50 protein-coding genes and 1 tRNA gene (2 of these 51 running past the window's edge) are annotated in these 57,671 nt (G+C 64.7%); 24 read left to right on the plus strand and 27 right to left on the minus strand.

The annotated features are described in order from the left end of the window. The 3 genes from IFU00_11965 to IFU00_11975 all read left to right on the plus strand — a co-directional run. Nucleotides 1-1,539, plus strand: the 3' portion of a protein-coding gene (locus IFU00_11965) for a glycosyltransferase family 39 protein (protein ID MBD8542997.1). Its footprint begins 189 nt before the window's first position; 1,539 of the gene's 1,728 nt are visible here — the last part of the coding sequence; the start codon falls outside the window, past its left edge; the stop codon is at nt 1,537-1,539. A gap of 79 nt (nt 1,540-1,618) precedes the next feature. Beyond that, nucleotides 1,619-1,756, plus strand: coding sequence for a hypothetical protein (locus IFU00_11970; protein MBD8542998.1), 138 nt, complete (start codon nt 1,619-1,621; stop codon nt 1,754-1,756). Between the two features lie 112 nt (nt 1,757-1,868). Further along, nucleotides 1,869-3,113, plus strand: coding sequence for a DEAD/DEAH box helicase (locus IFU00_11975; protein MBD8542999.1), 1,245 nt, complete (start codon nt 1,869-1,871; stop codon nt 3,111-3,113). A 719-nt stretch (nt 3,114-3,832) separates the two neighbouring features. Here IFU00_11975 and IFU00_11980 read toward each other — a convergent pair. The 3 genes from IFU00_11980 to IFU00_11990 form a co-directional block, all read right to left on the minus strand. Further along, nucleotides 3,833-4,105 (minus strand): hypothetical protein, encoded by a 273-nt coding sequence (locus tag IFU00_11980; protein MBD8543000.1) that lies wholly within the window; start codon nt 4,103-4,105, stop codon nt 3,833-3,835. Between the two features lie 266 nt (nt 4,106-4,371). Continuing rightward, nucleotides 4,372-4,926 carry a hypothetical protein gene (locus IFU00_11985; protein ID MBD8543001.1) on the minus strand — a complete coding sequence of 185 codons (555 nt, stop codon included), beginning with the start codon at nt 4,924-4,926 and terminating at the stop codon, nt 4,372-4,374. 187 nt (nt 4,927-5,113) lie between these two features. After that, nucleotides 5,114-5,539 carry a GNAT family N-acetyltransferase gene (locus IFU00_11990; GenBank protein MBD8543002.1) on the minus strand — a complete coding sequence of 142 codons (426 nt, stop codon included), beginning with the start codon at nt 5,537-5,539 and terminating at the stop codon, nt 5,114-5,116. A gap of 189 nt (nt 5,540-5,728) precedes the next feature. Between IFU00_11990 and IFU00_11995 the strand changes: the two genes are divergently transcribed. Beyond that, nucleotides 5,729-6,484 (plus strand): hypothetical protein, encoded by a 756-nt coding sequence (locus IFU00_11995; GenBank protein ID MBD8543003.1) that lies wholly within the window; start codon nt 5,729-5,731, stop codon nt 6,482-6,484. A gap of 1,089 nt (nt 6,485-7,573) precedes the next feature. Here IFU00_11995 and IFU00_12000 read toward each other — a convergent pair. The 5 genes from IFU00_12000 to IFU00_12020 all read right to left on the minus strand — a co-directional run bounded on the left by IFU00_12000 (nt 7,574) and on the right by IFU00_12020 (nt 12,148). Continuing rightward, on the minus strand, nt 7,574-7,759 hold the full coding sequence (locus IFU00_12000) for a hypothetical protein (protein ID MBD8543004.1): 186 nt from the start codon (nt 7,757-7,759) through the stop codon (nt 7,574-7,576). 141 nt (nt 7,760-7,900) lie between these two features. After that, the gene (locus IFU00_12005; protein ID MBD8543005.1) at nt 7,901-8,311 is read right to left on the minus strand and encodes a DUF1311 domain-containing protein; all 411 of its coding nucleotides are present in this window, start codon (nt 8,309-8,311) and stop codon (nt 7,901-7,903) included. A 147-nt stretch (nt 8,312-8,458) separates the two neighbouring features. Next, nucleotides 8,459-8,764 carry a hypothetical protein gene (locus IFU00_12010; protein ID MBD8543006.1) on the minus strand — a complete coding sequence of 102 codons (306 nt, stop codon included), beginning with the start codon at nt 8,762-8,764 and terminating at the stop codon, nt 8,459-8,461. 134 nt (nt 8,765-8,898) lie between these two features. After that, the gene (locus tag IFU00_12015; protein MBD8543007.1) at nt 8,899-11,604 is read right to left on the minus strand and encodes a bifunctional acetate--CoA ligase family protein/GNAT family N-acetyltransferase; all 2,706 of its coding nucleotides are present in this window, start codon (nt 11,602-11,604) and stop codon (nt 8,899-8,901) included. Between the two features lie 148 nt (nt 11,605-11,752). Beyond that, on the minus strand, nt 11,753-12,148 hold the full coding sequence (locus IFU00_12020) for a hypothetical protein (GenBank protein ID MBD8543008.1): 396 nt from the start codon (nt 12,146-12,148) through the stop codon (nt 11,753-11,755). 128 nt (nt 12,149-12,276) lie between these two features. On the opposite strand from IFU00_12020, the gene IFU00_12025 reads away from it, so the two are divergent. Genes IFU00_12025 through IFU00_12040 form a run of 4 tightly spaced genes read left to right on the plus strand, consistent with a single transcriptional unit; the run spans nt 12,277 to nt 15,883 of the window. Beyond that, nucleotides 12,277-12,690 (plus strand): hypothetical protein, encoded by a 414-nt coding sequence (locus tag IFU00_12025; GenBank protein ID MBD8543009.1) that lies wholly within the window; start codon nt 12,277-12,279, stop codon nt 12,688-12,690. Nucleotides 12,691-12,750: 60 nt separating this feature from the next. Beyond that, complete coding sequence (locus IFU00_12030; GenBank protein MBD8543010.1) at nt 12,751-13,083, plus strand: hypothetical protein; 333 nt, start codon at nt 12,751-12,753, stop codon at nt 13,081-13,083. Further along, nucleotides 13,083-14,474: a TolC family protein gene (locus IFU00_12035; GenBank protein MBD8543011.1), complete on the plus strand. Its 1,392-nt coding sequence runs from the start codon at nt 13,083-13,085 to the stop codon at nt 14,472-14,474. Before IFU00_12030 ends, IFU00_12035 begins: the two co-directional genes overlap by 1 nt. Beyond that, nucleotides 14,471-15,883, plus strand: coding sequence for a copper oxidase (locus tag IFU00_12040; protein MBD8543012.1), 1,413 nt, complete (start codon nt 14,471-14,473; stop codon nt 15,881-15,883). Before IFU00_12035 ends, IFU00_12040 begins: the two co-directional genes overlap by 4 nt. Here IFU00_12040 and IFU00_12045 read toward each other — a convergent pair. The 3 genes from IFU00_12045 to IFU00_12055 form a co-directional block, all read right to left on the minus strand. Beyond that, nucleotides 15,880-18,636: a PAS domain-containing protein gene (locus IFU00_12045; GenBank protein ID MBD8543013.1), complete on the minus strand. Its 2,757-nt coding sequence runs from the start codon at nt 18,634-18,636 to the stop codon at nt 15,880-15,882. The two genes, IFU00_12040 and IFU00_12045, sit on opposite strands and share 4 nt — an antisense overlap. A 146-nt stretch (nt 18,637-18,782) precedes the next feature. Next, nucleotides 18,783-21,224 (minus strand): cadmium-translocating P-type ATPase, encoded by a 2,442-nt coding sequence (gene cadA, locus IFU00_12050; protein ID MBD8543014.1) that lies wholly within the window; start codon nt 21,222-21,224, stop codon nt 18,783-18,785. A 60-nt stretch (nt 21,225-21,284) separates the two neighbouring features. After that, nucleotides 21,285-21,566, minus strand: a complete 282-nt coding sequence (locus IFU00_12055) for a hypothetical protein (protein ID MBD8543015.1) — start codon at nt 21,564-21,566, stop codon at nt 21,285-21,287. 227 nt (nt 21,567-21,793) lie between these two features. Here IFU00_12055 and IFU00_12060 point away from each other — a divergent pair, with 227 nt between their 5' ends. The 3 genes from IFU00_12060 to IFU00_12070 all read left to right on the plus strand — a co-directional run bounded on the left by IFU00_12060 (nt 21,794) and on the right by IFU00_12070 (nt 23,870). Further along, the gene (locus IFU00_12060) at nt 21,794-22,291 is read left to right on the plus strand and encodes a nuclear transport factor 2 family protein (protein ID MBD8543016.1); all 498 of its coding nucleotides are present in this window, start codon (nt 21,794-21,796) and stop codon (nt 22,289-22,291) included. 219 nt (nt 22,292-22,510) lie between these two features. Then, nucleotides 22,511-23,143 carry a superoxide dismutase gene (locus tag IFU00_12065; protein ID MBD8543017.1) on the plus strand — a complete coding sequence of 211 codons (633 nt, stop codon included), beginning with the start codon at nt 22,511-22,513 and terminating at the stop codon, nt 23,141-23,143. Between the two features lie 97 nt (nt 23,144-23,240). After that, complete coding sequence (locus IFU00_12070) at nt 23,241-23,870, plus strand: NAD-dependent dehydratase (GenBank protein ID MBD8543018.1); 630 nt, start codon at nt 23,241-23,243, stop codon at nt 23,868-23,870. A 5-nt stretch (nt 23,871-23,875) separates the two neighbouring features. On the opposite strand, the gene IFU00_12075 is transcribed toward IFU00_12070, so the two are convergent. Then, nucleotides 23,876-25,930 carry a TonB-dependent receptor gene (locus IFU00_12075; protein ID MBD8543019.1) on the minus strand — a complete coding sequence of 685 codons (2,055 nt, stop codon included), beginning with the start codon at nt 25,928-25,930 and terminating at the stop codon, nt 23,876-23,878. A 148-nt stretch (nt 25,931-26,078) separates the two neighbouring features. On the opposite strand from IFU00_12075, the gene IFU00_12080 reads away from it, so the two are divergent. Further along, nucleotides 26,079-26,504 (plus strand): hypothetical protein, encoded by a 426-nt coding sequence (locus IFU00_12080; GenBank protein MBD8543020.1) that lies wholly within the window; start codon nt 26,079-26,081, stop codon nt 26,502-26,504. Nucleotides 26,505-26,581: 77 nt separating this feature from the next. Here the strand turns inward: IFU00_12080 and IFU00_12085 are convergent, their stop codons facing one another. The 4 genes from IFU00_12085 to IFU00_12100 all read right to left on the minus strand — a co-directional run bounded on the left by IFU00_12085 (nt 26,582) and on the right by IFU00_12100 (nt 29,756). Then, nucleotides 26,582-27,874 (minus strand): sorbosone dehydrogenase family protein, encoded by a 1,293-nt coding sequence (locus IFU00_12085; protein MBD8543021.1) that lies wholly within the window; start codon nt 27,872-27,874, stop codon nt 26,582-26,584. Then, entirely contained in the window at nt 27,871-28,302 is a 432-nt protein-coding gene (locus IFU00_12090; GenBank protein ID MBD8543022.1) for a hypothetical protein, read from the minus strand. Before IFU00_12090 ends, IFU00_12085 begins: the two co-directional genes overlap by 4 nt. A 160-nt stretch (nt 28,303-28,462) precedes the next feature. Beyond that, a complete protein-coding gene (locus tag IFU00_12095; GenBank protein MBD8543023.1) occupies nt 28,463-28,891 on the minus strand; it encodes a hypothetical protein in 429 nt (142 codons plus the stop codon). A 22-nt stretch (nt 28,892-28,913) separates the two neighbouring features. Further along, a complete protein-coding gene (locus IFU00_12100; GenBank protein MBD8543024.1) occupies nt 28,914-29,756 on the minus strand; it encodes a hypothetical protein in 843 nt (280 codons plus the stop codon). 335 nt (nt 29,757-30,091) lie between these two features. On the opposite strand from IFU00_12100, the gene IFU00_12105 reads away from it, so the two are divergent. Both IFU00_12105 and IFU00_12110 read left to right on the plus strand, forming a co-directional pair. Then, a complete protein-coding gene (locus tag IFU00_12105) occupies nt 30,092-33,454 on the plus strand; it encodes a winged helix-turn-helix domain-containing protein (protein MBD8543025.1) in 3,363 nt (1,120 codons plus the stop codon). Beyond that, nucleotides 33,451-33,951, plus strand: coding sequence for a hypothetical protein (locus IFU00_12110; protein MBD8543026.1), 501 nt, complete (start codon nt 33,451-33,453; stop codon nt 33,949-33,951). Before IFU00_12105 ends, IFU00_12110 begins: the two co-directional genes overlap by 4 nt. 12 nt (nt 33,952-33,963) lie before the next feature. Here the strand turns inward: IFU00_12110 and IFU00_12115 are convergent, their stop codons facing one another. Next, entirely contained in the window at nt 33,964-35,106 is a 1,143-nt protein-coding gene (locus IFU00_12115; GenBank protein MBD8543027.1) for an MFS transporter, read from the minus strand. A gap of 188 nt (nt 35,107-35,294) precedes the next feature. Further along, nucleotides 35,295-36,416, minus strand: a complete 1,122-nt coding sequence (locus tag IFU00_12120) for a Gfo/Idh/MocA family oxidoreductase (protein MBD8543028.1) — start codon at nt 36,414-36,416, stop codon at nt 35,295-35,297. Between the two features lie 493 nt (nt 36,417-36,909). Here IFU00_12120 and IFU00_12125 point away from each other — a divergent pair, with 493 nt between their 5' ends. The 4 genes from IFU00_12125 (at nt 36,910) to IFU00_12140 (ending at nt 45,123) form a co-directional block, all read left to right on the plus strand. Continuing rightward, entirely contained in the window at nt 36,910-37,425 is a 516-nt protein-coding gene (locus IFU00_12125; protein MBD8543029.1) for a phage tail protein, read from the plus strand. Between the two features lie 30 nt (nt 37,426-37,455). Continuing rightward, nucleotides 37,456-37,953 carry a phage tail protein gene (locus IFU00_12130; GenBank protein MBD8543030.1) on the plus strand — a complete coding sequence of 166 codons (498 nt, stop codon included), beginning with the start codon at nt 37,456-37,458 and terminating at the stop codon, nt 37,951-37,953. Between the two features lie 10 nt (nt 37,954-37,963). Further along, nucleotides 37,964-38,497: a phage tail protein gene (locus tag IFU00_12135; GenBank protein ID MBD8543031.1), complete on the plus strand. Its 534-nt coding sequence runs from the start codon at nt 37,964-37,966 to the stop codon at nt 38,495-38,497. Between the two features lie 65 nt (nt 38,498-38,562). Beyond that, entirely contained in the window at nt 38,563-45,123 is a 6,561-nt protein-coding gene (locus tag IFU00_12140) for a DUF4347 domain-containing protein (GenBank protein MBD8543032.1), read from the plus strand. Between the two features lie 26 nt (nt 45,124-45,149). On the opposite strand, the gene IFU00_12145 is transcribed toward IFU00_12140, so the two are convergent. The 9 genes from IFU00_12145 to IFU00_12185 all read right to left on the minus strand — a co-directional run bounded on the left by IFU00_12145 (nt 45,150) and on the right by IFU00_12185 (nt 53,368). After that, nucleotides 45,150-45,668 carry a GNAT family N-acetyltransferase gene (locus tag IFU00_12145; GenBank protein ID MBD8543033.1) on the minus strand — a complete coding sequence of 173 codons (519 nt, stop codon included), beginning with the start codon at nt 45,666-45,668 and terminating at the stop codon, nt 45,150-45,152. A 21-nt stretch (nt 45,669-45,689) separates the two neighbouring features. Further along, nucleotides 45,690-46,163, minus strand: coding sequence for an RES family NAD+ phosphorylase (locus IFU00_12150; GenBank protein ID MBD8543034.1), 474 nt, complete (start codon nt 46,161-46,163; stop codon nt 45,690-45,692). Continuing rightward, nucleotides 46,160-46,480: a DUF2384 domain-containing protein gene (locus tag IFU00_12155; GenBank protein ID MBD8543035.1), complete on the minus strand. Its 321-nt coding sequence runs from the start codon at nt 46,478-46,480 to the stop codon at nt 46,160-46,162. The genes IFU00_12150 and IFU00_12155 overlap by 4 nt, the downstream gene beginning before the upstream one ends. Before the next feature lie 684 nt (nt 46,481-47,164). Next, a tRNA-Ser gene (locus tag IFU00_12160) sits at nt 47,165-47,257 on the minus strand. A gap of 97 nt (nt 47,258-47,354) precedes the next feature. Beyond that, entirely contained in the window at nt 47,355-48,602 is a 1,248-nt protein-coding gene (locus IFU00_12165) for an aspartate kinase (GenBank protein ID MBD8543036.1), read from the minus strand. Between the two features lie 147 nt (nt 48,603-48,749). Next, nucleotides 48,750-50,174 carry a tRNA lysidine(34) synthetase TilS gene (tilS, locus tag IFU00_12170; protein MBD8543037.1) on the minus strand — a complete coding sequence of 475 codons (1,425 nt, stop codon included), beginning with the start codon at nt 50,172-50,174 and terminating at the stop codon, nt 48,750-48,752. Nucleotides 50,175-50,200: 26 nt separating this feature from the next. Continuing rightward, nucleotides 50,201-51,178 (minus strand): acetyl-CoA carboxylase carboxyltransferase subunit alpha, encoded by a 978-nt coding sequence (locus tag IFU00_12175; protein ID MBD8543038.1) that lies wholly within the window; start codon nt 51,176-51,178, stop codon nt 50,201-50,203. 100 nt (nt 51,179-51,278) lie between these two features. Then, nucleotides 51,279-51,929 carry a DNA-3-methyladenine glycosylase 2 family protein gene (locus IFU00_12180; GenBank protein MBD8543039.1) on the minus strand — a complete coding sequence of 217 codons (651 nt, stop codon included), beginning with the start codon at nt 51,927-51,929 and terminating at the stop codon, nt 51,279-51,281. Between the two features lie 38 nt (nt 51,930-51,967). Then, nucleotides 51,968-53,368 carry a cysteine--tRNA ligase gene (locus tag IFU00_12185; protein ID MBD8543040.1) on the minus strand — a complete coding sequence of 467 codons (1,401 nt, stop codon included), beginning with the start codon at nt 53,366-53,368 and terminating at the stop codon, nt 51,968-51,970. A 286-nt stretch (nt 53,369-53,654) separates the two neighbouring features. On the opposite strand from IFU00_12185, the gene IFU00_12190 reads away from it, so the two are divergent. The 6 genes from IFU00_12190 to IFU00_12215 form a co-directional block, all read left to right on the plus strand. Continuing rightward, a complete protein-coding gene (locus IFU00_12190; protein ID MBD8543041.1) occupies nt 53,655-54,272 on the plus strand; it encodes a peptidylprolyl isomerase in 618 nt (205 codons plus the stop codon). A gap of 59 nt (nt 54,273-54,331) precedes the next feature. Then, entirely contained in the window at nt 54,332-54,823 is a 492-nt protein-coding gene (locus tag IFU00_12195) for a peptidyl-prolyl cis-trans isomerase (GenBank protein MBD8543042.1), read from the plus strand. A 43-nt stretch (nt 54,824-54,866) separates the two neighbouring features. Beyond that, the gene (locus IFU00_12200; protein MBD8543043.1) at nt 54,867-55,625 is read left to right on the plus strand and encodes a UDP-2,3-diacylglucosamine diphosphatase; all 759 of its coding nucleotides are present in this window, start codon (nt 54,867-54,869) and stop codon (nt 55,623-55,625) included. 163 nt (nt 55,626-55,788) lie between these two features. After that, nucleotides 55,789-56,157, plus strand: a complete 369-nt coding sequence (locus tag IFU00_12205; GenBank protein MBD8543044.1) for a GntR family transcriptional regulator — start codon at nt 55,789-55,791, stop codon at nt 56,155-56,157. Beyond that, the gene (locus IFU00_12210; protein ID MBD8543045.1) at nt 56,154-57,026 is read left to right on the plus strand and encodes an ABC transporter ATP-binding protein; all 873 of its coding nucleotides are present in this window, start codon (nt 56,154-56,156) and stop codon (nt 57,024-57,026) included. Before IFU00_12205 ends, IFU00_12210 begins: the two co-directional genes overlap by 4 nt. After that, nucleotides 57,023-57,671, plus strand: partial view of a hypothetical protein gene (locus IFU00_12215; protein ID MBD8543046.1) — the 5' portion only. It continues 335 nt past the right edge of the window; 649 of the gene's 984 nt are visible here — the first part of the coding sequence; its start codon is at nt 57,023-57,025; its stop codon lies beyond the right edge, outside the window. Before IFU00_12210 ends, IFU00_12215 begins: the two co-directional genes overlap by 4 nt.

A 57,671-nucleotide genomic window follows, 5' to 3' on the forward strand; every position in this document is an offset into this window, starting at 1 on the left:
GGCGAATTCTATCCGGACAAGCCGCCTGTCTTCATGTGGCTGATCGCCCTGTTCTATCAGCTGACCGGACAGCTGAAAATCGCCTTTCTGCTGCCCAGTGCGCTGGCGGGGCTGGGGACGCTGTGGCTGGTGTTCGACCTGGGGCGCCGCTTGTGGGGCGACCACGTCGCGCGCTCGGCCGTGCTGATCCTCGTGTTCACGCCGCAGTTCCTGTTGCAAGCCAAGGGTGCGCAGATCGATGCGGTGCTGTGCTTCTGGATCATGCTCGGCTGCTATGGGCTGGTTCGCCACTTTCTGACCGGGCCCGCCTGGGGCTGGTATGCCGCCAGCTGGGTGGCGATGGCACTGGGCGTCATGACCAAGGGTGTTGGATTTCTCCCGGCACTGATGCTGATCCCGCTGGCCATCTGGCGCCGCCGCTTTGATGAATCCGGGCACCAGGCCTGGCGCCTGCGCGCGTGGTGGGGCCCCGTCCTGATGCTGGCCACGCTCGCGCTGTGGCTGGCGCCGATGTGGCTCACGGTCGAGCGCGTGCACAGCCCCGAACTGCTGGCCTACCGCGACAACATCCTGTTCAGGCAGACCGCCGAGCGCTACGCCAATGCGTGGCACCACATCCAGCCGTGGCACTACTACCTGACGACTGCCTTGCCGACGATGTGGTTTCCGCTGGTCGTGCTGTTCGTACTGCGGCTACGCGGCATCATCGACCTGTGGTCGCATGATGCAGCGCTGCGCGTCCTGCTGAGCTGGGTTGCACTCGTGCTGCTGTTCTTTTCGCTCAGTCCCGGCAAGCGCGAGGTCTACATCCTGCCCGCGCTGCCGATGTGCGCGCTGGCGCTCGCCTGCGTCTGGGAACAGACGCCGGCCGCGGGCCGCCGCGCCGCTGCGGTGCTGTTGCGCGCAGTGGTCGTGCTGATGGGCGTGCTGCTGATAGCGCTGGCGGGCGTCGCCTGGCTGGCGCCCCACCGGCTGCCAGCCCGGGCCGACGACTACGCCGGGGCCGTCGCAGCACTGGCGCCCGGTGTGCTGCTGCTGGGGCTGGCGTTGACCGGCATCCCCCTGCTGCTACGCAAGCGCGCCCTGTTCGAGCAACTTGCGCTGGCCAGCCTGCTGACCTGGCTGAGCATCGCCTTCTGGCTGTGGCCAACCCTCGACCCGCATCGCACGCCGCGCGCCGTTCTGCAGGAACTCGAGCGCCAGATCGGGCCTGGGATGCAAGTCGGCATGCTCGAATTCAAGGAGCAGTTCCTGCTGTTTACAGACCGGCCCATGGTGCATTTCAGTTATCTGGCGCCGCTGGCGCAGCAAGAGTCGAGCGCATGGCACTGGATGCGCGCCGATCCTGCGCGCGTGCTGCTGGTGCCCGATCATCTGGTGCTGCGCTGCTTCGATCTGTCGCGGCATCGGGTGCTTGGCCAGGCCCATCGGCGCGACTGGGTCATGCTCGATGCCACGGCGCTGCGTGAACACTGCGACGGGCCTGTCGGCCACGCAACGTATCGCTATATTCCCGTCAGGAAGGACATCCTGTCGTAGGGGCCAGCGCACAACCGGAACTGCGCCAGCGCGCGCCGGTACGGCGTATGATGGGGGTCTGCTACCCGGAGGATTCATCATGCAACTACGCACTTATTCCGCCGCAGTACTGACCATCGCCTGCCTGATGCTGGGCGGCTGCCGCGAACACAATGCGCCGGCCCAGCCCATCGCCCCGGTCGCGCAAGGCGCCCCGCACACGCCAGCGTCGTCCTGATCCTGCACGAATGAGCTTGGCACGCCGCTCTGGCGGCGTGCCAATGATCGCCATGCCAGCGCCGGCAGGTTACACTGCGGCCTGTCCATTTTTGTCGCAAGGTGTCCTGCCCATGTCGTTTGCTTCCCTCGGCCTGATCGAGCCGATCGTCCGCACCCTGGACGCCCTCGCCTACCACACGCCCACCGCCGTCCAGGAGCAGGCGATTCCCGCCATCCTGGCTGGCAACGACGTGATGGCCGCCGCCCAGACCGGCACCGGCAAGACCGCCGGCTTCACGCTGCCGATCCTGCAGCGTCTCGTCATGGGCGGCAAGGTCGGCAACAACGCGGCGCGCGCGCTGATCCTGGTGCCGACCCGCGAACTGGCCGAGCAGGTGCACGAAAGCGTGCGCACCTATGCCGAGGGCCTGCCGCTGCGCTCGATGGTCGCTTATGGCGGCGTGAGCATCAATCCGCAGATGATGACGCTGCGCAAGGGCGTGGACCTACTCGTCGCCACGCCGGGGCGCCTGCTCGACCTGCACCGCCAGAATGCGGTGCACTTCAACGAAGTGAAAACGCTGGTGCTGGACGAAGCCGACCGCATGCTCGACCTGGGCTTTGCGCGCGAGCTCGACAACATCCTGAAACTGCTGCCGAAGAAGCGCCAGACGCTGCTGTTCTCGGCAACGTTCTCGGACCCGATCCGCGCGCTGTCGAACCAGATGCTGCGCGAACCGGTGCGTATCGAGGCAACGCCGCGCAACACGACCGTCGCTGCGATCCGCCAGTGGGTCATCCCGGTCGACAAGAAACGCAAGGCCGCGCTGTTCGTGCACCTGCTCGAACGGCGCGACTGGACGCAGGTGCTGGCCTTCGCCCGTACCCGCAAGGGGGTCGATGAACTGGTCGGCCTGCTCGAATCCAAAGGCATCCCGGTGGACTCGATCCACGGCGACAAACCGCAGCCGGCCCGTCTGCGCGCGCTCGATCGTTTCAAGGCCGGCGAGGTGCGCGTGCTGATCGCCACCGACGTCGCCGCGCGCGGCATCGACATCGACGACCTGCCTGCGGTGATCAATGTGGATTTGCCGATCGTGGCCGAGGACTACGTGCACCGCACCGGGCGCACGGGCCGCAAGGGCGCGAGCGGCGAAGCGGTGTCGCTGGTGTGCGCCGACGAAGTCGAGCAACTGGCGGCAATCGAAGTGCTTACGCGCCAGACGCTCGAACGCGTGGAAGAGCCGGGCTATGCGCCCGAGCATCGCGTGCCGCAGACGGATGCAAAGGGTCAGATCGTCAAGAAGCCCAAAAAACCGAAGAAGCCCAAAGGCAATGCGCCCGTGGTGAGCGAGGACGTGCGATTTCGGCGTTAAGAGCGCCTGACAACGCCGCTCGACATACCGCCAACAAACGAGCGAGCAGGCAAGCGAGAGAAACGCCTGATGGATGTCTGCCCGTCGCTCATGTCGTCTGCGCAGTCAGCGAGCGCAGTGTAGCAAACCCAAGGTGCGCTCGACGACCCGCTGCCATCGGCCGATCCGTTCGCGCGACTCTAGGCCATGCCGCGCGATTCGATCTGGTAATGCCCCGATGGTCCAACCAAGCCGGATGGGTTCTCGAAGCATACGCTTGATCGGCATGCAGCTCACTTGGGCGTCTTCGGGCACGGCCTGCTCATCCTTTCACTGCTGGGACGGACGCTACAGCGGGATAGGGAACGCGAGTCGTGTACTTGCCCGGCTGAGATCTGAGCGACTGGCAAAGGCCCATGCTCATCCACCAGCAGATGGTGTTTGCTTACGCGTTTGCCGCGATCGCCAGGCCGCAGCCGAGTTCGCGCGGCAGGTACTCCCATGGCATTCCGGTCTTGAGGACTAAACCGGATCCCAGCCAGGGCCGCGTGATCATCGATATGAAAGCGTCCGCCTTTCGGCGATCGGTGATGGGCCAGAAGATGATCTGCTATAAGCGACCACAGATCTCCAGGAAGTAGTGCTAGCGCTATGGCATTAGTCCGTACGAACGTGGCCGCTATGTTAGTGCCGGACTAACGCTGCGTCGGTCCGCTATCGACCCTAAGCGGACCTTCCCTCTACCTGCTGTGCGCAACGTTACGCATGAGTTCTTCGGCGAAAGGCTGCTGGTGAGTTTCGAAATACGAAACCCAGAAAGACATGGAGGTATTTGTTGCTGCTAGGTTTGCTGCAAGACGGTAGACATCGCTCCCGTTGTCTGTCTCCTGCAAACTCTCAACACTGCCCACCCAGCCATTCCCATTGACGTCGACTGGCGGCCCTTTGCCAAGCATTTCCTCAGGTGACACAGGCTGGCTGTTTGAATGTCCACCAGCTTCGATGATGTGCACATCGACTGCCTAGTCTGCGCCCCAAGCCGACCACGAACCATCGCTATTCCGCTCATGGTATGCAGGTGGTAGGCTTACTGACCAACCGCCCCATAACTCAACTGTTCCGCCATTTTCAAGCAAGGTTGCCATTTATCCGTGTCGAAGTAAGTGTGTTGGGTGGAGACTGGAAGCCACCGCTAAGCGTCCGCTCTTGGCCGGTGGCCACCAATCCGTGTTGGCACCTGGCTAGATGCAACACGTTAATCCGCATTTGTGAATTTTGGCTACGTGTCTCGCTCTTTAGGCCTGATTAAGACCTCCAGGAATGGCACGACATTGGCGTCAAGGTAGTCATGCATTCGCTGGCTTAGATGGTGTTCGTTGGGAAGATCGATGTCCTCTTGACGCGCCCATTCACGCAACACGCCTATCAATACCATGCTGACGATATGACCATCATCCATGTACTGAAGCAGGAAATCCTTTAGTCTTGCCCGTCCTTCATCAGAATGCAGGTCAAAACCGCCGGGCATGTCATGTAACCGATGCGTGATGATATTGCGATATTCGAGGAAGCGACCCAACTGGTCGTCAAAAGTGGGATGCAGATCCACCCGCGTTCGTAGCGCATTGAGCAACTGCCCCAAAGTTGCTTTCGAACGTCGCTCAAGCATTGTCTGAACCTGGTCTGCAGTCTGCAGGGTCTCGCCGTGTAATGGGAACGTCAGGCAAGTGCTTAGCAGGTGCTTGACACTTTGTCCCGCGATTACCGCAAGGCCCATAGTCTTTAGCACATCTTCCTGTACGGGCTTGTAGCCTGACTGCGCTTCGTCTTTCATCATTTTCCCGCATCTAAGGAATTGCGCCGATGGCTGTTATCAACGTACAAACACCCATAGTGAAACGATTGTTCGGAAGAACAGTCTTGGCCATCAAAGACATTAAAAAGCTAGCGACAGAGGGCCGCTTCTGGCCGATTCCTGCCTGGCACGACAGGCCGGTACCGACCCGAAGCGGACGCCGAAGTCACAACAAAAATTTAACGAAACGCATGCGCTTTTCTTCATAGCCGCTTCGCTCATAGAACATGTGCGCTCGAGTTCGCGCGGTGCTGCTGGACAATTCGATTTGTGAACAGCCGTGCTGCATTGCAAATCGCTCTACAGCGGTCAATAAGTGTGCTCCTACGCCCGAACTCCTGCATTTTTCATCGACCACCAAAGCAGATAGTAGAGCCCATGAGCCTTCGACATGTAACGGCTTCATGATGTGCACTATCGCGACTCCAACAGTGCTGCCGCGGTCCTCCGCTACAAATGCCTGTCCCAAGGAACCGCAGCGCAGCGCATGGAGCTGTTTCTCTACTTGGTCCGGTTCAGTTGAATATCCGAGCTGTCCAAACAAATGAACGATACGCTCTAGGTCCTCAGTCGCAGCTGTACGAATTTTCATCTTGGGTAAATACGAGAATTATGTAGGTCCGCTTTTGGCCGAAATCGGCCGGTCGCTGTCAGGCTGGTTTCGACCCTAAGCGGACACTGAGTAGCCTATGAGGCTCTGGTGACGTTTACTTTTGCCTGCATGCGATTTATTCAACGGCAGCTTGTGCGAAACTTCAACTTGCTACCAATGACGCCAGGCATGCTTCGCATAATCATCAAACCCGCTTGCCAACGCGGATCTTCACCGTTGATGAGCCAGACATCGGGAAGCGACGAATCAGAACTGGGTTACAATAAAATCAACATCTACCAATCTGCCGCCATGTTCGAAGCCGTCTTCTACCAGCTCCCGAAATCTGTCAGTTTCCACCAGGCCACCAAAGGCAAGCCCCGCGAGGCGCTTCGAAAAATCCGGGAAATGCTGACAAGTATGGCTGCAGACGTCCAACTCAACCCGTCGATAACGCTGAGGGTCGACCCGCCCAGCGAGTGGACAGAAACAGCAGTGGCCACTGCCTGCCTCGATGAGGCTCGTCGGCGATTCGGCATGGAGCGCAACCCACATGATTCAAGCCAGGGCTGGGAGCTTGGCGCCGAATGCCTAGAGGACGCGATCGAGTTCGCGCTGTCGGATGAACGATGGCCAAAACAGAAGGTGGGGCCGCTCACTTTATATATTGCATACCACTTCAATTGGCGCGAGTTTTCGAACGACTTTCCCGAGCCATTGGCCAGTTGGAAGCGCGGCACATGTGACATTATGTTGAATTTTCACCGTCGAGCATTGTCGGTCGCACCATCCCTGATCTTCCCCATGCCGTACGAGAGCCCAGAGTTCCAGCCATTCGTTGACCGGCTCGAAGCGGCGCTTCCGTTCGAGATCAACAGAAAGCACTTGCGCCGCATGCTGGTCAACCCGAAGAATGGCGCCACGCGTTACCTACGTCTCACATGACGTGCCCACTGGGTCTGCTGTCAACGGCAATGACGGCGCTTCGCTCTGCTGTTCTGTATGACGTTGGACTTCCCTACGATTGGGCGGACACATCATCAGGAAGGATAGTCGATTGCTAATGCCGCTTTGTGCCGGAATCGGCCAGTCGTTGTCAGGCCGGTTTCGACCCAAAGCCGACATCCGGTCTTGAAGCTAAGTCATTTGAGCACGTTTCACTGTTTCAGGTTTTAGTGTGTGAAATAATAAAACGCGCGTCCAACTGTTTCGCCAACTTTGACTGCCAAATTTAGCACTACAACGATGATTGTGGCGTGGACCAGCACGCGGCCGGACAGCGGGAGTGTCTTGTAATACAGCGTTGCTTCTTGAACGATCTTGTTCACAACTAGGCTTTCCTAAAGAGTGGAAAATGGCGTAACAGCCAATAAGACTGACACAGGTATTTCATCTTTGCAACATACAGGATCAAGGCTGTGGGTCGGGGCTGCGAGAGGCCGGTACCGACCCAAAGCGGACGCAATAGTTGCCTACTGGACGAAAGTCCTGCTGACTTTACCGTCAACGTTTTGCGACGGGCTCGTTCCGTAATATGAGTCTCGAACGGCACCGTAACCCGCGAACGCACCGGCTGCGAAAAAAATGGCCCAAACAAACACTATTGCGGAAGCTGTGAGAATTTCTCGAGGGGTGTGATCAGTGAACGCTGGCATGTTTTGATAATCCAAAGTGTTAGCTTTATGGCCGTCTCTACTAGTGTCCGCTTTTGGCCGAACCCGGCCTGTGGGAGCACGATAGCAGCTTGCCGGGCGGAAAATTTCTCGGATTGTCACGACCGGCTGGTTCCGACCCAGAACGGGCATTGCTGCCCTACGATCCTATGTCAAGCCGAATGATGTCGCTTGGCGAAGGTCCGGTTCTGACCAAACCTAGCCGTTCAGGCCAGAATAGCAGGTCGCCAAGGTGAAAATCTAGGGATGGATGCGACAGGCCGGTACCGACCCAACGCTGCCGTTCAGGCCAGCGTAGCGGTTGTCAGGCTTAAAAGTTAGAGGTGGCCGCGACCGGCCGGAATTGACCCAAAGCCGACACTCAACTGTCGAGCTTACGTGCCGTATCGCGAGTTGGCTCCTCTGGATTCAGCGGCACAAAAGGTCCTTGCACACGGCGCTTCAAGTAACGCTCGCCATCCGGTGAATCAATAGCCTTCCACAACCTAAAGACGGCATAGGCAATAAAAACTACAGTGATCGTCAGACCAATTGCGTGTACGTTCATTGCTTACTCCTCCGATGTACTTAAGAGCAAAACTGACCATTGAGACGAGCATAACATGTTGAGATGCTTGCGAACCACGGACTTTCAGGAACTTCCGCTTCTGGCCGGAAGCAGACTGTCTTATCGGCGATAGCAACTAGCTTAGCGGCCTGGACCATTCTCCAGCAGACTTCGCAGACTCTGCTCTCGCTCCTTCGTCAGCTTCGTTCTACGTTCATTTACGTAGATGAACGCTTTCGCCCCCCAGCATAGCTGCGTGTTGAACTCGGGGCATGCAAACTGTGCTTTCCAATCGTCCTCTCTAAAAGTCAACCAGGAGTTTTGAGCGTGGGCAAGCCGTTCTAAGAACAGCGAATTGCTTGCGTATTTTGCAACAACACTCCGATAGACAGATTCCATCTCATTTTCCGCAGCGACAAGATCGTCGTAAGAGCAAGCACCCAAATTTGGCTGGCTGCTCGGTCGATCACAGGTCGGAATACGCGATGCAGACACGCCGCTGCTGATCAACATACCGAGCAATATTGAAGCTCCAAGGGCGAACTTTTTCATCAAACCACGCATGCCTTCGACGTTAGGATATGTCCGCTATTGGCCGAAAGCAGACGGTCGGTAAAGCGCACTGTACGGCCATGCTGCCGCCAAAGGAAGTAACAGGTTTTGTCACGCGTTCCGAGCCGGCATTGCGCCGTGCCCGAATCAGGCGCCGCTGCGCGCGGGCGCCAGCCCGCGCCGGCGCGCCAGGCCCCGCTCACACAGCGCGCCGGCGGCATACAACAGCACGAAGGCTGGCGTGACGAACAGGCCATACGCGTCGGGCCACGACAAGAATTCCAGGGCGCGGCCAAGGCCCAGCGCCTGCACCACGACCAGCTGGGCGGCAATCGGCAACTGCAGGAAGATCAACTGCGACGCATCGTCGCCAGCACCGAGCGACACAATACCGACGCAGGCCAGGATGAACAAGGCGTACGGAGCGCACAACAACAAACCGAGTCGGGACATCACAGGAGCAGGGTCGGGCCCTGTTGACAATAGGCGGTACGAATCGTCACGACGTGACAGGGCGACAAACACCGCCACCTTACCACCGCAGCACAGCCCAAAATCCTCCGAATGTCACATGGCGCGCGAAACGATTAACGTAATGCGAGGCGCATATTTCGGGTGCCGTCCTCACGATCGATCGTCACCTCGAAGCCCAGTTTTTTCACCATCGCGACGATGCGCGAATTCTGTGGCAGCGCTTCGCCGACGATCTCGCCGGTGCCGCGCGCGCGACAATACCGGATCAGCTTTTCCATCATGATGCGCCCTAGCCCCATTCCTTTGAGGTCCGAGCGCACGGTGACGGCGAATTCGGCGCTCGTGTTGTCGGGATCGGCCACGACACGGGCGACCGCCAGCGTCTCGAACACCCCGTCCGCGTTCTTGCGGGTGGCGATGAAGGCCATCTCGCGGTCGTAGTCGATCTGCGTGAAGCGCGCCAGTTGCGACGGCTGCAGCTCGCGGATGCGCACGAACATCCGGTAGCGTACGTCGTCGGGCGTGAGCGCGTCGAAGAACGCCAGGTGCGCCGGGCCGTCTTCGGGGCGGATCGGGCGCAGCAGCAGCGGCGCGCCCTGCCACTCGATCGTCTCTTCCAGTTCGCGCGGATAGGGCCGGATCGCCAGCCGGTCGAGCGTGCTGCCCGAGCGGTCGGCCAGCGCCAGCCGCATGCGCGCGTCGAGCACGATCACGCCGCGGCTGTCGACCACGAGCGGGTTGATGTCCAGTTCGACGATTTCGGGAATATCGGAGATCAGCCGCGACACCTGGATCAGCACCGCCAGCACGGCGTCGAGATTGGCGGCCGGCCGGTTGCGGTACCCGGCCAGGAGGCGCGCCACGCGCGTGCGGTCGACCAGGTCGCGCGCCAGCACCAGGTTGAGCGGCGGCAGGCCGACCGAATAATCATCGAGCACCTCGACCGCCACACCACCCTGGCCAAACACCAGCACCGGCCCGAACACCGGGTCGAGCGCGGCGCCCACGATCAGTTCGTGGCCGTGCGTGCGGCGGCACATGGCCTGCACCGAAAAGCCGTCGAAGCGCGCCTGCGGGAACAGCTCGCCCAGGCGCGCGCGCATGCGCAGCGCGGCAGCGCGCACGGCGTCTTCCGAATCGAGATCAAGCGTCACGCCGCCCACATCGGACTTGTGCATGACGTCGGGCGTGAGAATCTTGACGGCCACCGGGAACCCGACCGCACGCGCCGCCGCCACGGCCGCGTCGGCGTCGCTGGCGGCGCGCGTTTCAACCAGCGCCAGGCCGTACGCGCGCAGGATCGCCTTGGTTTCGGGGTCGGACAGCAGCAGGCGCTTGGCGGCGATCGCCTCGCGCACCAGCGCACGTGCGGCGCTGCGATCGGGCGCCATATGGCCGGCCATCGACGGCGGCACTTCCATCAGCAGATTCTGGTTACGCCGGTAGTTCACCAGTTGCAGGAAGCCGTTGACGCCGTCTTCGGGCGTGCGGTACGTGGGCATGCGCGCCTCGGCTGCAATCGCGCGCGCGGCGACGACCGAGGCGCCGCCCAGCCAGCACGACAGGATCGGGCGTGACGCGGCGCGCGCCAGCGGCGCAATCGCATTGGCCACGTCGCGGCTGTCGACGGTCGCGGTCGGCGAATGCACGATCAGCACCGCGTCGACCTGCGGGTCGGCCAGCAGCACGTCGAGCGCCGCCGCGTAACGCTCGGGCGGCGCGCCGCCCAGCAGGTTGACCGGGCTGGCACGCACTGGATTGCCGGGCTGCGCGCCATTCCAGCCGGCCGGCAGCACGGCGTCGAGCCGCATGATCGATTCGGGTGACAGCGTCGCCGCCACGCCGCCGCCGTAGCGCAGCGCGTCGCGCGCCAGCACGCCCGGTCCGAGGCCGTTGCTGAGGATGGCCAGGCGCTCGCCATGCAACACGCGCGCGTAGGCCAGCGTCTCGACCGCCGCGAACAGCTGCTCGGTCGTGTGCACGCGCAGCATGCCGGCGCGCCGGATCGCGGCGTCGAACACGTCGTCCTCGGTGGCCAGCGCCCCGCTTTCGCTGGCCGCCGGCCGGGCGCCGTCGGTATCGCTGCGCGACTTGAGCACGATCACCGGCTTGCTGCGCGCGGCGGCGCGCGCGGCCGACATGAATTTGCGCGCGTAGCGCAGCTGGTCGACATACAGCAGGATCGCGCCGGCATTGCCATCGCTGGCCAGGTGATCGAGCACGTCACCCAGGTCGACGTCGGCCGAGTCGCCCAGCGAGATGAAGTGCGAAAAGCCGATGCCGCGTGTGCGCGCCCAATCGAGTACGCCCGTCATCAGTGACCCGGACTGCGAGACGAAAGCAATCCGTCCCGGCAGTGCGCCGCTGTGGGCCACGCTGGCGTTCAGGCCGAGGCCAGGGACCAGCAGGCCCGCGCTGTTCGCGCCCAGAAGACGCAGCAGATAGGGGTGCGCCGCGTCGAGCGTGGCCTGGCGCAGGCTGCGCCCGCGGGCATCGCGCCCGCGCGCCAGGCCGCTGGTGAGCACCACGGCGGCGCGCGTGCCGCGCTCGCCCAGCTGGCGCACCAGTTGCGGCACGGTGGCGGCCGGCGTGCAGATGACGGCCAGGTCGGGCGCCTCGGGCAAGTCGGCCACAGTGGCGTAACACGGCAAGTCGCCCAACTGCGTGTATTTGGGATTGACGGCAAACAGCTTGCCCTTGAAGCCGCCGCCTTGCAGATTGGCCAGCAGCGTGGCGCCCATGCTGCCCGGGCGCGCCGAGGCGCCGATCAGCGCTACCGATCGCGGCGCGAACAGGTGCTGCAGGTTACGAACACTCATGAAAGTACCGGGGAGGTGCGCGGCATGGCCGGGCGGTTCAGGAAGCAGGCGGCATGCGACATGGATGGGACCTTTGCGTCAGTGGCGACAAGTAACGCCAGCATACCGCCACGGCGCGCTGCAGCGCGCACAAATTCCCGCGCCGCAGCTAGCGGAAGGCGAACACGCCGCCGATGCGCCGCTCGGGCAGCGCCCGCAGTTCGGCCGAACAAGCGAGCAATTCGCGCATCAAGCCATTGGCCAGGCCCTGCGTATGACACGCGACGACGTGGGCATCGAAGGCCACGTCAGCCATGCAACTGCGCATGTGCCGCGCTTCGGGCAAGTCGCACAGCGCGATGGCCGCCAGCATGTCGTCGGCCGCCGGCGGCAGCACCGCGTAGAAACGCAGGCGGAACTGACGATCGAGCAGCATGCTGCCGTTCAGGAAACGGTCGGCACCAACATCGAACAGAACGTGCGCGATGACTTCGGCCGCCCTGCCGGCTACTTCTTCCTGATTCTTCCTGCGTCGCAGAGCGAGCAGCCGCTCGATCAACACCATGCTTGCCCTCGTCCCTGAATTGTCATTGAATCAACCTGGCATGCTATCAGCCACGCCCCTTGCCCGGCAAGGTTTCCGGCGGCCTTCATGACAGCAGTGTTGCGCGGACGCCATGCTAGAATTACCGCGTGAATTCAACCGTCCATGTCTGCCTGCGCCGCGCGCTCGTGTGGCTGCTGCTGCTGGCGATTCCCTTCCAGGGCATCGCTTCGGCAGGCATGCTGGCGTGCACACATACAGCCATGCAGCACGGCGCCGTCACCGCCGTGACCGCGCCGCACCAGATGGATGCCGGGGCGGGTCACTGCCACGATGCGGGCCCGCAGGTTGCCAAGGCCACCGACCATGCGCCGACTGACCACGACCAGGAGCGGTGCAGCGCCTGCGCCGCCTGTTGCATCGGCGCCGCCATGGCGGGCGCACCAACGATTCCCGCCGCGCCACAGACCTTGTCCACCCGGCTGATCGAGGCAGCCACCGGCCGCCCCGAGGCCGTCGACCTCGCCCTGCCCGAACGGCCTCCCCGCTTCCCGCTCGCCTGAATCAGCACATCACCGCGCCACGCTGGCGCGGCACCACTGCATTTCACCGAACGAGGAACCATGTCGACCTTTACCCGACCACAGCTGCTGCTGGCCTGCGTGCTGGCCAGCGCCCTGATGCCTGCCGCAGCGCAGAGCGGCCACGGGGCCACGCCGGCCGCGAACGCCACCGACCCGCACGCCGCCGTCCCGGAAACCCGCTACCAGCCGGCGTATGTGCCACCGGCACGCGCCGCCGCCACGACCACGCCTGATCGCGCCTGGCAGGAACACAACCGCATCGTGGCGGCCCAGCCCGGCCATGACGCGCATGCCGGGCACGGCAAACCGGCGCCCGATCCGCACGCGCATCACCATACCCCTGCACAGCCAGAGCACAAGGAGCACCACTGATGGCAAGTCCCATTTCATGGCATGCGACACTTGCCGTAAGCCTGGGCCTGCTGCTGGCTGGCTGCGCCAGCGTCACGCCCGAGCGCGCCTTCGAGGCCAGCGCCGCTGCAGCGCAGGCGCGCACGGGCGTGGATGCGCGCCTGCTGCGCAGCGATGCCGACCGCCAGGCCTTGCAGGCCGAAATCGACACGTTGCTGCAGGCGCCGCTGACGCAGGACGCCGCCGTACGCATCGCCGCGCTGAACCATCCCGGCCTGCAGGCCACCTACTGGGAGGCCGGCATCGCGCAGGCCGACGTGGCCCAGGCCGCGCGCCTGCGCAATCCGGGCTTCGGATTCTCGCGCATGGATGGCGGCGGCAACCGGGAAACCGAGCGCTCGGTCTCGATCGACCTGGCGGGCCTGCTCACCATGCCGCTGCGCCAGCGCATGGCTGCGCGGCGCCTTGACGAAACAACGCTGCGCGTGGCCGCCGCCATCGAGCACCACGTCAACGCCACCCGGCGCGCCTGGATCGAGGCCGTGGCGGCGCGCCAGGCTCTGACCTATGCGCGTCAGGTGGCCGACGCCGCCGACGCATCAAGCGCACTGATGGCGCGCATGACCCAGGCCGGCAATGCCAGTGCGCTGGACCTGGCGCGCGAGTCGGCCTTCCACGCCGAAGCCGGCGCCGGTGTACTGCGCGCCGACCGCGAGGCCAACGCCGCGCGCGAACATCTGACGCGCCAGCTCGGCCTGTGGGGCAAGCAGGCGCTCTACAAGCTGCCCGAGCGCTTGCCCGACCTGCCGGCGGCGCCCGCCGAACTGGCCGGCATCGAGCGCACGGCGCTGAGCCAGCGCCTGGACGTGCAAGCCGCGCGCGCCGCCGCCAGCGGCACCGCTGCCGACCTGGGCCTCACGCGCACCACGCGCTTTGTCAATGTGCTCGACCTGGGCTATGCGGACAAGCGCGAGACAGGCGAGCCAAAGAGCGATGGCTACGAGATTGGCCTGGAGCTGCCGCTGTTCGACTGGGGCGGCGCCCGCGTGGCGCGCGCCGAAGCGGTGTACATGCAGTCGCTTGGCCAGGTCGCGGCCGTCGCGGTCAACGCCCGCAGCGAAGCGCGCGCGGGCTACCTCGGCTACCGCGCCAGCTATGACGTGGCGCGCCACTACCGCGACCAGGTGATCCCGCTGCGCAAGCAGATCGCGGACGAGACGCTGCTGCGCTACAACGGCATGCTGGCCAGCCCGTTCGAGCTGCTGGCCGACGCGCGCGAACAGGCTGGCGCGGTGCACGCCACCATCGAAGCGCTGAAGGATTTCTGGCTGGCCCAGGTCGACCTGGAAACCGCCATCGGCATGCGCCTGCCGGCGCCATCGCCCACTGACAAGAAGGACACCCCACAATGACCAACCGCAGATCGTTCCTGACCGGCGCCGGCGCCGGCATCACGGCACTGGGCGCCTCGCTCGTGAGCCGTGCCGGCGCGGCGTCGCTGCCGGAAGCGCCGACCCACACGTCGAGCGCCACCGCCGCGCCGCTGGCCCCGACGGGCGGGCGCCCGTACAACCCCGTCGTCACGCTCAATGGCTGGACGCTGCCATGGCGCATGAAGGACGGCGTCAAGGAATTCCACCTGGTGGCCGAACCGGTCGTGCGCGAATTCGCGCCCGGCATGCAGGCCAACCTGTGGGGCTACAACGGCCAGAGCCCGGGCCCGACCATCGAAGTGGTCGAGGGTGACCGGGTGCGCATCTTTGTCACCAACAGGCTGCCCGAACACACCAGCGTGCACTGGCACGGCCAGTTGCTGCCGTGCGGGATGGATGGCGTGACGGGACTGACCCAGCCCGGCATCCAGCCCGGCAAGACCTTCGTCTACGAATTCGTCGCGCGCCATGCGGGCACCTTCATGTACCACCCGCACGCCGACGAGATGCAGCAGATGGCGATGGGGATGATGGGTTTCTGGGTCACGCACCCGAAGAACCCGCGCCAGCATGCCGTCGATCGCGACTACGTGATGTTGCTGTCGTCGTACGACATCGAACCGGGCAGCTATACGCCGCGCACCAACACGATGCTCGACTTCAATCTGTGGACCATCAACAGCCGCGTGTTCCCGGGCCTGGACCCGATGGTCGCGCGCCTGGGCGACAAGGTGCGCATCCGCGTGGGCAACCTGACGATGACGAACCACCCGATCCACCTGCACGGACACCGCTTCGAGGTCGCTGGCACCGATGGCGGCTGGGTGCCGAAGTCGGCGCGCTGGCCCGAGGTGACGACCGACGTCGCCGTCGGCCAGATGCGCGCCATCGAGTTCGTGGCCGATGCGCCGGGCGACTGGGCCTTCCACTGCCACAAATCGCACCACACCATGAACGCGATGGGCCATGACGTGCCAACGCTCATTGGCGTTGACCATCAGGGCGTGGCCGAGAAGATCAACAAGCTGGTGCCCGGCTATATGGTCATGGGCGACAAGGGCGGCTCGATGGGCGACATGAAGATGCCGCTGCCGGCCAACACGCTGCCGATGATGAGCGGCGACGGCCCGTTCGGCAACCTGGAAATGGGCGGCATGTTCACGGTGCTCAAGGTGCGCGAAGGTCTCAAGCGCGGCGACTACGGCGATCCTGGCTGGTACCGGCATCCGGCCGGCACGGTGGCGCGCGAATGGACGGGCGACGGCGCCGAGGCGCTACCGCCAGCGCCACGCGCGCCGGATGCCCGCCCCGCGCCGGCGCCGGCCGGCCAGGCCATGGATGCACGCAAGCCCGGCGCGAAGGACATGACGGGGCACGAGCACCACTAGCCCGCTGCTGGTGCCTCGGGCGCCTCAGGTACCTCAGGTACCTCGCGCAGCAGCGCAATCAGCTGCTGCGGCGCGACCGGCTTCGTGAAGTGCTCGTCGAAACCGGCCGCCAGCGAGGCGGCGCGGTCTTCCTTTCTGCCGCGCCCCGTCACGGCCACCAGGTAAGGGCGCGGTGCATCCTGCGCCAGCACGCCCGCCAGTTCCAGCCCATCCATGTGTGGCATGCCCAGGTCGAGTACCGCGATCCGGGCCGGCCGTTCGCGGTGCAGGCGCAGCGCTTCTGCGCCATCGTGGGCCACCATCACGGTCGCGCCTTCGGAACGCAGCAGCCAGGCCAGCGATTCCGCTGCATCCACATTGTCGTCGGCCACCAGGATGTGCTTGCCCAGCGCAGCGCCGTCCGGCACCGGGAGCGCGTCGCCCGGCGCCATGGCCGGCTCCTCGCACAGGTGCAGGCGCACCAGGAAGGTCGCGCCGCGGCCCGGTCCGTCGCTGTCGGCCCGGATGCTGCCGCCATGCAGCTCGACGAAGCCCTTGGCCAGCGACAGCCCGATCCCCAGGCCGCCCTGCGCCAGGTGACTGGCACTGCCGGCCTGCACGAACGGATCGAACACGCGTTCGAGCATGTCGGGTGCCAGCCCCACGCCACTGTCGGCCACCCACGCCACGGCCTGGTCGTCTTCGCGCCGCAAGCCCAGTTCGAGACCGCCGCCGGGCGGCGTGTACTTGGCCGCATTCGTGATCAGGTTGGCGAACACCTGTGTCAGGCGCAGCGGATCGGCGTCGACCCAGAGCGGTTCGTCGGCCACCCGCAACGCCACCTGGTGGCGCCCGGCCTCGATCAGCGGCATGCTCGTTTGCAGTGTTTCGCGCAGCAACCGGCCCAGGTCGATGCGCACGCGGCGCAATTCGATCTTGCCGCGGCTGATGCGCGACACGTCCAGCAGGTCGTCGAGCAGGCGCGCCATCTGGTCGGTCTGGCGCCCCACCATGGCGGCGATCCATTCGATGCGTTCCGGCGCCAGCGCCTTGCTGCGCAGGAGCGAGGCCGCATTCGCAATCGGTGCGAGCGGATTGCGCAGCTCGTGCGCCAGTGTCGCGATATAGACATCCTTGCGCCCGTCGGCTTCGCGCAGGCTGTGCATCGCCGCTTCACGCTCGGACACGTCCAGCACCAGCGAAAACACGGTCTGGATCTCGCCCGCCTCGTCGACCAGCACCGAGTTGTACCATTCACAGCACAGCGCACGCCCGTCGCGGGTGCGGTTGCGGTTGGCCGACTTGGCATAGCGCGTGCCGGAGTCGATCAGGCGCGCGATCATCGTGTCGACCTGGTCGGCATCGCCCTCGTGGATCATGCCGATGCGGTCGATCCGCTGGCCGATGGCATCGCCTGCGGGCCAGCCGAACAATTCTTCGGCGCGGCGGTTCCACAGCGTGATCACGAGGTCGCGGTCCCATTCGATCACGGCCAGCGGGGTGTTCTCGATCAGGTAGCGGGTCTGGTCCAGCGCCCGAGCCAGCGCCGCACTGGCCTCGGTGCGCTCGGTGATGTCGTCGATCACGATCACGGCGGAGGCCAGTTCGGCGGCGCTCTCGCGCAGCGGCGCGCCACTGACCGCGTACACCCGTCTCGCGCCGCCCTGCACGCTCTCGATCATGGCGTCGCGAAACGCCCGGCCGCCGATCGCGCGCGCCACCGGTTCGCAGATCAGGTCGAGCATGCCCCCCACGCCGTCAGCGCCGAAGTGGCGCGCCATCTGCTTCGCCTGGTCGTTGGCCATCACGCAGCGGCCCTGGGCGTCGACGATCAGGACGCCGTCGGGCAATTGGCGCAGCACGGTGCCGAGCAGGCTTTGCCACTGGGCGTGCGCGCGCGTCTCGATCATTTCCTGGAAGGTTGCGTGCAGGCGCGCGTGCAGCGCGATATTGTCGATCGCCAGCGCGCCCAGCACGAACAGCGACGTGGACAGCCCGTACAGCCGCCCGGCATAGAAACCGAGGTCGTAGAGGCCAGTATTGAACACGCAGGACAGGCCCACTTCGAACACCCAGGCCGCCATCGCCACGGTCAGCCAGACATCGAGCACGGTACGCGGGCGCTTTTGCACCGTGGCGTACAGCACGTAGACCGACAGCGCCAGTATCGCCGCCGAGATGCCATGGTAGAGCGGCAAGGTACGCGTGCCCTCGATCAGTCTGGGCAGATACGGCGCACCGGTCGTGCCCACCAACACCAGCAGCGACACGAACAGCGCGGTCAGCAGCGCGCCGATGCGCATGAAGTGTGGCGGCAGCGGCGCCCCGGCCAGGCGTCCGCGCGCGCTGCGCGAGTAGCCGAGCACGAACAGCGGATACAGCGCGTGCCAGGCCGCGTGCAGCCAGGCGGAGGTCTGAAGATTTCCGCCGAGCACGCCCTCGTCGCCGAGTAGGCCGTGAAACGTGAGCATGTGGGCGCCGGCGATCAGCGCCGTGAACAGATAGCCGAGCGCAAGGACGCCCAGCGCGAGCGAGCGCCGGGTGTGGACATGACCGAGCAGCAGGATGCCGGTGACGAAATTACTGGCGATCAGTGTCGACAGATAGATCGGCAGGAATTCCGGCGCATGTGGCAAGGGCACGCCGGCTGCCGGCACCAGGACCGCAAACAGCAGCCCCAGCGCCCCCAGCACCAGCACGGCCCAGCGCAACTGGGCGCCACCGGGCGGATGCTTGACCAGGTCGATCGGTTCTGCGAGTACACCATCTCTCATGAGGATTCCGCTGACGAGGTCGGTCGGAGATGCACAGTGTTCGGTATTGTTCTTTCTACAAAATATAGCCTAAATGAATATTGTTTGGGGGTGTATTTATCCGCTTATCGTCCAGGAAACGCATTGGGCCGTGTGACCGGCCTGCTTCAAACGCCGGCCGTCACCGGATAGCCGGCGCCGTCAATGGCCGCCGCCAGCGGGGCCAGATCGGCGGCGCTGTCGATGCGGACCTTGCCGCTGGCCAGATCGATGTTCACCGTGGCGGCCGGGTCGACGGCGTGGACGGCGGCGGTCACGCGGCCAACGCAGTGCTTGCAGGTCATGTCGGCAACAGTCAATTCGTACATGGGAATTTCTCCTTTGGTTGGGGGCACGGGCACGGGCGCCCCGGTGGTGGGGGTTGAAGTGGCATGTGGTGCGGCGTGCCAGCGGCGCAGCAGCAAGGCGTTGGCCACGACGCTGACCGAACTGAGCGCCATCGCGGCGCCGGCCAGCACCGGATTGAGCAGGCCGAAGGCGGCCAGCGGCACGCCGATCAGGTTATAGACGAAGGCCCAGCCAAGATTCTGGCGAATCTTGCGCCAGGTACGCTGCGAGACGTCGAGCGCGTCGGCCACCAGCATCGGATCGCCCCGCATCAGCGTGATGCCGGCGCTGTGCATCGCGACGTCGGTCCCGGTTGCCATGGCCATGCCGACGTCGGCAGCGGCCAGCGCCGGCGCATCGTTGATGCCGTCGCCGATCATGGCGACCGTGCTGCCAGCCTGACGCAGCGCCGAGATGACGTCGGCCTTGTCGGCCGGCAGCACCTCGGCATGCACGCGCTTGATGCCGAGCGCGCGCGCCACGCCCTGCGCGGCGCCGGCGCTGTCGCCGGTCAGCAGCACCGGAGTAATACCACGCGCGACCATCCTTGCGACGGCGTCCTGCGCGCGGGGCTTGAGCTGGTCGCCGAACGCGAGCAGGCCAAGCACGGTGACGGCGTCGCCGCGCCGCTCGGCCAGCCAGGACACGGTGCGCCCGGCCGCTTCATGTGCCTCTGCCCCGCCCGCCGGTACGCCAAGGTCGTTCATCAGGCGCCGGTTGCCAAGCAGGATCGTCGCGCCGGCGACGTCGGCTTGCACGCCACGACCCGGCAGCGCGCGCGCATCGGTCGCGTCCGGCACGGGCAACGCGCGCCGCGCCGCTTCGTCCAGCACGGCGCGCGCCAGCGGATGGGCGCTCGTTTGCTGGACCGCGGCGGCCAGCGTGAGCAGGCGCGTCGTGTCTGGCCCTTCCAGCGCCAGCAATTGCGGGCGGCCCTCGGTCAGGGTGCCGGTCTTGTCGAACACGACGACGTCGACGGCGTGCGCTGTTTCCAGCGCTTCGGCGTCCTTGATCAGGATGCCGTGGCGCGCGGCCACGCCGGTCCCTACCATGATCGCTGTCGGTGTGGCCAGGCCCAGCGCGCACGGACAGGCAATCACCATGACGGCTACCGCGTTGAGCAGCGCGCCCTGCCAGTCACCCGTACCCACACCCCAGGCCAGCAGCGTGACGAGCGCAATGGCGAGCACCACCGGCACGAACACCGCGCTGACCCGGTCGACCAGGCGCTGGATCGGCGCCTTGGCGGCCTGTGCGTCTTCGACCATGCGGATGATCTGCGCAAGCGTCGTTGCACTGCCGACGGCGCTGGCGCGCACCAGCAACAGGCCGTCGGCGTTGACGGCGCCGCCCACGACAGCGTCAAGCGGGCCCTTGGCCTGCGGCAGGCTCTCACCGGTCAGCAGCGATTCGTCGACGTGGCTCAGGCCCTCGAGCACGACGCCATCGGCGGGTACCCGCTCGCCCGGCTTGACCACCATGACGTCACCCACGCGCAAGGCCGCCAACGGCACGCGGACATCGGCGCCGTCGCGGCGCACGAGGGCGTCGGCGGGCTGCAGTTGCTCCAGCGCGCCCAGTGCCTCGATGGTCTGGCGGCGGGCACGGCCTTCCAGCCATTTACCGAGCAGTACCAGCGTGATGACGACGGCCGACGACTCGAAGTACAGGTGGGACGCTGCATGCCCGCTCTGCGTCAGCAGCAGGTACAGCGACAGGCCGTAGGCGGCGCTCGTGCCGATCGCAACCAGCAAGTCCATATTGCCGGCGCCGGCGCGCAGCGCACCCCAACCGGCGCGGTAGAAACGCGCGCCGAGCCAGAATTGCACGGGCGTGGCCAGCAGCCACTGCACCCAGCCTGGCAGCATCGCGTCGATGCCGAACGGCGCCAGGAACATCGGCAACACCAGCGGGATGGACAAGAGCGCGCCGATGGCGACCGGCCACCAGGTGGCGGCGCCGGTCTTGACGGGCACAGTCGGCGCGTCAGCCGTCTCGATGCGGGCCGCGTAACCGGCCCCTTCGACGGCGGCCAACAGGGCTGCCGCTGGCGCAGCGCCGTCGATGCGGGCCTTTTCGGTGGCCAGGTTGACACTGGCGCCCGTGACGCCAGATACCTGTGCCAGGGCTTTTTCGACGCGTGCCACGCATGAGGCGCAGGTCATGCCATCGATCAGCAGTGTGACCGGCGGCGGTAAGGGAGGGGTCGTGTTGGCATCCATCCGACAAGAATAAACCTTCCCACTACGGGAAGGTCAACACACGCGCGAAGTTTGCCCGGGTTAGCTGCCCAAGTTGAACAGCACGCCCACCGCGAGTTCGACCCACAGCGCGGCAAACACCAGCGCCAGCGCGCCAATGACGGCAAAGCGCTGCCACACGGCCAGACGCGCGACACGGCGGCCCGTGCGCAGACACGTCCAGCCAGCGCTGGCCAGCAACACTGCGGCCACCGCGAAATCCAAGCCCGTCCACTGGACGCCGTGCGCGAACTGCATCCCGGCCAGCGGCACCAGCAGAATCATCGCCGTTGCCAGCGCCACGCGCACGGCATCGATACCCATCGACGCGCGCAGTGCGCCATTGTTCGTGTGGACGTCCCCGCCCCCTGCCATCGTCATGAAGTGCTCCGGTAAGTTACCGGTCGATCGTGCCGGCACGTCAGTGTAGTCTTATTGTCGCCGCGACAACAGCAATACGTGCAACATCGGCCCTCCATTGAAACATTTCGTTACATTCGTCGCATGGCAGACTTTATATACTGACATACAGTTTCTCTGGACCAGTCATCATGCGCGCCTTGCCGTCCGCTCTATTCCTGTCATGTCTGCTTGTCACGGGCGCAGCGACGGCGCACGTCCCACTGCGGGGCGCCGCGCCTGGCGTTGCCGTTACCAATGCGCAGTCGCCATTGGTGATTGCACTGCGCGATGCTGAGCGGCACCTTGCCGAGGCCGTCGCCACCCGGGATGTCGACGCCCTGCGCGATCTGATCGCCACCGACTACTATCACGTCGAAACCAATGGCCGCGTGCGCACCCGCAGCGAATTCATGCAAGTGCTGGCGCGCGATGAATACGAGTTTCGCTCGTACAGCAACGTGAGCATGGAAATCCAGTTGCTCGACAGCGGCCACACGGCCATCGTCCGCGGTCGCATGCAGGCCGATCTGCAGCCAGTCAGCGGTGCGCGCGAGTTTCGCGGGCGCTATGTCCGCGTCTGGCAGTTGCAGAACGACGGCTGGCGCAACACGATGATGCAGAGTACCGAGATCCGGCCGGCACGCTGATAATTGCCTTCGCGCTCACCCTGCGCGGCAGCCAATTGCAGATGCTGGTATTCTGGACAAGTCAGGGCGCACGCTGAACACGTTTCGGCGGGTGCCCCGGGGTGTGCGTTGCCCATCCCAGGTTGACCAGCACATGCACGACGCCGGGCCGTGACGAACATGGCCCTGGTGCCTCGCTTCATACCGGAACAGCGTTCCCAACCATCTGAACGGAGAATGATCATGCCATACGCATTGCCACCACTGCCTTACGCCTACGATGCCCTCGAGCCGCATTTCGATTCGCGCACGATGGAAATCCACCATACGAAGCACCATCAGGCCTACATCACCAACGTCAACAACGCGCTGGGCGAAGCCGGCGTTGCCGAGATGCCGGTCGAACAGCTGATCGCCGACATCGGCAGCCTGCCGCAAGCCGTCCAGGGCGCCGTGCGCAACAATGGCGGCGGTCACGCCAACCACTCGCTGTTCTGGACCGTGCTGACCCCGGAAGGCGGCAAGCCAACGGGCAAGGTCGCACAGGCGATCGAAGACGACCTGGGTGGCTACGAGAAATTCAAGGATGCCTTCACCAAGGCGGCGCAGACCCGCTTCGGTAGCGGCTGGGCCTGGCTGACCGTCGGCAAGGACGGCAAGCTGCTGGTCGAAAGCAGCGCCAACCAGGACAGCCCGCTGATGGGCCAGTTCGCCGGCATGTCGGGCGGCACGCCGATCCTGGGCCTGGACGTGTGGGAACACGCGTACTACCTGCAATACCAGAACAAGCGCCCTGACTACATCGCGGCCTTCTTCAACATCATCAACTGGGCGGAAGTCGAACGCCGCTACGAAGAAGCACTGGCCAAATAAGCCGGTGCCCGGGCCTGCCACGCAGGCCCGGCTTCAAGCGCGAGGCCGGCCACGACGCCGGCCTCGCGCCGTTTACGTTTGCGACCAAGGACATCCCATGAAACTGCTGCTGGTTGGATCGAGCGGACTGGTTGGAAGCCACGTGCTGGAGATGGCGCTGGCCGACCCGAAGGTTACGTCGGTGGTGGCGCCGACGCGGCGCCCGCTGCCAGTGCACCCGAAACTGCAGGCACCGGTGGTCGACTTCGACGCCTTGCCGCCGGACGCGGTCTGGTGGCAGGCCGACGCCGTCATCTGCACGCTGGGCACGACGATGCGCAGCGCCGGTTCGCAAGCTGCATTCCGGCGTGTGGACCATGATTACCCGCTGGCCGTGGCAAGCCTCGCGCGCCAGCACGGGACGCCGTGCAATGTGCTGAACTCGGCCATCGGCGCCGATCCCGACGCACGCTTTTTCTATAACCGCGTCAAGGGCGAACTCGAACGCGATCTGGCCGGGCTGGGATTCACGTCGCTGACCCATGTGCGACCGGGCCTGATTGGCGGAGAGCGCCAGGAACAACGCCTGGGTGAACGCGTGTCCGGCGTGGTATTGGGGCTGCTCGGGCCCGTACTGCCGCGGCGCTGGCGCATCAACCCTGCCCCGCGCATTGCGCACGCCCTGATCGATGCCGCGCTGCAGGCGCGCCCGGGCGTGCACATCATCCCCTCGGAGCAGCTGGTCTGAGCGACCTACAACTTCACGTTCAGTGAAATATACGCAGCCCGGCCATTACCGGACGAGAACATCGGCTGTGCCTGGGTTGCCGGCCAGAAGAAGTTGTCGTACCACGCGTATTCGTAATTGCGGTCCGCAATGTTCTTGATCTGGACATCGATGCTGGTGCGCGCCGAGATTGCGTAGCGCACATTGGCGTCGAACAGCACGAAGCCGCCGAACTTGCCCTGCTCGTTCGGATTGTCGATGTAGTAGCTGCCCTGCGAGCGGCCCTGCAGGCCGAAGCGCCAGGTGTCCGAATGCTTGTAGTCCAGGCTCACATTGGTGATGTGGCGCGGCGTCGAGAACACTTCCTTGCCGGCCAGCGAGACGCCATTCGCGCCCGTGGCTTTGAGCACTTCCGCTTTTTGCAACGAGTGCGAGAGCGACAGCTCGAGCTTGTCGGTGACCTTGCCCGAGAGCTGGAAGTCGAGGCCTTCACGGCGCGTCTCGCCCAGCCCGACCGTGGTGCCGGTGGCCGGCATGTTCGCCACTTCGCCGGTGGCATCCTGGCGCCAGATCGCCAGGCGCAGGTCGCTGCGGGCAGTCGGCTTGAGCTTGACGCCGACTTCCTTGCCGGTATTGACCGACGCGTCAAACGGCGCCTGGCCCGGCACCAGATAGGCCGGGCCCACGGAACCCGTCAGGATCTGGAACGTGCGGCCCCAGTTGCCATACACGCTGATGTCCGTCGCCGGACTCCAGACCATGCTGAACTTGGGCTGCTTGATCCAGCCGTAATCCTGCAGCCCTGCGCTCGCGCCACCCGCCAGCGGCTGGTTGCCCGTGAAGCGATCTACCCGGTAGCCCGGCACGAGCTGGATGGTGTCGGTCGCCTTGATCACCGCCTGCACATAGGCGCCGACGTTGTTGAACTTGTAGCGGTCATCGTTCTGGATGCGGGCCGGCGTCGTGAAGTCCGTCGGGATCGCGAAGTTGTAGCGCAGGCGGCGGTAGCCGTTGTCCTGGCGCTCGGTATTGACACCGCCATCGACCGTAACGCGCTCGTTCGCACGCCACGTCAGGGTGCTCATGAAACCGAGCTGCTCTTCATCCCATAGACGGCGCTGGCGCGGTGCGTTGCCTTCGGGATTGCTGGTGAAGGTGACGCGGCGGTCATCCTTGTACTCGTTGTAGTACAGCTTGTTGCTGAGGAATGCGTTCGGCGTGATGTGCCAGTCAAGGTGCGCGCTGGCATGGTGCATGTCGCGGTCGGTCTTGTCGTTGGCGTTCTTGCGCGGCGACTGGCGGCGGTCGGCAGCCAGCTCGGCTGCGGTGAGAAAACCCGGCTCGCCCGACGTGTGCTGGTAGGTGCGCACGACCAGGCCGGCCGTGACCGCCTTGTCGTCCGACGTGACGAACCACTTGCCGCCGACCGTGTATTTGTTCGAGTCGCCGTTCGCGCGGTAGCTGTCAGTCAATTGCCTGGCCACGAAATAGTTTTGCGCAAAGCCGTCGGCTTCGCGGCCATATGCGGCCTGCACTTCGCGCGTATTGAAGCTGCCGTAGGTAAACCGGCTGTCAAAGTAATTGCCGCCCTGACGCGTGCCGATGTTCAGGTTGCCGCCGATATTGTGCAGGCCATAGCGCGGGTCGTTCGTGCCGCGCACCACTTCGATATAGTCGACTTCGAGCGGGAAGATCATGTCGATGAAGCGCTGGTTGCCGCTGTTGACATTGCTTGGGATGCCGTCGATCAGCACCTTGATCCCATTGATATAGCCTTCGCCATTGAATGCCCGAAAACTCGCCTTGCCCGACTCGGCGCCCATCCGCGTTTCGGTCAGCTGCACACCGGGCAACTGACCAACCAGCTCCCAGCTATTGGTCACGTTCTTGTCTTCGATCTTGTCGGCACCCAGCACGTCGACCGATGTCAGGACGCGGCTCGAGCGCAAGGCGCCCGCATCGCGCTGGGCGCTGACGCGCACCTCGCCCATGACGATCGCCGGGTCGGCGGCGTGGGCCAACGTCGAACCGAGGGTTGCCAGAGCAAGTGCATGGGCAACAGGAAGGAGCTTGAATGTCATCAGAAAAACCTTGTCATGAACGGCGCAAGCGGCAACACCCGCTGAGTCGATAATGATAAACCATTCTCAGTAGAGATGGCAATATGCAGCGTGTTGTTCGGTATGCGGTATGCTGAATCATCGCCCCAACGGGGCAATCCAACCCGCCATGACAATTCTCCCGATGAAGCATCTGACCGCACTGCTGTTCGCCGGCTTGCTCGCCAACCCTGTGAAGGCGCAGGCCACCGAGTTTCGCTGCCTGGTCTCGGTCGACGCCGCGACGCCAATCCGGCTTCAGTTCGACTTCCCGCAGTCCGAACACGCACGCGCCGCCGTGCGCTACCAGCGCGGCAGCAAGCCGATCCCGCTGCGGGCGCTCAAGACGAGTTCAGTGGAAATGTCGCCAGGCAGACCGTTCGAGTTCACGACGCTCTGGAAAGAACCGGGCAAGAACGGTGGCACGTACACCGTCGCGACCCAGGGCGCGCTCATCAACGAATTCACCTATCTGCGTGCCCGGGACAGGAAGACGATCAGGTTCGAGGAAGACATGGGCGCAATGGAAACGTCGCGTTGCGCATGGAAGAAATAGAGGGCGAAAAAAAGCCGCAGCGCGAATGACGCCAGGGTTGGCATCATTCGCGCTGCGGCGGTTGCTCCAGATGCCGATCAGCGGTTCGGCACCACGCGCCACACCGTGTTGGCCAGGTCGTCGGCGATGATCAGCGCGCCGCGCGGATCGACCGTGACACCGACCGGACGGCCACGTGTCTTGCCGTTGGCATCCCGGAAGCCCGTGGCGAAGTCGATCGCTGCGCCGGCCGGACGGCCATTCGCGAACGGCACGAAGATCACTTTGTAGCCAACCGGATTGTCGCGGTTCCAGCTGCCGTGTTCGCCAACGAACGCGCCATTGGCAAATTTTGCACCCATCGTCGGCAGCGAGAAGTGCAGACCCAGCGCCGCGACGTGCGAGCCAAGGCCATAGTCCGGCTTGATGGCAGCCGCCACCTTTTTCGGGTTCGGCGGCATCACGCGCGGGTCGACGTTCTGGCCCCAGTAGCTGTACGGCCAGCCGTAGAAACCGCCCTCTTTCACCGAGGTCAGGTAATCCGGCACCAGGTCCGGACCCAGCTCGTCGCGCTCGTTTACGACTGACCACAGCTGGCCCGTTTCCGGGTTCATCGCCAGCGCCGTCGGGTTGCGCAGGCCGGTGGCGTACGGCTTGTGGGCGCCCGTCGTCACGTCGATCTGCCAGACCATTGCACGGTCGACTTCGGCTTCCATACCGCGCTCGGTGATGTTGCTGTTCGAACCGATACCGACGTAGACATAGCGGCCATCGGGGCTGATGGTCATCGCTTTCGTCCAGTGGTGGTTGATCTCGGCGGGCAGCTGGGTGAGCGTCACCGGTTCTGCGGCAGCCTTGGTCTGACCCGGCTGGTAATCAAAGGTGACGACCGCATCCTGGTTCGCCACGTACAGCTTGTTGTTGGCAAACGCCAGGCCGTATGGGGCATTCAGGTTCTCGGCGAACACGGTCTTGAGCTCGTACTGGCCATCACCGTCCGCATCGCGCAGCAGCGTCAGGCGATTGCCGCCCTTGACCTTGGTATTGCCCTGCGCCTTGATGTAGCCGGCAATGACGTCTTTCGGCTTGAGCTTGGCAGCGCTGCCGCCACGCCCTTCCGCCACCAGGATATCGCCGTTTGGCAGCACCAGCATCTGGCGCGGGATCTTCAGGTCGGTCGCGATCGCCGTGATGCTGTAACCCTCCGGCACGGTCGGCTTCTGATCGCCCCATGGGGTAGGCTCGGCAATCTTCATGCTCGGAAACAGGCCGCGCTCGGGCGCCGGCAGTTTCGGATCCGGGCCGCTGGCCAGGTTGGTATTGGCTTCGTTACTGCAGGCGCTGGCCAGCAGGGTCATGCTGAACAGGGCAAGTGCGCTCGAGCGATTCATTTCAGTCCTCCCGAACGTGGGTTAAGGCCTATGACAGCGGTAATGCAAATCAGGATAAAGACGATGACCGACAGCAACAGGCCGGTCGGCATGAGCGCCCAGGCATCCTTGGCATGCTGAAACGCATTGACTAGACCGATTACAAAGGTCAGCAGCAGCAGCACGAAGTAGTTCAACGGCCGACCGGCCATTGGCCTGGCGCGCAGCAGATTGACCAGCGCGAACACGAGCGCCAGCCCTGCGAACAGCAAGGCACCGGCGTTGAGCCACGAGGCAAAATTGCTCCACTGGATCTGGTAGGTGTTGTAGTAGGTGTAATCGCTGAGCAATGCGCCGAGGAACAGCGACACGCTGCCGGCAAGCAGGATCGTGTGGAGCACGCCTGGCGGACGGACATAGCCTGCGCTGGCCGTGGTGACTGTAGACATGGGGTTGACCTTATTGGTAATTTTGATAACGCAGACTATAGCGGCTATGCCAACTGACTGTCGCATCGTTGAGCACGGCGCTAATCGTGGGTCGTCCTCATACCAATCGCCCCATTCGCACGTTAATGGTGATGAAGCGGTTCACCGGTAGTCCCGGCCTTCAGTCATGCCGTTTCGCCGCCAGTGCGATCCGGTACATGGCGCAGGCACCATCACGCGCCGGACGGTGGTCGATCTCGACCGACAGCAAGGGGCGGCGGGACGCGCCCGAGCCAGCCAGGGTCTCCGCCTGCATCTGCGCCTTCCCCTCGGCGCAGACATAGCGCAGGGGGCGTGCCACCGGCCAGTGGGTGCAGGATTGCACACGGGCGTTGCGCGTGAATACCTGGAACACCAGCGGCAGCACGACGAACCGCTGCGCTGCCGCCGACGCCTGCGCGGCATCGCACCATAGTTCGGCGCCATCCGGCGTATGGCGCAGCAGCAGGCCTTCACGCAGCATCAGCGCCGTCGTCTCGAGACTGGGAATAAAGCGCAGATCCATGGCCCTGCCCACCAGATGCGCGTGACTGACCACGATGGCCAGCATGGGCCGGTACCTCGCCATTGCCTTACAGAGCCCGAAGGGAAAGGCAGCGTGGCAGGTATTCCTGTAGCGCGGCCACGCAGCGCGCGGCCATCTGCTCCTGGTTGCCGATGGCGTTGTCGCTGCCAAGGTCGCTGCCATGGGCGCGGTCGAACTGCGCATACCACAACACTGCCCCTCCTGCCCCTCCTGCCCCCTGTCGCAGGATCAGCGATACCCGCAGCAGCAAAGCGTCCTGACGCACCGCGCCCTCGAGCAGGTAGAGGGCGCGGGGATGCCCGGCTGGCGGCGACGCGCGGTCCCCGCTTGCCAGGCTGAGCGAATGCAGTTCACGGTACAGCCGGAATCCCAGTTCGTCGTTCAGGCCTGCGGTGAAGTGCACGGCCTGCGCGTCGGCGCACAGGCAGATGAGTGGGCTGAACAGCAACAGCGGCGCGGGGACGAGGCCCAAGGGACCCGCCGCCCCGTTGTCGGCCAGTGCGATGCGGGCATGGTAACGGCCTTGCGGCACCGTGATGCGCAAGGTATCGGCGGCGCCTTCGTCCGCGTAATACGCCGTCAGGCGCAGGCGCAGGCGTCCCGCCTGGACACGGACGATGGGATCGTCTGCGGGGAAATACGATGCGGGATCGCGGCCGAACACGGCAACGCCGATCTCGTGTTCCGGCGGCGACGCAGCCGTGTCGTCGCACAGCAGCGCGCGCTCGACCAGATAGGCGAGCAGCGCCGTGCAGCGGCGCGCCTTGGAAAATCGCTTGCTGGTCAGCACATGCTGCAAGGTCTCGCGGACGGCGTCATCGGAGCATGGCCGTGGCGCATTGCCCACGGCCGGCGCTCCGGTAATGAGTGACAATGCGGGGGGATTCATCGTGCTCTCCTGTTGCGCGCGCTGTACGCACTGTGCCAACCGATCCTATGCCAACCCCGGCATGGCTGCCTTCCGGTTACCTTCCCGCGCCTTCAGATACGGCAAGTCATTGATTTTGCTTATCAAAGCGACCGTAGCAACCTGCCGCCCCCCGGGCGTGCGCAGCCAGCGATTGCGGCGTCCAACCAGATAACGGCCATCAGTGCAACTGAAAGATTGTCAGGTATACAAAACCATCTTTCACGTGAGATATTGACGGCCTACAAAGTCGGCGGGCTCTGGCCCGCCTGCCCCGGCCGACCGGGATGCGCTTCACCCACCCTCAGGGAGTGATCTTGAACCACGCATCACCACCGGAATTACGTGCGCTGCGAGAGAGTGACCCACTGATCGACGGCGGCCGCTTCCTGCTTGGCGACTGGACGATCGACGTGACGGCGCACCGGATCGTGCGCGGCGACGACATGGTCGCACTGGAGCCACGGCCGATGGCCGTCCTGGCAGAACTGTGCCGTCGGAGCGGCGAGGTCGTGACAGCGGATACCCTGCTCGATGCCTGCTGGCCTGGCCAGGTGCAGGGCGACAACCAGGTGCACAAGGCGATTGCCGGCCTGCGCCGGGCGTTGCAGGACGCCGCCGCCAGCCCCCGCTACATCGAAACGATCCGCAAGCAGGGCTACCGGATGATCGCCCCGATCCGTGTATTGTCCGACGGCGGGCCGCGCAGCCTGAGCGGCGCATGGCGCGGCGCGTCGCCGTTTCGGGGACTGGAACCATTTGGCACGGAACACGCGGCCGTGTATTTCGGCCGTGACGACGCCATCAGGCAATTGCATCGGCGTCTCGGTGAGCAGCAGGCGCGGGGCCATGCGCTGGTCGTGCTGCTGGGTCCCAGCGGCTCCGGCAAGACATCGCTGGTACGGGCCGGCCTCATCCCCGCCATGCTTGCCGCTTGCGTGCCCGGCGATACGCGCGTGCGGGCCTGTACTGCGACGGTACTGGACCTGGGCGCGCTCGACGAGACCGGTCCCTGGCAGGCGCTGGCCGGCGCCCTGCTCGATTGGGAGATCGGCAATGTCGCGCTGCTGTCGGGCCACAGCATTGCCTCGCTGGCGGCGTTGCTGCGCGCCGAGCCGGACGAGGTGCTGCGGCTGCTGCGGATCGGTTTGCAGGCGCGGCGCGCCGGCAATCAGGGCCTGCCGCTGCTGGTACTGGACCGCCTGGAAGGCATGTTCGGCCCGGCCATCGCAGCGGGCCTGCAGGATTTTCTCGGCTGTATCGGGCGGCTGGTACGCAGCAGCCTGGTGCTGGTGCTGGCCGTGTGCCGCAACGATGTGTATCCCAGCCTGTCGTCCCATCGCCTGTTCATGCATGACAAGGAGCACGGCGCACACATGGACCTGGCCCCGCCCGACGCCCAGGCCATCATGCAGATGATCCGCCTGCCCGCGCGCGCGGCCAACCTGACCTACGGCAGCGATGCGAGCAGCCTGAACCGGCTCGACGACCGCCTGTGCGCCGATGCGATGCAGGCCGGCGACGCCTTGCCGCTGCTGCAATACACGCTGCAGGCCCTGTACCTGGCGCGTGCGCCGGGCGACGAACTGACCTGGGCCGCCTACGATGCGCTGGGCGGCCTGGAAGGCGCCATCGGCAGCCGGGCCGAGGCGATCCTGGCGGCCTTGCCAGTCGCCCAGCAAGCGGCGCTGTCGCGCCTGCTGCCGCGTCTGGTCACCGTGTCGACCGACGACGCCTCGCCCAGCAGCCGCTCGGTCACCGGCGCCAGCCTGGCCGACGTGCATGAGCGGGCATTGGTCGATGCGCTGATCGAGGCGCGCCTGCTGGTGGCCGACCGCCTCGGCGGCGGAGAAATCGGCTTTCGCGTGGCGCACGAAGCCTTGCTGCGCCGGTGGCCACGGGTCACTGCCTGGATTGCCCAGCACCGGGCGACGCTGAGCGCCCGCGCCGAGCTCGGGCCATGGGTGCGCCGCTGGCTGGACAGTGGCCGTGCCAGGACATGCCTGTTGCCGCGGGTGCCGTTGCTGTGGCAATCGCGCGATGCGGTGCGCGCCGCGCCGCAACTGTTCGGACGTGACGAGCACGACTTCGTGACGCGCTCCCAGGCGCGTCTCACGGCGCTGGCGCGCTGGCGCGTGGCTGCACTGGTCGGCGCACTGGCGCTGGCGTTGACCGCCGCCCTGGTAGCCGTGCACAACGCACAGCTGGCCGACACCGTGACCGCACGCGAGCGCCAGAGCCGGCGCCTGGCCACGTTCATGCTGGGTGAGCTTGCCGACCAGTTGCGCCCGATCGGCAAACTCGATCTGCTCGGCAGCATCGGTGAACAAGGCTTGCAGGTGCTCAATCCGCAGGATGTCCGGGACGAGCTGCCGGCCGACACCCTGCAGCGTGCCAAAGCGCTCGTCGTGATCGGCGAAGTCAACAGCAGCCGGGGAACACAGCAGCTCGCGATGGCAGGCACGGCGCTGGCGCGCGCCTGGGCCCTGCTCGCGGCCATGGGGCGGGCGCCGGGCATCGATCCTGGCGAGTACTACAAGACGCTGGGCGCCAGCGCGTTCTGGCTGGGCCAGATCGCCTATGACGCCGGCCGCCTGGGTGATGCCACCACGCAAATGAACCGCTATCGGACGGCCAGCCAGGCCTGGCTGGCCGCCGCGCCGGCGCATCCCCAGGCCAGGGCCGAGCTCGGCTATGCGCTCGGCAGCCTGAGTTCGATCGCGATGCGGCGCGGCCGCTGGGCTGATGCGCAGCACGGCTTCGAGCAATCGCTCGCGCTCAAGCTGGCGGTGCTGGCCGACCATCCGGACGATATCGACGCGCAGGACGCGGTTGCCAGCGCGCGCGCCTGGCTGGGCCAGCTGGCGCATCTGAAAGGCGGCAGCCGGCGCGCGCTGGCACTGTACGACACCGCCCGTGGCGTCCAGCAGCGACTGCAACAGGCACGCCCCGGCGAAGCAGTGCGGCTGCGCGACCTGGGCGTCATCGAGAGCCGGCGCGCCGAAGCCTTGCAGGCGCTGGGCCGGCCCCTTGACGCCATCGCGGCCAGACAGGCGGGGGCGCACTGGATGCGCCAGGCGCTGGTCGCTGGCGCCGGCAACGCCTTCTGGCAGGCCGAGAGCCTGCTGGCCGACAGCGCCCTGCTGCTGGCGCAGGCGGACGCCGGCATGCCCATCGCCGCCGGGCTGGCCGCATTGGAGCGCCGCATCGCAGATCACGACCAGGCCAGCCAGGCCATGCGCGAGTGGCGCCAGAGCGCCGTGCAGGCGCGCCTCGTGCTCGCCGGGCAAGCGCTGCGGGCACGCGACTGGGCCAAAGCGCGCGCCGTGGCAAGCGCGGCGGCCCAGGACATCCGCGGCCTGATGACGCAATACCCGTATCTGTGGCAGGGCCGGGAGCTGCAGGCACGGGCCGTCATGCTGCTGTTGCAGGCCGAGGCCGGCGCCAGTGCCTTGAGCGGGCCCTACCCGGCCGCCCAGTGCAAGGCGGCGCGCAGCGCCTTGCAGCCGGCCATCGACACTGGCCAGGCGGGTTTCGTGCGCGAAGCCTGGCTGGTGGCACGAGCATGTGCAGGGGAAGGCGCCGTCACCGGCGCCGATGTGCAAACGCTGACGCAAGGCGGCTACCGGCCGCAATCGCCGGCATTTCTTAAAGCAGTTCTAACCAGGATCGCACCATGACAACAGCAGCGCCGGTCTCCATTGCCGCATCCGTGCCAGGCAGTGCCCCCATCTTCTTCGTGGTGCCCGTCATTCCCGACGACGGCAGCGTGGAAAACGTGTTCTATTACGCGCAGGCTGGCAGCGAGCAGTATTGGGAAAAGATCTCCCCCAAGGACCTCGACGCCAGGCGTGGCGGGGGCGACGCCAATGGCGTCATGCTGTTCCAGCCTGATATCGAGGCCATTCTGCAGCACACGCACCTGACGGGTGACCGGCTTGACCGCAGTGTCACGCTGTATGCGGGCGTGGCGCGCACCCTGTCGGTGAGCGCCGATCCCCTGCCGAGCGCCTGCCTGTTTGACGCCAACCGGTTCATGGTCATTCCGGTGGCTCCCCACACCACACGCGGCGTGATTCTCGTGTTCAGCAAGCAGTCGACCGGCAAATCGCCCTCACCCGTGTTCGAGCTGATTGCCACCACGGATCCCGAAATCAAGAACGGCGTGGGCAAATAGGCCAGCAAGAAATTACCGGGACCCACCAGGGGCGCGCGCCGCGGCGCCCCGCCAGTAACACTGCGCACGGCTGCGCCAGATGATCAGCAGGGTTGCGCACAGCGTCGCCGTGGCAGCCCAGGCGAACGACGCTGCGCCGAAGTGGCCCAGCAACATGCCGCCCACCACGCTGCCGGCGAAGATCGCGAGATTCCAGACCGTCGTCATCATCGACTGCGCCACGTCCTGGCCCGGTCCCGATGCATTCGACAGCGATGTCACGAACAAGGTCGCGGCGCCGCCGAATGCCAGTCCCCAGATGGCAATCGCCACGTACACCACCGCCTGCACGCCGGGCCACAGCGCCAACATGACGCACGCCAGCAAGAACAGCCCCGTGCTGGCCATGACCAGTTGGCGCAGCCAGCGGTCGACCAGCGTCCCCACCAGCAGCAGGCTCAGCAACGCGGCGCCGCCGAACAGCGCGAGCAGGAAATCCACGCGCGGCGCCAGTCCGGCCAGCGTCACGAGCGGCGCGATATACGTGTACAGCAGGTTGTGCGTGACGACGTACAACAGCAGCACCGCCAGCACGGTGCGCACGCCGGGCAGTGCGAACACCTGTGCCACGCTCTGGCGTTGTTGGCCGGGAATGGCGCGCAGCGCCGGCAGCCGCAGCACGATCCACAGCATCAGCAGCGCCGCCAGCGCACTGAGTGCGCCGAACGCGATGCGCCAGCCAACCAGGTTGCCGACATAGGTGCCGAGCGGGATGCCGACCGTCAGCGCCAGCGGCGTGCCCGCCATCGCAATGGCGATTGCCCTGCCCTTGTGCTGCGGCGCGACCATGCGCGCTGCGTAGCCGACCAGCATGGCCCAGGCCAGGCCGGCCGCCACGCCGCCCAGGAAGCGGGCGACAAAGATCAGCACCAGGCTGGTGGACAGCGCGGTGATCGTGTTGGCAATCACGAAGCCGGCCAGCGACGTAAGCAGCAAGGTGCGGCGGCCAACGCCTTGCGTGGCGGCCGCCAGCGGGATCGCGGCCAGGACCGAGCCCAGTGCGTAGATGCTGATCAGCTGCCCCATCACGGACTGCGAACTGTCCAGGCTGGCAGCAAGCTGCGGCAGCAGCCCGGCGGGCAGGACTTCGGTGAGGATGACGACAAAGCTGACCATCGTCAGCGCCAGCAGTGAGGTCAGTGGCAGCTTCGGGGCGACGGGTTGATCATGGAGTTTGTCGGGGTGCGTCAAGGTATCTGATGTCATGGGTAATGCAATGGCGAACGCCGCAGCGGCGACGCATGGTTGACCCATGCACCGCTGCTGCGAACGTTGAAATAAGTGAAAAGGTGCAGGCTGGCGGATCAGATGTTCAGATCGACCCGGCTGCCGCTGCGGTCGGACGCGATGATCGCGTCGATCACCGCATGCATCTTGACGGCATCAAGGAAGGTCGGCGCCAACTGCGTGCCGTCCTGCACGTCACGGGCATAGGCCGCATACAGATGGGCGAGCTCGGCCACGCTGCCGCCGAGAGCATGCTCCGGCAACCAGTCGTACTGCGCCGGCACGGGCAACGCCTGCAACGGCTGGGCGTCGCCCCGCGCGCCTTCGATCAGATTGACCGAGGGGCCGAAGCTGGTCGCGTTGGTGATGCGCAGGTCGCCTTCAGTTCCTGTCAGATCGATCTGCACGCCGGCGTTATTGCGCTTGCCCGCCTCGAGCTGCACCGTCAGCACGGCGCCGTTGGCGAAGGTGCCGGTCACGAGCACCTGGTCGGGATTGGTACGCGGCAGCGTCTCGCCAGTATCGACGACCGTTACCTGCTTGATCTGGTTGGCCGTCAACGCATTCAGCGTGCGCGGGAAGCCGAAATGCTTGAACAGGATGTCGAGGAAGTGGCCGCCGAAGATCGGCAGCAGGTCCGAGAAATTCTCGGTCGGCACCGTGTAGGCCAGATACCCCATGCGGCGCGCACCGAACGCGTCGACGCTGACATGCATCCGCACCGAACGCAATTCGCCGATATAGCCTTCGGCCAGCAGATCGCTCATGTAGCGGTAGCCCGGCGACAGGCGGCGCTGCAAGCCCACGACGTGGCGCACACCGGCTTGCTCGGCCAGCGCTGCCAGCTCGGCCGAGACGGCAGTGCTGGTGGTCAGTGGCCATTCCGAATACACGTCCTTGCCGGCCGCGATGGCGGCGCGGATGGCTGCCTCGTGCTGCGGCGCCTGGTTCAGCACCAGCACCAGGTCGACCTCGGGATGCTCGACGAGCGCGTGCAGCGAGGTGACGGGATTGGCAATGCCATGGCGCGCGGCCAGTGCTTGGGCCTTGTCGGCACTGCGGCTGTAGACGGCCGTCAGTTCGAACTCGGGCAGCAAGGCGAGCGAGGGGATGTGGCCATATTCGGCCCAGGTACCGGCGCCGACGATGCCGACGCGGATTTTGTTGACGGACACTGCGGGAGTGGCTGAAACGGTCATGCGAGGACTCCCTAAAACTGTTGAACCAGCAATTGCTGCATCCAACATTTTAACGGCGCCACGCCGATCCTGCTGCGCGCTGCCATGAAATCCGGGTACGCACCGATGCCGGAAACTGCACGTCATTTGCAAAACCGATCGCCGACCGGCCATGGCCATAACAAATTGCTGAGCGAAAAATTATGCTCTTTCATTAAAAAATGTACGCAATCTTGATTTAAATCTATATCGATATTTTTTATAGTGGATGGAGAATGGATATTCAATTCCCAATCATCTCGACATACCACCATTTAAAAATCGCCATTTGCGGCACATTAAAAAAATGACCGATTACAGATAATTTCGCGCAGACGCAACAATTAAAATTGACCGCGTAATGGCAACTAACCTTGATGTAGAATTTTCCAAAGCCAAGCCGAATGCGCCGCAGTGCATGCGCCGCCGTAGTATTTCTTGTATTGCGAATTCATTTCCACAACAAGGAGACACGATGTCCGATCAATACATGGGCGAGATCCGGATGTTTGCCGGGGGCTATGCGCCTCAGGGTTGGGCAATGTGCAATGGCCAACTGCTGCAGATATCGGATAACCCAGCATTGTTCAGCTTGCTCGGCACGACGTATGGCGGCGACGGCGCGACCACGTTCGGGGTGCCCGACATGCGCGGCCGGGTGCCAATCAGCACGGGAAATAGTCGTGGAAGCAATTACGTACTGGGTCAGAGAAGCGGCGCCGAAAGCGTGACCTTGCTGGCATCGCAGATGCCGGCGCATGGCCATCTTCCCGCCGCCCAGTCGGCGCCAGGAAATCAGCCTCTGCCCACCAACAATGTATGGGCAGCAAAGCAGGTATTCGAGAAACCGGCGGCCGCCGCCCCCCTCGTTGCAATGTCCCCCGCCACCATTGCCTCCACGGGCGGCAACCAGTCTCACGATAACCTCATGCCGTGTATGGCGCTGACATTCATCATTGCGATCCACGGGATGTTCCCGTCCCCGGCCTGATCGTCACAGCACACAACAGGAGAATCATTCATGGCTGAACCCTTCCTGGGCGAAATCAGGTCATTTTCATTCGGCCTGATTCCCCGTGGCTGGCTTGCCTGCCAGGGCCAGTTGTTGCCGGTCCAACAGAATCAGGCCCTTTTCTCGCTGCTCGGCGTCAACTATGGCGGCAATGGCGTCACCGTGTTCGGCTTGCCCGACCTGCGCGGCCGTGTCCCCTTGCACCTGTCGTCGACCTATCCTCTGGGCGCGGCAGCCGGTGAGGCCAGCCATACGCTCACTGTCAACGAGATGCCCATTCATGCCCATGCGGTACAGGCATCCGGAGAGACAGCGACGCTGATCCCGCCACAGGGCAATGTCTGGCCTCAAAGCGCCGATACCTATGCGGCAGGCGCCCCCGACGTCGCGATGGGCGCCCGTGCCGTGAGCACGGCAGGCGGCTCGCAGGCACACGAGAATATGCAGCCCTACATGACGATCAGTTTCTGCATCGCGATACAAGGTATCTACCCACCGCACCCATAAGGAGACAGCCATGGATCCCTACATCGGAGAAGTACGCATTTTCAGCGGCACATATGCCCCTGAAGGTTGGGCCGACTGCAACGGCCAGCTCATGGCCATCCAGCAGAACTCCGTGCTGTTCAGCGTGATCGGGGCGGTCTATGGCGGCGATGGCAGCACGACGTTCGCCCTGCCCAACCTGAGCGGGCGCGTGCCGATGCACCAGGGCGCCGGCCCCGGTCTGACGCCAAGGCCATTGGGCACGCAAGGTGGCGAGGCGGCCGTGACGCTGCTGGCGGCCCAGATGCCAGCGCATACGCACGTTCCCCAGGCGCTGGACAATCAGGGAACGTCGAGCGATCCGACCGGCGCCGTCTGGACCAAAACGCCGAAGGCGGGCCGCAATCCGATGGACACCAGGGGGTTTGCGCCCACGCCAAACGTCGCCATGCACCCGATGGCGCTGTCGGCTGCCGGCGGTAGCCAAGCGCACAACAATATGCAGCCGTATCTGCCCGTGCGATGCATCATCGCGCTGGTGGGCGTGTATCCCCCGCGACCGTAGCCTCGGCACTGGCTGGCGGCGCCCGGCCGCAGCGGTTCCCTTTCGATGTTTCTCATCTCCACGCCATGAACCATCCAGACGCGTTCTCGCTGTTCCCGTCCGACGCCGCGTTGCCGCTGGCGCCCAACGTCATCGTCTTCGTCGAGGCCGACGTCGCCGATTACCAGTTGCTGCTGGCCGGTCTGGCGCCCGGCGCCGAGGTGCATGTGCTCGATCCTGGACAGGACGGTCTGGCCGGCATGGCGGCCATACTGAAAGGCCGCAGCGGGATCGACGCGCTCCACATCGTGTCGCATGGCGGGGCAGGCGCTGTCTCGCTCGGCGCGCTGCAACTGCGCCGCGACAACCTGTCCGGCCACGCCGATGACCTCGCAACGATCCGGCAGGCCCTGCATGCCGACGCCGATATCCTGCTGTATGGCTGCTCGGTCGGCGCAGGCACGGCCGGCGCCGCATTCGTCGATGCACTGGCCAGCGCCACCGGCGCCGACGTTGCCGCGTCCACCGATCTGACGGGCGCTACCGCGCTGGGCGGCAACTGGACGCTCGAGCGCTCGAGCGGCGCAATCGCTGCCGGTAATCCGCTGCCGACGCTATCGCTCAGCAACTATTCCGGCCTTCTGGCCGTTAACGGCCTGGCCGATGGCACCTACGATTTTGGCGGCGCCGACAGCCCGCCCAATTCGGGCGGCGCCGGTTTCGTCAGATTCTCCGACAAATTCGATATCAGCAACGGCATTGGCGTCGACGGCACCCTCATGTACACCGCCGACCAGATCACGCCCGATACCAGCGGCAGCATCACGATCAAGGTCGGCGGCAGCGCGGGCGTCAGCACATTGACCTTCAAGGACCTGGCGTTCTCGTTCTTTGAAAATTTCCAGGGCTTCAGCGCTTTGTCGATCATCACCAGGGATGTCGGCGGCCAGACCAACGGCAGCCATGTCCTGAGTGGATCGTACATTCCCGGCAATACCAATGTGTTTTCGGCGAGTTCGATCCTGAACGGCGGGGCCTCGTTTGCGGACAATGCGGTCGCATCGATCACCATCACCTGGAAAATCGTCGCCACCGGGCCGGATACGCAGATCAATGAGCCGGCCAACCTCAACTTCAACAGCATCACCGTGGCCAATGTCAGCACCGCGCCGCCCCCGAATACCGCGCCATCCTTCGTGGGCGCGAATACCCCGCTGGCGCTGACAACCAACGCGGGCGCCACCGATTTCTCCAGCCTGCTGCGCGTGAGCGATACCGACAGCGCCCAGACGCTGACCTGGACCCAGAACAGCGGCCCCACGAACGGGACGCTGTTCTTTTCACCCAGCACGCAAGCGAGCGGAGGCACCAGCATCACGCCGGGCGGCACCCTGACCTACCAGCCGAATGCCGGCTTCGCCGGCAACGACACGTTCACCATCCAGGTCAGCGACGGCGCCGCCACGGCCACCCGCACCATCACCGTCAACGTCGCGCCCTCCACGCCTGGCGCCCCCGACCTCTCAGGCAACGCCGCCGTCGACACCGGCGTCTCGCAGAGCGACAACATCACCAACGCCGGCACGCTGAGCTTCAGCGGCACCAGCGCCGCGGGCGACAGCAGCAGCACGGTGCGGGTGTTCGTTGACAGCAACGGCAATGCAACCTACGACGCCGGCACCGACGCCACGGGGACGGCGACGGTCAACAATGGCGTCTGGACCGTCAACGGCATCGATGTCGCCAGCCTGGCTGACGGCAATTACAATGTGTATTCCACGGTCACGTCGGCCAGCGGCGGCCTGGTCAGCACGCTCAGCACCGGCCTCGGCATCACGCTGGACCGTACCGCGCCCACGCTGGCAATCACCAGCAGCAGCGCGGCGCTCAAGGCCGGTGAAACAGCCACCATCACGTTCACATTCAGCGAAGACCCCGGCGCAACGTTCACCTGGGACGGCAGCGTTGGCGACGTACAGGTCAGCGGCGGCACCCTGAGCGCCATCTCGGGCAGCGGCGCGACCCGTAGCGCCACCTTCACGCCGACCGCCAGTACGAACAGCGGCGCGGCCAGCATCAGCGTCGCCGGCGCTGCCTGGACCGACACCGCCGGCAACAGCGGCGGCGGCGCCAGCGTTACGCCAGCGCTGACCTTCGACACCCTGGCGCCCGCTGTGACCTCGATCAACCGCATCGGCACCGCGACCAGCAATGCCACCAGCGTCCAGTACGCGGTCACCTTTGACAGCAGCGTCACCGGCGTTGGCGCTGGCGACTTCCAGCTGACCGGCACGGGCGCCGCGACCGGCACCGTTGCCAGCGTCACCGGCAGCGGGACTGCCTATACCGTCACCGTCAGCGACATCAGCGGCGACGGCACGCTGCGCCTGGATCTGAAGAACGCGGGCACCGGCATCGCCGACAGCGCCGGCAATGCCGCACCCGGCTATACGAGTGGCCAGAGCTATACCTTCGACTACACGTCCCCTGCCGCCACGTCGGTGTTGGTGCCGGCGTCGGCCACCTATGGCGCGGGCGATCCGCTGGAATTCACCGTCAACTTCAATGAGGCGGTGACGGTCGACACCACCAACGGCACGCCGTCGCTTCCCCTCGCCCTCGACAATGGCGGCACGGTGCAGGCCGGTTACGTGAGCGGTTCGGGCGGCACTGCCCTCACCTTCCGCTACACGGTCGTTGCGGGCAACGCCGACGCCGACGGTATCGCGATGAATGGGCCGCTGTCGTTCAACGGTGGCACGATCCGTGACACGGCTGGCAATGCGGCGGCCACCACGCTCAACGCCGTCGGGGCAACTGCCGGCATCCTGGTCGACGCCCTTGTGCCTGCCGTCACGAGCATCGTGCGCGTGGGTAGCGAGCTGACCAACGCCACCAGCGTCGTGTATGCGGTCACGTTCTCGGACAGCGTCACCGGCGTTGACGCAAGCGACTTCACGCTCGTGGCAGGCGGCAGCGTCACTGCCAACATCGGTGCGGTCTCCGGCAGCGGCGCCAGCTGGACCGTCACCGTCAACGACATCACCGGCGACGGTGTGCTGCGCCTGGACCTCAACGCCAGCGGCACCGGCATCCAGAGCGGCAGTGGCCAGCCCATCGCGGGCGGCTACACCACCGGCCAGAACTACACCGTCGACCAAAGCGCGCCAACGCTGTCGGGCGCCATCGAGCTGACCGACACCGCGCTCAAGGCCGGCGACACGGCCACCGTCACGTTCCGCTTCAGCGAAGCCGTGCAGGACTTCACCGCGAGCGATGTGACGGTCGCCAACGGCGCCTTGTCGAACCTGATGTCGGCCGACGGTGGCCAGATCTGGACCGCTACGCTGACCCCGCTCGACATCGTCACCGATGCCACCAATACGCTGACGCTGAACTATGCCGGCGTGAGCGACCTGGCCGGCAATGCCGGCACCGGCGCCGCCACCAGCACCAACTACGCGGTCGACACGGCACGCCCAACCCTCGCGTCCGCCATCACGATCTCCGACACCACGCTCGCGATCGGCTCGAGCGCCACCGTCACCTTCACCTTTAACGAGGCCGTGACCGGGTTCACCAGCGCAGACGTCACCATCCCCAACGGCACGCTGTCGGCATTGACGAGCAGCGACGGTGGCATCACGTGGACCGCAACGCTCGCGCCTGCCAGCGCCAGCAGCGACGCCACCAACACGCTGACGCTGGACTATACCGGCCTCACGGACCTGGCCGGCAACACCGGCACCGGCACCGCCAGCAGTGGCAACTACGAGGTCGACACCGTGCGGCCGTCGCTGGCCTCGAGCATCTCGATTTCGGATACAACACTCACCAGCGGGAACACCGCCAACGTCACCTTCACGTTCACCGAAGCGGTGAGCGGCTTCAGCCTGGCGGACGTGACCGTGCCCAACGGGGTTCTGCAACAACTGCAATCGGCCGACGGCGGCATCACCTGGACCGCAACGCTGACCCCCACCGCCGGCACGAGCGCGCCCGGCAACGTGCTGACGCTGGACTATACCGGCCTGACCGACCTGGCGGGCAACGCCGGGGCAGGCAGCGCGCAGAGCGGCAATTACGCAGTCGACACTGCGGGCCCTGTGCTGGCCCAGCCCATCGCCATCGACGACACCGCGCTCAGGATCGGCGACACCGCCACCGTCACGTTCGTCTTCGACCAGTCGGTGACGGGCTTCACCGCTGCCAACGTCACCGTGCCCAACGGGACGTTAGCGGCGCTGAGTTCAAACGACGGCATCACCTGGACCGCGACCCTGACCCCGAACCCGGGCGCCACTGCGGCCAGCAACGTGCTGACGCTGGACTATGCGGGGATCGAAAACGCCGTGGGCAACAGCGGCGCCGGCAACGCAACCAGCAGCAACTACGCGGTCGACACGCTGGCGCCGACGGCGATGGTCACGCTCTCGGACGTCGACCTGCGCGCTGGCGAGACGGCGCAACTGACGATTGCGTTCAACGAGATCGTCGGTGGCTTTAACGCGTCGGCGGTCACGGCCCCCAACGGCGCCCTGGGCACGTTCACCACGCTCGATGCTGGCATGACCTGGCGCGCGACCTTCACGCCGGATGCCAACATTCGCGCAGCATCCAACGTCATTGCGGTCAGTCTGGCCAACGTGGCCGATCTGGCCGGCAATCCCGGTGCGGGCAATGCGTCCTCGCCCAACTACGCGGTGCAGACCACCCCACCGGTCATTCCGCCGACCAACCCGCCCGCGTCGGACACGATCGATGGGGTGGCGGTGCAAACCGACATACTGCCGGTCGATCCGGTCACCGGACTGCCCGGCCAGGCGCTGACGGTCCCCATCATTACCGGCACCCGCAGCGACGATCCGGCCACCCCGAATGGCAACCTGGCCGACATCCCGCTGGGCCTGGGCACCGGTACGGGTCCACGTACCGAACTGATGGTCAGCCTTCCGGTCGGCACCGGCATGCGGGCCGAAGGGCCATCGGGGCTGCTCACCAGCCAGCAAGCCCTGCTGGACCTGATCCGCCGCATCGCGAACCAGACCGAAGACGGTTCCAGCGCCCAGTCGGGCATGACCGGCAACGGCGCCGGCTTCCTCGACAGCCTGGCGCCGGGCACGCTGCTGCAGAGCCAGACCATCGTGTTGTCCGCAGCACCGGGCTTGAACTCGCCGCCGACCATCCTGATCAACGGAAGTTCGACCACGCCGGTGGGCGGCGGCCAGAACGCCACCGCGATCGGCCTGGTCATCGACGCCACCGGTCTGCCTGCGGGCAGCACGCTGCAACTGAACAACGTCGACTTCGCCGCCATCGTCGGCGCCGTCACGGTACGCGGCGGTGCCGGGCGCAACTTTGTAACGGGCGACGATGCCATCCAAAACATCTTGCTGGGCGCCGACGACGACGTGCTCCTGGGCGGCGGTGGCAACGACATCATCGGCAGCGCGGGCGGCGATGACCTGCTCGATGGCGGTTCGGGCAACGACATTCTGGCAGGCGGCATCGGCAACGACCGCCTCGCCGGCGGCGCCGGCAACAACGTGCTCCAAGGCGGGCGCAGCACGCAAGGCGCATGGGAGTTCTACCTCACGGCCGGCGGCGCCCTGACGGCGCGCCATGAAACGGCGCTGTTCGCACCGGGCCAGACAGAACGGCTGACATTGGCCGAACTGAACGCCTCGGCCACGGAACTGGCTTTTCTCGGCGCCGACAAGCCGATGCTGTCGTCAATCTCGCTGCTGTACCACGCCGCCCTGGGCCGCGCCCCCGACCTGGGCGGCCTGGCCTACTGGGCGCAGGACGGCGTCACAATTGGCACCGTGGCCGCGCGCGTCCTCGCATCGCCCGAATGGCTGGCCGCCAGCGGCAGCGCCTTGTCCGATGCCGGCTTCATCGAAGCGGTGTATGGCAACGCCTTTAACCGCACGCCCGATGGCGGGGGTCTCACCTACTGGCTCGGCCAGCTGACCGGCAGCGCTACTACCCCGGCCATCAGCCGCGCCGACGTGCTGGTTGCGATCGCGCAAAGCGCCGAGCACGAGCGTGCCTGGAACACGGCGGACGGCTATCGAATCGGCACAGGCGCCGTCGTGCGCGAGACGGACTGGATTGTCGACGACGGCGACGATATCGGGGTCTATGCCGGCAAGACCGCTGACTACAAGTTCATCATCGATGAGGATGGCCGCCTGAATGTGGAGCACAAGGCGAGCGGCAATCTCGACCAACTAAGCGGTATCGATATCGGCGACTTCAGCGACGGCACGCTGGACCTCGGCTTCCTGCAGGACGGGCCGGCAAAGGTGAAGCAACTCGGCCTGTTGTACCAGACGGTGCTGGACCGCGCCGGCGACCTGGGGGGCTTCCAGTGGTGGCTAGGGCGTGACATCGACGGGGCGCAGCTGGTGCAGGACTTCATCGCCACCACCGAATTCAAACTGCGTTACGACAGCATCAACGATGCTGCCTTCGTCCAGGCGCTGTACGACAACTCGGGCCTGAACGCGGGTGCGGCAGGCGGCCAGGCGAGCTGGGAGAACTACCTGACGAACCACACGCGGGCCGAGCTGATCGCCACCTGGCTGAACCAGGACAGCGTGGTCGACGCCCAGTTTGCAGGTGCTGGCCTGTGGGTGGTCTGAGCGCAGGCGCGCACTGAGCACACCCGCTACGTGCAGGCCCTGCTGTTGTCTGGCGGCGGCTGGACGCCGGTCTGCGCGTGCCAGCGCAGCTCCAGGCGCATCGTGTCTTCGCTGTCCACGGCGAATCCCAGGGCCTCGTACAGATGGCGCGCGGCCACATTATCCTGGCGCACCGACAGCACCACTGCGTGCCCTGCCCCCGCCGCCTGCGCCTGCAGGCGACGCAAGGCGTCGGCTGCCACACCCGTGCGGCGTGCAGAAGGCAACACCGCGATGTCCACCACCCGGATGACGCCATCGACGGCTGCAGTGACCAGGCGCCCCACCGCCACGCCATCCCGTTCCAGCACCTGACACACGGCCTGCGGATAGCTGTTGCGGTAGCCAGCCACTTGCAGCCGGTGCTGCATGGCGATCAGGCCACCGATCACCGAAGGGGCGACCGGCAACGCCAGCAAGTCGTCGCGTGTGCTCCGGTACAGGCTGGCGAAGAATGCCTCATCGGCGGCGCCGGCGTCACGGATGTGCAGCGTGAACAAGGTCATCGTGGATCGCGCTCAGTTTTGTCACGGGAAAAACCGCGGGTCATAGTTCCACCGCCTCAAGGTCGTCGCCGCAATGGCACCGGCATCCCTGTGCTGTGGATTGATCAGGACGTTATATTCGTCAGGCACGATCACCGAGGGCACCAGCAGCAGCGCCGTGGCACCTGCCGCGACCCAGGCATCACTAGCCTGCCTGGAGGCCATCCCGGACGGAACGGCATCCCACCCGCCTGGAAGTGGATCAAGAACCTGACGCACGGCCCACACGGTATCCGGAATATCGATCCGCACCAGATAGCGGTTGAAAGGCAGCCCGCCACTACTCAGGTAGTGAACAGTTTCCAGGGTCGCGAGCGCAATGCTGTCAGCAGCATAGACGATGGGCGTACCCTTGCTGTTCCAGCGCCCGCCCGTCATCTTCGCGCCGGTTCCGCGCAAGTCGTTGGCGCTGTAGGCAGGCGCCTCGACGGCGATGCGCCAGACCTGCTTCGTCAAGCGTAGGCCCCGCTCTGGCTCATCGCCAGCAACTCTGCCACCAGCTTTTGCCCCTCGAAGGTATCCATATAGCTTGCAGGCGTCTCGCCGGCCAGGGCCGGCAATGGCTTCGTCAGCCATTCCGATACCCAGCGCGCGGCATTGAAGCCGGCCGGATCGCCGGATTGCTCGACCATGGCCTGCACCATGCCGATCAGGGTTTCGACACCCAGGACGCGCTCGGATTCGTCCTTCGACAGCAAGGCAGCGTCTTTTTCCTTGCGACTGATTGTCGCCCGCGATAGACCCAGGCTGGACAGCAGGGTTTCCTTGCTCATGCCCATCCGGCCCGAGAGACTGCTGATCATTGCGGCAGGGATACCGTGGCGGATGACCGCAATACGCGCCTGGGGATCTGACCGGTAGAGGGGAATGGCCTCGGCGACATGGGTGCCGGCCCGCGCCGGTGAGGCTGTCCGCTCTGTGCCGATGACCACGTTTTGCATTCCTGCGCGGGCAGGTTTGCCTGTCTCTGCGTGGTGGTCTGCAGGGAGCGTTGCGACTGCTTTAGCGTTCGACATGCTTTGCCTCCTTTGATACGGAAGTATAGTTCAAATGAGACGAATAGCAAGCCTTGGTTGCCGAGGTGAGTTCAGATCGCGAGACGTCGGCAAATCCGCGTGAATGGGGCATACAGGCGCGGCTGATAGCGGCGGGGGTCTGGCGGCGGGGTCTGGTCTGACGTTGCGATACGGGCTCGGCCTGGGCAGATGGCTGCGGACGCCGCGCGTTGCGCGAGCTGAGGGGTTGGGGCGCATGCTTTACTGCGGAAGTGTGAATGGGAAGCGCGCCCACGGCGCGCTGCGCTGTGCGCGTTGCGCACAGCAGATGGACGATTCGGAGAGGGCTGCCCAAGTATGGGCAGCCCTTCGAATCCCACGCGGGGGCCATGCAGATGGCCCCCTCGTCTCCGGGAGGTGTTAACGGAAAAAGCTCCCTTGCGGGAGCTTTTTGCTTTTTTCTGGCGGAGACGGTGGGATTCGAACCCACGATACAGGTATAAGCCGTATGCATCCTTAGCAGGGATGTGCCTTCGGCCACTCGGCCACGTCTCCAATCAGTACCAACGTTTCCGTCAGCGCTGAGTGCAAGCATCTTAAGGGTTGGTGCTCATTTGGTCAAGAAAACACACCCAAAAAATTGCAAACTGGCTTAACTTTGTTCGAGATTAAACGACTTGTGCAGGGCGCGCACGGCCAGTTCCATGTACTTCTCGTCGATCAGCACAGAGATCTTGATCTCCGACGTCGAGATCATCTGGATGTTGATGCCCTCTTCCGACAGCGTGCGGAACATGTCCGAGGCCACGCCGACGTGGCTGCGCATGCCCACGCCCACGGCCGAGACCTTCGAGACCTTGGCGTCGCCGACGATCTTGGCCGCGCCCAGGATGTCCTTCTGGTCTTCCAGCACCTTCATTGCCTGCACATAGTCGTTGCGCGAAACCGTGAAGGTGAAGTCGGTCTTGCCGTCCACCGACTGGTTCTGGATGATCATGTCGACTTCGATATTGGCTTCGGCGATCGGACCCAGGATGTGGAATGCGACACCTGGCTTGTCCGGCACGCCCAGGACGGTGATCTTTGCTTCATCGCGATTGAAGGCGATGCCGGAGATGACGGCTTGTTCCATATTGCTTTCTTCCTCAAACGAAATCAGGGTGCCGGAGCTGGCTTCTTCGGCCAGGGGCATCAGGGGATCGGTCAGTGACGACAGCACGCGCGTCGGCACCTGGTAGTTGCCTGCAAACTCCACCGAGCGGGTTTGCAGCACTTTCGAGCCCAGCGACGCCAGCTCGAGCATTTCTTCGAAGGTAATCTTCGACAGGCGGCGCGCCTCGTCGACCACGCGCGGATCGGTCGTGTAGACGCCGTCGACGTCGGTATAGATCAGGCATTCGTCGGCCTTCAGCGCGGCCGCAATCGCCACCGCCGAGGTGTCCGAACCGCCACGGCCGAGGGTCGAGATGTTGCCGTCCTCGTCCATGCCCTGGAAGCCCGTGATGATGACGATCTTGCCGTTGGCCAGGTCGCGCAGCACGCGCGTGTCGTCGATCGACTGGATGCGCGCCTTCGTGAATGACGAGTCGGTGCGGATGCCTGCCTGCCAGCCAGTGTACGAGACCGCGTCCTTGCCGATGGCAAGTAGCGCCATGGCCAGAAGGCCCACGGACACTTGCTCGCCGGTCGAGGCAATCATGTCCAGTTCGCGTGGATCGGGCTGGTCCATGATCTGCTTGGCCAGACCGATCAGGCGATTGGTTTCGCCCGACATGGCGGACGGCACGACGACGATCTGGTGACCTGCGTCGTGCCACTTGGCCACACGGGCCGCGACATTCTTGATACGGTCCGTCGATCCCATCGACGTCCCGCCGTATTTGTGGACAATTAAAGCCATATCAGGAAGGGTTCCAGCTAGGGTAAGGATCAAAAAGGGACCCTTACTCTAGCATGGTGCAGCGCGGCATCACAAGGCTCGTTGGCGGAAAAGCTATACGAAAAGAACATAACCTAATGCTTTTCGCAACGCAGCCGACAGGACGCGTCAGGCCGTGTTCGCTTCCCAGCGCAATTCGATCCTGTCCTCGCCGCCTTCCAGCACATGCGCGCAATCCATCCCGATGCCGGCGGCGAACAACAGCTCACGGCCACGGCTGACGGTGGGCAGGCGCTCGCGCTCCCAGGCCGGCACGCCCAGCGCCTGAAAATGCGCCTTCAAGCCGCGCGTGGGGCGGTTGGCCGCTGTCTTGAGGCGCTCGCCGCCCTTGCGGAAATCGATCATCAACGGCAGCGCGCGCAGCCAGGCGGCATCGAAGCCGCGGGCGGCCGGCACGAAGTGCAGCACGCCGCCGTAGGCCGGAAACGCGATCGACGCTTCGCCCTGCCAGCGGAAGCGCTGCCCTTCCTTGACGAAGATGCCGAGGTCGTCCGGATCGCGCATGCCTTCCAGTTCCGGCAAGTGCGGCGTCAGGTACAGCTTGCCGCGGTGGCGGCGGATGTGGCAGTCGGGATGCGTGACCTTCAACTGCGCATCCTCGCGCGCCGAGAACAATTGCCAGACCATCTCGGCGAGCCACGCCGTCGACGGCATCGCCAGCCCACGCACGGCGAACAGATGGCGCATGCAGTTGTCGATGCGGTCGGCGCTGAGCGCGCCGAGCACCGCCAGATCGACCGCATCGCCATCCAGACAGGCGGCCAGGTCCTGCGCCGCCAGCTCTTCGAGCATGCGCTGGGCCGACGCGACGTGCGCGGCACCGCGCGCCAGGCGCGCCTGGAAGCCGGGGAAGTTCGCGGCTAGCGCAGGCATTACCTGATGGCGCAGCGCGTTGCGTGCATAGCGCGCATCCTGGTTCGATTCATCCTCGACCCACCGCAAAGCGTGCGTCGCGGCATAGGCCTCGAGCGCCGCGCGCGATTGCGTCAGCAGCGGGCGTGCCATCACGGTGACGTCGTCGCCCAGCAGGTTCGGCGAGCGATTGGCCGCTTCCATGCCGGACAAGCCCGCAGGCCCCGAGCCGCGCAGCAATTGCAGCAGCACAGTTTCAGCCTGATCGTCGAGGTGATGCGCGGTCAGCAGCAGCGTCGCGCCATGCACGCGGCACATGTCCCCCAGCGCCGCATAGCGTGGGCGGCGTGCAGCGGCTTCCACGCCGGAACCGTCGACCGGAATCGTCACACGACGGTGGTCAAATGGCACACCCAGCGCGGCGCAGCTGCGTTCGCAGTGCGCAAGCCAGGCGTCGGCATTCGGGCTCAGGCCGTGGTGGACATGGAAGGCAAACAGCGGAATGCCCTGCTGCGCGCACCAGGCGTGAGCCAGGTGTAGCAAGACCATCGAATCGAGGCCGCCGCTGCAGGCGATCGCGATCGAGGTGGGCGCGTAGGTGGTGGACAGGCGCGCGAGCGCCTCATTGCATGCTGCGGGTACCGATCCGGTTGGATCGGTACCGCGATTGGTTCTGCTCACTGTTGAGACTCGCTTACTTTTGTTGCTTACTCTTCGCGCGGCAGCGTTTCCTTGAACTTGCCATACGCCATCAACTTGGCGTGACGGGCTTCCAGCAGGTCCTTGGTCTTCATGCCCTGGAACTGGCGCAGCGTGTCGGCCAGTGCGCGCTTGAGCAGTTGCGCCATCTGTTTCGGATCGCGGTGCGCGCCACCCAGTGGCTCGTTGACGATCTTGTCGACCAGGCCCATCGCCTTCAGGCGGTGCGCGGTCAGGCCCAGTGCATCGGCGGCATCGGCCGCGCGCTCGGACGTCTTCCACAGGATCGATGCGCAGCCTTCCGGCGAAATGACCGAGTAGGTCGCGTATTGCAGGATCAGCACAGCGTCGCCAACGGCAATGGCCAGTGCGCCGCCGGAACCGCCTTCACCGATGATGGTGGCGATCAGTGGCACCTTCAGTTCGGCCATCACGTACAGGTTGTGACCGATGGCTTCGGACTGGCCGCGCTCTTCCGCTTCGATGCCGGGGAATGCGCCCGGGGTGTCGACAAAAGTAAAGATCGGCAGGCCGAATTTTTCGGCCAGCTTCATCAGGCGCATGGCCTTGCGATAGCCTTCGGGCTTGGGCATGCCGAAGTTGCGCATCGCGCGCTCTTTGGTGTCGCGGCCCTTCTGGTGGCCGATGACCATGCAGGGCTGGCCATTGAAACGGGCCAGGCCGCCAATGATCGACTGGTCGTCGGCAAAGGTGCGGTCGCCGTGCAGTTCATGGAAATCGGTGAAGATCGAATTCACATAGTCCATCGTGTACGGACGCTGCGGGTGACGCGAAATCTTCGACACTTGCCACGGAGTCAGCTTGGCGTAGATGTCTTTGGTGAGCTGCTGGCTTTTCTTGTCCAGGCGATCGATCTCCTCGGAGATATCGACAGCGGAATCATCTTGTACGAACCGCAGCTCTTCAATCTTGGAATCGAGCTCGGCGATCGGCTGCTCGAAATCGAGGAAAGTTAATTTAGTCATTGTCACTCCGGGGTAATGTCTTGGCCGTGCTCTGAGGCTGCGCGGCGGATCAGGGCGCTATTCTACCGTAAGCCGGTGGCGTGTCGGGCGGATCGGGAGCTCAGGCCGCAGGGGCGACCGGGTCCAGGCTGCGCCACAAATACCAGGTCGCCACCGTGCGCCAGGGTTCCCAGTTGGCCGACACCTCGCGCGCATCGCTGCGCGAAACAGGTTCGCCAGAGAAATAGTTTTGGCTGATGCCCTGGATCAGGCCGGGATCGTCCAGTGGCAGGACGTTCGGCCGCAGCAGATTAAATATCAAAAACATCTCGGCTGTCCAGCGGCTGATGCCGCGAATCCGGATCAGCTCGGCAATGACGGCCTCGTCATCCATTTCGGACCACAGGTCGGCGTGCACCCGCTTGGCCTTGAAATGGTCGGCCAGGTCGAGGATGTATTCGGTCTTGCGTTTGGACAGGCCGCAGCCGGACAACTGGACTGCGCCCAGCTTGATGATCTGGCTCGGGCCCAGCGTTGGGCAGACGGCCAGCAGCTTGCCCCAGGCCAGGTCGGCTGCTTTCGGCGTGACTTGCTGACCGACGATCGAGCGCGCGAGTGTCGTGAACGGATCGGGCTGGCCGCGCAGATGCAGGTCGCCGAACTGCGGGATCAGCTTGTTCATGATGCGATCGCGCTGCATCAGTTCGCGCTTGGCCTCGGCCCAGTAGATCGGCACGGCGAGCGCATCGTGCGCCGGCGACGTGCCTGCCAATGCAGCCACGCTGCCCGACTTGTCCTTGTTCGCTGGCATTATGTGCGGCGCCAGGTCGTTCCGTCGGCCTTGTCTTCCAGGACGATGCCCGCCTCCGTCAACTGCTTGCGAATGGCGTCGGCGCCAGCGAAGTCGCGCGCGGCCTTGGCGGCTGCGCGGCGGGCGATCGCATCCTGGATCGCTGCTTCGTCCAGGCTACCCTCGCCCGCATCGGGGCTACCCGCCTGCAGGAACGCCTGCGGCGATCGTTCGAGCAGGCCGAGCACGGCGGCAAGCGCCTTGAGCTGGCGTGCCGCATCGGTCGACCGGGTGCGGTTGACGTCGCCGGCCAGATCGAACAGTGCTGCCACTGCCAGCGGCGTGTTGAAGTCGTCGTCCATCGCGTCGCGCACGCGTCGGGCGTGGGCTTCGTCCCAGTCGACGGCGACTGGCTCGTTGCCCAACTCAATGCCGTTCAGCGCCGTGTACAGGCGGGTCAGTGCTGCCTTCGCGTCGTCGATATGGACGTCGGAATAATTGAGCGGGCTGCGGTAGTGGGCGCGCAGGATAAAGAAGCGCACGACTTCGGCGTCGTACTTCTTGAGCACGTCGCGGATCGTGAAGAAGTTGCCCAGCGACTTGGACATCTTTTCGTTATCGACGCGCACGAACCCGTTGTGGATCCAGTAGTTGACCATCGGCGCGCCGAACGCGCCTTCAGACTGGGCGATCTCGTTTTCGTGGTGCGGAAACTGCAGATCGGCGCCGCCGCCATGGATGTCGAAGTGTTCGCCCAGCGTCGCGCACGACATGGCCGAGCATTCGATGTGCCAGCCCGGCCGGCCCTGGCCCCACTGCGAATCCCATTTAGCCTCGGCGGGCTCGGATTCTTTCGCGGCTTTCCACAGCACGAAATCGAGCGGATCGCGCTTGCCGGTGTTGACATCGACACGCTCGCCGGCGCGCAGGTCGTCGAGCGATTTGCCCGACAGCTTGCCGTAGCCGTCGAAGCCGCGCACGGCGTAATTGACGTCGCCGTCGGCCGTTTGATAGGCCAGGCCGTTTTGCTCGAGCTTGCCGATGATCGACAGCATCTGCGGCACGTACTCGGTGGCGCGCGGCACGACGGTCGGTGGCAGGATGCCCAGGGCAGCCGTGTCTTCATCCATGTACCCGACGAAGCGGCTCGTCAGTGCGCCGATTGTTTCGCCATTCTCGACGGCGCGCTTGATGATCTTGTCGTCGATATCGGTGATGTTGCGCACGTACTCGACCTCGTAGCCGGACGCCAGCAACCAGCGGTACACGACGTCGAACGCCATCATCATGCGTGCGTGGCCAACGTGGCAGTAATCGTAGACAGTCATGCCGCAGACATACATGCCGACCTTGCCGGCGACCTTCGGGACGAAAACCTGCTTGTCACGCGCCAGCGTGTTGTAAATCTTGAGTTGGCTCATTGAATTTTCGGTTCGCACGAGGATGGCAAACGCTCGCCGGCACCGCAACGACCATCCCGGCGCGGCATTGCATGCGCGCCAGCCGGACGGGTGCGGCGTGGGGTGCGCCTGGGGCCTCGGTGTTATTCTTATTTGATAGAATGGGACGTTGTTTGTAAGCGCTTCTCTTGTGCGCTTCAAGGAAAGTATAGCATTGATAAAAACCCGGCTGGCCCCATACGGACCAGCTTTATTTTTGGGACAACCCTTGACAGCGCCACGTGCGCGGTCCATCAGAGGAAGCCAGATGTCATCGTCATTCAACCGCCGCTTCGCCCTCGTGCGCGTGGCCGGCGCCACCGCTGCCCTCGCCTGCGGCGTGCTGTTCTCTGGCAGCGCGCTGGCGGCCGACATGCCGCAGTATTCGATCAAGACCAGCATGGGCGAGATCGTCGTCGAACTCGATCAGGAGAAAGCCCCCAAGACGGTGGCCAACTTCGCGGCCTATGCCAAGTCGGGCGCCTATAACGGCACGATCTTCCATCGCGTGATCGAGGGCTTCATGATCCAGGGCGGCGGCATGAACGAAAAGTTCGAAGGCCGCAAGACGCTCAAACCGATCAAGAACGAATCGAACAATGGCCTGTCGAACCAGCCGTACACGATTTCGATGGCACGCGAAGACAATCCTGACAGCGCCACCTCGCAATGGTTCATCAACGTGGCCGACAATTCGGGCATCGATTTTCCGTTTGTCGGCGGCTCGGGTTATACCGTGTTCGGCAAGGTGGTCAAGGGCCAGGAGACGGTCGACAAGATCAAGGCCGTCGTGGTCGACGACGTGCGCGGCATGCAGAACGTGCCCGTCGTGCCGATCAAGATTACGTCCGTGACGCAGCTCAAAGGCGACAAGCTAGTAAAATAACGGTTCCGCCGCGCCTGCATCCGGCGCGCATGCCCATCAACCAACAACAAGGACACCACATGACGACGATTCTCATCACCACCAACCAGGGCAACATCACCGCTGAACTGGACGCTGATAAAGCACCGAAGACCGTTGCCAACTTCATCGACTACGTCAACAAGGGCCACTTCAGCAACACGATCTTCCACCGCGTGATCAAGGACTTCATGATCCAGGGCGGCGGTTTCGAGCCAGGCATGAAGCAAAAGCCGACCCCGGCAACCGTCGAGAACGAAGCCAAGAACGGCCTGAAGAACGACAAGTACACGCTGGCCATGGCCCGTACCTCGGATCCGCATTCGGCATCGGCCCAGTTCTTCATCAACACCAAGAACAATGCTTTCCTCGACTACCCGGGCCAGGACGGCTGGGGTTACGCCGTGTTCGGTAAAGTCACCGAAGGCCAGGACATCGTCGACACGCTGAACAATGTCAAGACCAGCCGCGGCGGCATGCACTCCGACGTGCCGGTCGACCCAGTCATCATCGAGAAAATCGAAGTCCTGTAATGCGCGGCGCGCACCAGCATCAGTCGTCGTCTTGAGTACGCCAATGACGCTGCCTGCGCGCCCGTTCGCGCTGTTCATCTCCGACCTGCACCTGCAGGTCTCACACCCGCGCACGCTGGAAGCATTTTTGCGCTTCCTGGCCGAGCGCGCGGTGCATGCCGAGCAGTTGTATCTGCTCGGCGATATCTTCGAATACTGGGCCGGCGACGATGACGTTGCCGATCCATTCCACCAGACCATCATCACGGCGATCCGCGCCGTCGCCGATGCCGGCGTGATGGTCTTCTGGATGGCGGGCAACCGCGACTTCCTCGTTGGGGAAGGCTTTGCACACGCCGCCCATCTGACCCTGCTGCAAGAACCCCATGTCATCGAAGCCGGCACGCGCCGCATCGCACTCGTGCATGGCGACGCGCAGTGCACGCTCGACACAAAGTACATGGCGTTCCGCGCGCAAGTGCGCGCCCCGGAATGGCAGGCACAATTCCTCGGCATGCCACTGGCGCAGCGCAAGGGCATCATCGCCGGACTGCGTGAAGGCTCGCGCGAAGCCCACACGGGCAAATCGTACGAGACGATGGACGTGACGCCCGAGGCTGTGGCCGATGTGTTTGCCTCGCTCGATGCCGACGTCATCATTCACGGGCACACGCACCGGCCCGCCGTGCACGCGCACGGCGACAAGCTGCGTTACGTGCTGCCGGACTGGGAACTCGACGAGGTACCCGCCCGCGGCGGCTGGATCGCGTTGTACCCGGATGGCAGCCTCGTGCGCCACGACATCGACGGCGCCATTCTCTAAGATCCTTCCACGCTCTACCCGCCGCGCATGATCTCGCGTCTGCATGTTGACCTTTGCGCGCCCACTGTTATACTCAACTACAACACCACTTCAACACACCACCATGAGGAGGCAGGCATGTGCATCACGATGACGCCGCACCGAACCACCACGGAGGCCCTAGATGACCGTCGGCTGGAACGATAAGACCCCGATTTACCGCCAGCTCAAGGAGCGCGTCGTTGGCATGATGCTCGACGGCGATCTCAAGGCTGGCGACGCCCTGCCCTCGGTACGCCAGATTGCGGCCGACTATCAACTCAACCCAATCACCGTATCGAAGGCCTATCAGGAACTGGTCGACGAGAACCTGGTGGAAAAACGAAGGGGAATTGGCATGTATGTCACCGAAGGCGCCAGCGAGAAACTGCTGGCAAGCGAGCGCGCACGTTTCATCAGTGAAGAGTGGCCGGCGATGCTCGAGCGCATCCGCCGCCTGGGGCTGGACGTCAAGGAGCTGCTGACCAACGCGGACCACGGAGGTGCCGCATGAGCGCCGTCATTTCCGCGCGGGGCTTGAGCAAGCACTACGGCAAGCGGATCGCCGTCGACAACATCGACATCGAGATCGCCGCCGGCCGCATCGTCGGCCTGATCGGCCCCAACGGCTCGGGCAAGACGACGACGCTCAAGGCGGCCCTTGGCCTGATCCAGTGCGAAGGCGAACTGTCGGTGCTTGGGCTCGATCCGCGCACCCAGCGCGACGAGCTGATGAAGGACGTCTGCTTCATCGCCGACGTCGCCATCCTGCCGCGCTGGCTGCGCGTGAAGGATGCGATCGACTTCGTGGCGGGCGTGCACCCGCGCTTCGACCGCAGCAAGGCCGAACGCTACATCGCCAACACCAAGCTGACGCCGACGATGAAGGTCAAGGAAATGTCCAAGGGCATGATCGTGCAACTGCACCTGGCGCTCGTGATGGCGATCGACGCGAAGCTGCTGGTGCTGGACGAGCCGACGCTCGGGCTGGACATCATCTACCGCAAGGCGTTTTATCAGAACCTGCTCGAAGACTATTTTGACGAGCACAAGACGATCGTCATCACGACGCACCAGGTCGAGGAAGTCGAGCACATCCTGACCGACCTGCTGTTCATCCGTGACGGCAAGATCGCGCTGGCCGCCTCGATGGAAGAAATCGGCGAGCGCTACGTCGAAGTCATGGTGGGCAGCGACAAGGTGGCGGCGGCCAGAGCGCTGCAACCGATCGACGAGCGCACCGTGTTCGGCAAATCCGTGATGCTGTTCGACGCACTGCGCGCGGGCGGCCTGTCCCGCACCCAGCTGGCCGCACTCGGCGAAGTCCGCAACCCGAGCGTGGCCGACCTGTTCGTCGCCACCATGAAAGGAACCTACGCATGACTACGCCAATGAGCACCATGAAATGGCTGATCCGGCGCGAACTGTGGGAACACAAGGGCGCCTTCTTCTGGGCGCCGCTGGTCGTGGCCGCCGTGATCGTGCTGCTGTTCGGTGGCGGCTTCCTGTACGCCATCATCGCCAACCCGTCGTTCCACATGCAGGTCAGCGGCGAACAAGTCATGACGGTCAATGGCTTGCCGCCCGCGGTGCTGGCCAAGCTGGCCACTGCTGCTGCGTCGAGCTACCTGGTGATCACGGCGCCGCTGTTCTTCGTGCTGCCGGTGGTCGTGTTCTTCTACTGCATGGCGGCGCTGTACGACGACCGGCGCGACCGCAGCATCCTGTTCTGGAAGTCGCTGCCGATGTCCGATGCGCAGACCGTACTGTCGAAGGTCGCAACGGCGCTGCTGGTCGCGCCGCTGGCGACGATCGCGATCGGCATCGCCGCGTCATTGATCCTGCTGGTGATCGGCCTGCTGGGCGGCGCCATCAAGGGTATCAACCTGATCGCACCGGTACTGGCCAACGTCGACTTTTACCTGGCGCCGGTGTATCTGATCAGCTTCCTGCCGCTGTACATCCTGTGGGCGTTGCCGACGGTCGGCTGGCTCCTGCTGGTATCGAGCTGGGCAAAGTCGCGCGTGT

Origin of the sequence: Oxalobacteraceae sp. CFBP 8761 (genome assembly GCA_014841595.1) — a bacterium.
Lineage (GTDB): Bacteria > Pseudomonadota > Gammaproteobacteria > Burkholderiales > Burkholderiaceae_D > Telluria.

Bases quoted from the DNA above. Each gene is read 5' to 3' on its own strand.
- IFU00_11970 (MBD8542998.1), top strand. From the start codon at position 1,619: ATGCAACTACGCACTTATTCCGCCGCAGTACTGACCATCGCCTGCCTG.
- IFU00_11975 (MBD8542999.1), top strand. From the start codon at position 1,869: ATGTCGTTTGCTTCCCTCGGCCTGATCGAGCCGATCGTCCGCACCCTG.
- IFU00_11985 (MBD8543001.1), bottom strand. From the start codon at position 4,926: ATGAAAGACGAAGCGCAGTCAGGCTACAAGCCCGTACAGGAAGATGTG.
- IFU00_11990 (MBD8543002.1), bottom strand. From the start codon at position 5,539: ATGAAAATTCGTACAGCTGCGACTGAGGACCTAGAGCGTATCGTTCAT.
- IFU00_11995 (MBD8543003.1), top strand. From the start codon at position 5,729: ATGCTTCGCATAATCATCAAACCCGCTTGCCAACGCGGATCTTCACCG.
- IFU00_12000 (MBD8543004.1), bottom strand. From the start codon at position 7,759: ATGAACGTACACGCAATTGGTCTGACGATCACTGTAGTTTTTATTGCC.
- IFU00_12005 (MBD8543005.1), bottom strand. From the start codon at position 8,311: ATGAAAAAGTTCGCCCTTGGAGCTTCAATATTGCTCGGTATGTTGATC.
- IFU00_12010 (MBD8543006.1), bottom strand. From the start codon at position 8,764: ATGTCCCGACTCGGTTTGTTGTTGTGCGCTCCGTACGCCTTGTTCATC.
- IFU00_12015 (MBD8543007.1), bottom strand. From the start codon at position 11,604: ATGAGTGTTCGTAACCTGCAGCACCTGTTCGCGCCGCGATCGGTAGCG.
- IFU00_12020 (MBD8543008.1), bottom strand. From the start codon at position 12,148: ATGGTGTTGATCGAGCGGCTGCTCGCTCTGCGACGCAGGAAGAATCAG.
- IFU00_12030 (MBD8543010.1), top strand. From the start codon at position 12,751: ATGTCGACCTTTACCCGACCACAGCTGCTGCTGGCCTGCGTGCTGGCC.
- IFU00_12035 (MBD8543011.1), top strand. From the start codon at position 13,083: ATGGCAAGTCCCATTTCATGGCATGCGACACTTGCCGTAAGCCTGGGC.
- IFU00_12040 (MBD8543012.1), top strand. From the start codon at position 14,471: ATGACCAACCGCAGATCGTTCCTGACCGGCGCCGGCGCCGGCATCACG.
- IFU00_12045 (MBD8543013.1), bottom strand. From the start codon at position 18,636: ATGAGAGATGGTGTACTCGCAGAACCGATCGACCTGGTCAAGCATCCG.
- cadA (MBD8543014.1), bottom strand. From the start codon at position 21,224: ATGGATGCCAACACGACCCCTCCCTTACCGCCGCCGGTCACACTGCTG.
- IFU00_12055 (MBD8543015.1), bottom strand. From the start codon at position 21,566: ATGGGTATCGATGCCGTGCGCGTGGCGCTGGCAACGGCGATGATTCTG.
- IFU00_12060 (MBD8543016.1), top strand. From the start codon at position 21,794: ATGCGCGCCTTGCCGTCCGCTCTATTCCTGTCATGTCTGCTTGTCACG.
- IFU00_12070 (MBD8543018.1), top strand. From the start codon at position 23,241: ATGAAACTGCTGCTGGTTGGATCGAGCGGACTGGTTGGAAGCCACGTG.
- IFU00_12075 (MBD8543019.1), bottom strand. From the start codon at position 25,930: ATGACATTCAAGCTCCTTCCTGTTGCCCATGCACTTGCTCTGGCAACC.
- IFU00_12080 (MBD8543020.1), top strand. From the start codon at position 26,079: ATGACAATTCTCCCGATGAAGCATCTGACCGCACTGCTGTTCGCCGGC.
- IFU00_12085 (MBD8543021.1), bottom strand. From the start codon at position 27,874: ATGAATCGCTCGAGCGCACTTGCCCTGTTCAGCATGACCCTGCTGGCC.
- IFU00_12090 (MBD8543022.1), bottom strand. From the start codon at position 28,302: ATGTCTACAGTCACCACGGCCAGCGCAGGCTATGTCCGTCCGCCAGGC.
- IFU00_12095 (MBD8543023.1), bottom strand. From the start codon at position 28,891: ATGCTGGCCATCGTGGTCAGTCACGCGCATCTGGTGGGCAGGGCCATG.
- IFU00_12100 (MBD8543024.1), bottom strand. From the start codon at position 29,756: ATGAATCCCCCCGCATTGTCACTCATTACCGGAGCGCCGGCCGTGGGC.
- IFU00_12110 (MBD8543026.1), top strand. From the start codon at position 33,451: ATGACAACAGCAGCGCCGGTCTCCATTGCCGCATCCGTGCCAGGCAGT.
- IFU00_12115 (MBD8543027.1), bottom strand. From the start codon at position 35,106: ATGGTCAGCTTTGTCGTCATCCTCACCGAAGTCCTGCCCGCCGGGCTG.
- IFU00_12120 (MBD8543028.1), bottom strand. From the start codon at position 36,416: ATGACCGTTTCAGCCACTCCCGCAGTGTCCGTCAACAAAATCCGCGTC.
- IFU00_12125 (MBD8543029.1), top strand. From the start codon at position 36,910: ATGTCCGATCAATACATGGGCGAGATCCGGATGTTTGCCGGGGGCTAT.
- IFU00_12130 (MBD8543030.1), top strand. From the start codon at position 37,456: ATGGCTGAACCCTTCCTGGGCGAAATCAGGTCATTTTCATTCGGCCTG.
- IFU00_12135 (MBD8543031.1), top strand. From the start codon at position 37,964: ATGGATCCCTACATCGGAGAAGTACGCATTTTCAGCGGCACATATGCC.
- IFU00_12140 (MBD8543032.1), top strand. From the start codon at position 38,563: ATGAACCATCCAGACGCGTTCTCGCTGTTCCCGTCCGACGCCGCGTTG.
- IFU00_12145 (MBD8543033.1), bottom strand. From the start codon at position 45,668: ATGACCTTGTTCACGCTGCACATCCGTGACGCCGGCGCCGCCGATGAG.
- IFU00_12155 (MBD8543035.1), bottom strand. From the start codon at position 46,480: ATGAGCAAGGAAACCCTGCTGTCCAGCCTGGGTCTATCGCGGGCGACA.
- IFU00_12165 (MBD8543036.1), bottom strand. From the start codon at position 48,602: ATGGCTTTAATTGTCCACAAATACGGCGGGACGTCGATGGGATCGACG.
- IFU00_12175 (MBD8543038.1), bottom strand. From the start codon at position 51,178: ATGACTAAATTAACTTTCCTCGATTTCGAGCAGCCGATCGCCGAGCTC.
- IFU00_12185 (MBD8543040.1), bottom strand. From the start codon at position 53,368: ATGAGCCAACTCAAGATTTACAACACGCTGGCGCGTGACAAGCAGGTT.
- IFU00_12190 (MBD8543041.1), top strand. From the start codon at position 53,655: ATGTCATCGTCATTCAACCGCCGCTTCGCCCTCGTGCGCGTGGCCGGC.
- IFU00_12195 (MBD8543042.1), top strand. From the start codon at position 54,332: ATGACGACGATTCTCATCACCACCAACCAGGGCAACATCACCGCTGAA.
- IFU00_12200 (MBD8543043.1), top strand. From the start codon at position 54,867: ATGACGCTGCCTGCGCGCCCGTTCGCGCTGTTCATCTCCGACCTGCAC.
- IFU00_12205 (MBD8543044.1), top strand. From the start codon at position 55,789: ATGACCGTCGGCTGGAACGATAAGACCCCGATTTACCGCCAGCTCAAG.
- IFU00_12210 (MBD8543045.1), top strand. From the start codon at position 56,154: ATGAGCGCCGTCATTTCCGCGCGGGGCTTGAGCAAGCACTACGGCAAG.